This is a genomic window from Bradyrhizobium jicamae (assembly GCF_018130215.1).
Classification (GTDB): Bacteria; Pseudomonadota; Alphaproteobacteria; order Rhizobiales; family Xanthobacteraceae; genus Bradyrhizobium; species Bradyrhizobium jicamae_A.
In genome coordinates this window covers 62501-119342 of sequence record NZ_JAFCKQ010000015.1, presented here as the reverse complement: position 1 = coordinate 119342, position 56842 = coordinate 62501, and the positions used below count along the sequence as shown (strand labels likewise).

The 56842-nt window shown below is 65.3% G+C and carries 51 protein-coding genes, 2 tRNA genes, 1 rRNA gene and 1 riboswitch (1 of these 55 only partly in view); of the genes, 31 read left to right on the top strand and 23 right to left on the bottom strand.

The features are described 5' to 3' along the window. Window positions 1–174, top strand: partial view of a LysR family transcriptional regulator gene (locus JQ586_RS18505; protein ID WP_212396064.1) — the 3' portion only. The gene continues 714 nt to the left of window position 1, outside the view; the window shows 174 of its 888 coding nt (coding positions 715–888); its start codon lies beyond the left edge, outside the window; the stop codon is at window positions 172–174. On the opposite strand, the gene JQ586_RS18500 is transcribed toward JQ586_RS18505, so the two are convergent. Further along, window positions 175–828, bottom strand: coding sequence for a DNA-3-methyladenine glycosylase (locus tag JQ586_RS18500; RefSeq protein ID WP_212396033.1), 654 nt, complete (start codon window positions 826–828; stop codon window positions 175–177). A 117-nt stretch (window positions 829–945) separates the two neighbouring features. Here JQ586_RS18500 and gluQRS point away from each other — a divergent pair, with 117 nt between their 5' ends. Together gluQRS and JQ586_RS18490 are read left to right on the top strand one after the other, a co-directional pair. Next, window positions 946–1815 carry a tRNA glutamyl-Q(34) synthetase GluQRS gene (gene gluQRS, locus JQ586_RS18495; RefSeq protein WP_212396032.1) on the top strand — a complete coding sequence of 290 codons (870 nt, stop codon included), beginning with the start codon at window positions 946–948 and terminating at the stop codon, window positions 1813–1815. An 87-nt stretch (window positions 1816–1902) separates the two neighbouring features. After that, window positions 1903–3198, top strand: coding sequence for an ATP-binding protein (locus JQ586_RS18490; protein WP_212396031.1), 1296 nt, complete (start codon window positions 1903–1905; stop codon window positions 3196–3198). Here JQ586_RS18490 and JQ586_RS18485 read toward each other — a convergent pair. Further along, window positions 3125–4018, bottom strand: a complete 894-nt coding sequence (locus JQ586_RS18485) for a YihY/virulence factor BrkB family protein (RefSeq protein WP_212396030.1) — start codon at window positions 4016–4018, stop codon at window positions 3125–3127. The genes JQ586_RS18490 and JQ586_RS18485 overlap by 74 nt on opposite strands. 133 nt (window positions 4019–4151) lie before the next feature. On the opposite strand from JQ586_RS18485, the gene JQ586_RS18480 reads away from it, so the two are divergent. The 7 genes from JQ586_RS18480 to JQ586_RS18450 all read left to right on the top strand — a co-directional run bounded on the left by JQ586_RS18480 (window position 4152) and on the right by JQ586_RS18450 (window position 9450). Then, entirely contained in the window at window positions 4152–4346 is a 195-nt protein-coding gene (locus JQ586_RS18480) for a twin transmembrane helix small protein (protein ID WP_212396029.1), read from the top strand. A gap of 49 nt (window positions 4347–4395) precedes the next feature. Next, window positions 4396–4968, top strand: a complete 573-nt coding sequence (locus JQ586_RS18475; RefSeq protein ID WP_212396028.1) for a cob(I)yrinic acid a,c-diamide adenosyltransferase — start codon at window positions 4396–4398, stop codon at window positions 4966–4968. A 186-nt stretch (window positions 4969–5154) separates the two neighbouring features. Continuing rightward, window positions 5155–5904 (top strand): electron transfer flavoprotein subunit beta/FixA family protein, encoded by a 750-nt coding sequence (locus JQ586_RS18470; RefSeq protein WP_212396027.1) that lies wholly within the window; start codon window positions 5155–5157, stop codon window positions 5902–5904. After that, on the top strand, window positions 5904–6854 hold the full coding sequence (locus JQ586_RS18465; RefSeq protein ID WP_212396026.1) for an electron transfer flavoprotein subunit alpha/FixB family protein: 951 nt from the start codon (window positions 5904–5906) through the stop codon (window positions 6852–6854). Before JQ586_RS18470 ends, JQ586_RS18465 begins: the two co-directional genes overlap by 1 nt. 152 nt (window positions 6855–7006) lie before the next feature. Next, window positions 7007–7888 (top strand): 3-hydroxybutyryl-CoA dehydrogenase, encoded by an 882-nt coding sequence (locus tag JQ586_RS18460; protein ID WP_212396025.1) that lies wholly within the window; start codon window positions 7007–7009, stop codon window positions 7886–7888. Between the two features lie 175 nt (window positions 7889–8063). Continuing rightward, entirely contained in the window at window positions 8064–9158 is a 1095-nt protein-coding gene (locus tag JQ586_RS18455) for a branched-chain amino acid aminotransferase (protein WP_212396024.1), read from the top strand. Between the two features lie 97 nt (window positions 9159–9255). Continuing rightward, entirely contained in the window at window positions 9256–9450 is a 195-nt protein-coding gene (locus tag JQ586_RS18450) for a putative motility protein (protein WP_212396023.1), read from the top strand. Here the strand turns inward: JQ586_RS18450 and tlpA are convergent, their stop codons facing one another. Beyond that, window positions 9451–10131 (bottom strand): thiol:disulfide interchange protein TlpA, encoded by a 681-nt coding sequence (gene tlpA / locus JQ586_RS18445; RefSeq protein ID WP_212396022.1) that lies wholly within the window; start codon window positions 10129–10131, stop codon window positions 9451–9453. A 115-nt stretch (window positions 10132–10246) separates the two neighbouring features. Here tlpA and argH point away from each other — a divergent pair, with 115 nt between their 5' ends. From argH to lysA, 3 genes are all read left to right on the top strand, one after another. Further along, on the top strand, window positions 10247–11644 hold the full coding sequence (gene argH / locus JQ586_RS18440) for an argininosuccinate lyase (protein ID WP_212396021.1): 1398 nt from the start codon (window positions 10247–10249) through the stop codon (window positions 11642–11644). A 91-nt stretch (window positions 11645–11735) separates the two neighbouring features. Beyond that, complete coding sequence (lptM, locus tag JQ586_RS18435; RefSeq protein ID WP_212396020.1) at window positions 11736–12008, top strand: LPS translocon maturation chaperone LptM; 273 nt, start codon at window positions 11736–11738, stop codon at window positions 12006–12008. A 15-nt stretch (window positions 12009–12023) separates the two neighbouring features. Beyond that, the gene (lysA, locus tag JQ586_RS18430) at window positions 12024–13289 is read left to right on the top strand and encodes a diaminopimelate decarboxylase (RefSeq protein WP_212396019.1); all 1266 of its coding nucleotides are present in this window, start codon (window positions 12024–12026) and stop codon (window positions 13287–13289) included. 99 nt (window positions 13290–13388) lie between these two features. On the opposite strand, the gene JQ586_RS18425 is transcribed toward lysA, so the two are convergent. From JQ586_RS18425 to JQ586_RS18415, 3 genes are all read right to left on the bottom strand, one after another. Continuing rightward, entirely contained in the window at window positions 13389–15122 is a 1734-nt protein-coding gene (locus tag JQ586_RS18425) for a tannase/feruloyl esterase family alpha/beta hydrolase (protein ID WP_212396018.1), read from the bottom strand. Between the two features lie 138 nt (window positions 15123–15260). Next, complete coding sequence (locus JQ586_RS18420; RefSeq protein WP_212396017.1) at window positions 15261–16169, bottom strand: NAD(P)-dependent oxidoreductase; 909 nt, start codon at window positions 16167–16169, stop codon at window positions 15261–15263. Window positions 16170–16286: 117 nt separating this feature from the next. Then, window positions 16287–16670 (bottom strand): carboxymuconolactone decarboxylase family protein, encoded by a 384-nt coding sequence (locus JQ586_RS18415; protein ID WP_212396016.1) that lies wholly within the window; start codon window positions 16668–16670, stop codon window positions 16287–16289. Window positions 16671–16841: 171 nt separating this feature from the next. Here JQ586_RS18415 and JQ586_RS18410 point away from each other — a divergent pair, with 171 nt between their 5' ends. Further along, window positions 16842–19463 (top strand): TIGR02302 family protein, encoded by a 2622-nt coding sequence (locus tag JQ586_RS18410; RefSeq protein WP_212396015.1) that lies wholly within the window; start codon window positions 16842–16844, stop codon window positions 19461–19463. 61 nt (window positions 19464–19524) lie between these two features. On the opposite strand, the gene JQ586_RS18405 is transcribed toward JQ586_RS18410, so the two are convergent. Together JQ586_RS18405 and JQ586_RS18400 are read right to left on the bottom strand one after the other, a co-directional pair. Beyond that, window positions 19525–19899, bottom strand: a complete 375-nt coding sequence (locus JQ586_RS18405; RefSeq protein WP_212396014.1) for a response regulator — start codon at window positions 19897–19899, stop codon at window positions 19525–19527. Window positions 19900–19932: 33 nt separating this feature from the next. Further along, window positions 19933–20805 carry an MJ0042-type zinc finger domain-containing protein gene (locus JQ586_RS18400; RefSeq protein WP_212396013.1) on the bottom strand — a complete coding sequence of 291 codons (873 nt, stop codon included), beginning with the start codon at window positions 20803–20805 and terminating at the stop codon, window positions 19933–19935. A gap of 170 nt (window positions 20806–20975) precedes the next feature. Between JQ586_RS18400 and ftsE the strand changes: the two genes are divergently transcribed. The 4 genes from ftsE to JQ586_RS18380 all read left to right on the top strand — a co-directional run bounded on the left by ftsE (window position 20976) and on the right by JQ586_RS18380 (window position 24405). Continuing rightward, window positions 20976–21635 (top strand): cell division ATP-binding protein FtsE, encoded by a 660-nt coding sequence (ftsE, locus tag JQ586_RS18395; protein ID WP_212396012.1) that lies wholly within the window; start codon window positions 20976–20978, stop codon window positions 21633–21635. Beyond that, complete coding sequence (locus JQ586_RS18390) at window positions 21628–22599, top strand: ABC transporter permease (RefSeq protein ID WP_212396011.1); 972 nt, start codon at window positions 21628–21630, stop codon at window positions 22597–22599. The genes ftsE and JQ586_RS18390 overlap by 8 nt, the downstream gene beginning before the upstream one ends. Before the next feature lie 186 nt (window positions 22600–22785). Beyond that, window positions 22786–23490, top strand: a complete 705-nt coding sequence (locus tag JQ586_RS18385; RefSeq protein WP_212396010.1) for a YdcF family protein — start codon at window positions 22786–22788, stop codon at window positions 23488–23490. 147 nt (window positions 23491–23637) lie between these two features. Continuing rightward, window positions 23638–24405, top strand: coding sequence for a 1-acyl-sn-glycerol-3-phosphate acyltransferase (locus tag JQ586_RS18380; protein ID WP_212396009.1), 768 nt, complete (start codon window positions 23638–23640; stop codon window positions 24403–24405). A gap of 44 nt (window positions 24406–24449) precedes the next feature. Here JQ586_RS18380 and JQ586_RS18375 read toward each other — a convergent pair whose 3' ends face one another. The 3 genes from JQ586_RS18375 to JQ586_RS18365 form a co-directional block, all read right to left on the bottom strand. Further along, a complete protein-coding gene (locus JQ586_RS18375; protein ID WP_249147734.1) occupies window positions 24450–24965 on the bottom strand; it encodes a cupin domain-containing protein in 516 nt (171 codons plus the stop codon). Window positions 24966–24990: 25 nt separating this feature from the next. Next, window positions 24991–25470: an ester cyclase gene (locus JQ586_RS18370; RefSeq protein WP_212396008.1), complete on the bottom strand. Its 480-nt coding sequence runs from the start codon at window positions 25468–25470 to the stop codon at window positions 24991–24993. Window positions 25471–25545: 75 nt separating this feature from the next. After that, the gene (locus JQ586_RS18365) at window positions 25546–26283 is read right to left on the bottom strand and encodes an AraC family transcriptional regulator (RefSeq protein WP_212396007.1); all 738 of its coding nucleotides are present in this window, start codon (window positions 26281–26283) and stop codon (window positions 25546–25548) included. Between the two features lie 535 nt (window positions 26284–26818). On the opposite strand from JQ586_RS18365, the gene JQ586_RS18360 reads away from it, so the two are divergent. Both JQ586_RS18360 and JQ586_RS18355 read left to right on the top strand, forming a co-directional pair. Next, a complete protein-coding gene (locus JQ586_RS18360) occupies window positions 26819–28045 on the top strand; it encodes an MFS transporter (RefSeq protein ID WP_409410997.1) in 1227 nt (408 codons plus the stop codon). Beyond that, entirely contained in the window at window positions 28045–29304 is a 1260-nt protein-coding gene (locus tag JQ586_RS18355; protein WP_212396006.1) for an arsenic transporter, read from the top strand. The genes JQ586_RS18360 and JQ586_RS18355 overlap by 1 nt, the downstream gene beginning before the upstream one ends. Window positions 29305–29325: 21 nt before the next feature. Here JQ586_RS18355 and JQ586_RS18350 read toward each other — a convergent pair whose 3' ends face one another. The 3 genes from JQ586_RS18350 to JQ586_RS18340 all read right to left on the bottom strand — a co-directional run bounded on the left by JQ586_RS18350 (window position 29326) and on the right by JQ586_RS18340 (window position 34986). Next, window positions 29326–30807, bottom strand: coding sequence for an aldehyde dehydrogenase (locus JQ586_RS18350; RefSeq protein WP_212396005.1), 1482 nt, complete (start codon window positions 30805–30807; stop codon window positions 29326–29328). 100 nt (window positions 30808–30907) lie between these two features. Then, window positions 30908–34186: an efflux RND transporter permease subunit gene (locus tag JQ586_RS18345; protein ID WP_212396004.1), complete on the bottom strand. Its 3279-nt coding sequence runs from the start codon at window positions 34184–34186 to the stop codon at window positions 30908–30910. A gap of 209 nt (window positions 34187–34395) precedes the next feature. Then, window positions 34396–34986, bottom strand: coding sequence for a gamma-glutamylcyclotransferase (locus JQ586_RS18340; RefSeq protein ID WP_212396003.1), 591 nt, complete (start codon window positions 34984–34986; stop codon window positions 34396–34398). A gap of 194 nt (window positions 34987–35180) precedes the next feature. Here JQ586_RS18340 and JQ586_RS18335 point away from each other — a divergent pair, with 194 nt between their 5' ends. Together JQ586_RS18335 and JQ586_RS18330 are read left to right on the top strand one after the other, a co-directional pair. Further along, a complete protein-coding gene (locus tag JQ586_RS18335; protein ID WP_212396002.1) occupies window positions 35181–36368 on the top strand; it encodes a DUF2125 domain-containing protein in 1188 nt (395 codons plus the stop codon). Between the two features lie 232 nt (window positions 36369–36600). Next, window positions 36601–37893 (top strand): peptidase M15, encoded by a 1293-nt coding sequence (locus tag JQ586_RS18330; RefSeq protein ID WP_212396001.1) that lies wholly within the window; start codon window positions 36601–36603, stop codon window positions 37891–37893. A gap of 602 nt (window positions 37894–38495) precedes the next feature. On the opposite strand, the gene JQ586_RS18325 is transcribed toward JQ586_RS18330, so the two are convergent. From JQ586_RS18325 to JQ586_RS18315, 3 genes are all read right to left on the bottom strand, one after another. Then, window positions 38496–39437, bottom strand: a complete 942-nt coding sequence (locus tag JQ586_RS18325; protein WP_212396000.1) for a prephenate/arogenate dehydrogenase family protein — start codon at window positions 39435–39437, stop codon at window positions 38496–38498. A gap of 8 nt (window positions 39438–39445) precedes the next feature. After that, on the bottom strand, window positions 39446–40543 hold the full coding sequence (hisC, locus tag JQ586_RS18320) for a histidinol-phosphate transaminase (protein ID WP_212395999.1): 1098 nt from the start codon (window positions 40541–40543) through the stop codon (window positions 39446–39448). Window positions 40544–40630: 87 nt separating this feature from the next. Beyond that, window positions 40631–41479: a chorismate mutase gene (locus tag JQ586_RS18315; protein WP_212395998.1), complete on the bottom strand. Its 849-nt coding sequence runs from the start codon at window positions 41477–41479 to the stop codon at window positions 40631–40633. A gap of 173 nt (window positions 41480–41652) precedes the next feature. Then, a riboswitch (SAM riboswitch) is annotated at window positions 41653–41732 on the top strand. A gap of 86 nt (window positions 41733–41818) precedes the next feature. On the opposite strand from JQ586_RS18315, the gene JQ586_RS18310 reads away from it, so the two are divergent. Both JQ586_RS18310 and metW read left to right on the top strand, forming a co-directional pair. Then, window positions 41819–43027 carry a homoserine O-acetyltransferase gene (locus JQ586_RS18310; RefSeq protein ID WP_212395997.1) on the top strand — a complete coding sequence of 403 codons (1209 nt, stop codon included), beginning with the start codon at window positions 41819–41821 and terminating at the stop codon, window positions 43025–43027. Further along, complete coding sequence (gene metW, locus JQ586_RS18305; protein WP_212395996.1) at window positions 43024–43689, top strand: methionine biosynthesis protein MetW; 666 nt, start codon at window positions 43024–43026, stop codon at window positions 43687–43689. Before JQ586_RS18310 ends, metW begins: the two co-directional genes overlap by 4 nt. Before the next feature lie 81 nt (window positions 43690–43770). On the opposite strand, the gene JQ586_RS18300 is transcribed toward metW, so the two are convergent. Next, window positions 43771–44643 carry an alpha/beta fold hydrolase gene (locus JQ586_RS18300; RefSeq protein WP_212395995.1) on the bottom strand — a complete coding sequence of 291 codons (873 nt, stop codon included), beginning with the start codon at window positions 44641–44643 and terminating at the stop codon, window positions 43771–43773. Between the two features lie 225 nt (window positions 44644–44868). Between JQ586_RS18300 and JQ586_RS18295 the strand changes: the two genes are divergently transcribed. Then, on the top strand, window positions 44869–45516 hold the full coding sequence (locus tag JQ586_RS18295; RefSeq protein WP_212395994.1) for a TIGR02594 family protein: 648 nt from the start codon (window positions 44869–44871) through the stop codon (window positions 45514–45516). Between the two features lie 3 nt (window positions 45517–45519). On the opposite strand, the gene JQ586_RS18290 is transcribed toward JQ586_RS18295, so the two are convergent. Beyond that, window positions 45520–46311, bottom strand: a complete 792-nt coding sequence (locus JQ586_RS18290) for an MOSC domain-containing protein (protein ID WP_212395993.1) — start codon at window positions 46309–46311, stop codon at window positions 45520–45522. A gap of 55 nt (window positions 46312–46366) precedes the next feature. Then, window positions 46367–46882, bottom strand: coding sequence for a GNAT family N-acetyltransferase (locus tag JQ586_RS18285; RefSeq protein ID WP_212395992.1), 516 nt, complete (start codon window positions 46880–46882; stop codon window positions 46367–46369). Between the two features lie 56 nt (window positions 46883–46938). Between JQ586_RS18285 and JQ586_RS18280 the strand changes: the two genes are divergently transcribed. Next, window positions 46939–47505, top strand: a complete 567-nt coding sequence (locus JQ586_RS18280) for a helix-turn-helix transcriptional regulator (protein WP_212395991.1) — start codon at window positions 46939–46941, stop codon at window positions 47503–47505. A gap of 196 nt (window positions 47506–47701) precedes the next feature. Next, window positions 47702–50341: an ATP-dependent chaperone ClpB gene (gene clpB, locus JQ586_RS18275; protein ID WP_212395990.1), complete on the top strand. Its 2640-nt coding sequence runs from the start codon at window positions 47702–47704 to the stop codon at window positions 50339–50341. Window positions 50342–50390: 49 nt separating this feature from the next. Here clpB and JQ586_RS18270 read toward each other — a convergent pair whose 3' ends face one another. Both JQ586_RS18270 and JQ586_RS18265 read right to left on the bottom strand, forming a co-directional pair. Then, complete coding sequence (locus JQ586_RS18270) at window positions 50391–50654, bottom strand: hypothetical protein (protein ID WP_212395989.1); 264 nt, start codon at window positions 50652–50654, stop codon at window positions 50391–50393. A 94-nt stretch (window positions 50655–50748) separates the two neighbouring features. Then, entirely contained in the window at window positions 50749–51108 is a 360-nt protein-coding gene (locus tag JQ586_RS18265; protein WP_212395988.1) for an SPW repeat protein, read from the bottom strand. 230 nt (window positions 51109–51338) lie between these two features. Between JQ586_RS18265 and JQ586_RS18260 the strand changes: the two genes are divergently transcribed. Continuing rightward, on the top strand, window positions 51339–51749 hold the full coding sequence (locus JQ586_RS18260) for a hypothetical protein (protein ID WP_212395987.1): 411 nt from the start codon (window positions 51339–51341) through the stop codon (window positions 51747–51749). Window positions 51750–51797: 48 nt separating this feature from the next. Here the strand turns inward: JQ586_RS18260 and JQ586_RS18255 are convergent, their stop codons facing one another. After that, the gene (locus tag JQ586_RS18255; RefSeq protein ID WP_212395986.1) at window positions 51798–53858 is read right to left on the bottom strand and encodes a M23 family metallopeptidase; all 2061 of its coding nucleotides are present in this window, start codon (window positions 53856–53858) and stop codon (window positions 51798–51800) included. Between the two features lie 851 nt (window positions 53859–54709). On the opposite strand from JQ586_RS18255, the gene JQ586_RS18250 reads away from it, so the two are divergent. The 3 genes from JQ586_RS18250 to JQ586_RS18240 all read left to right on the top strand — a co-directional run bounded on the left by JQ586_RS18250 (window position 54710) and on the right by JQ586_RS18240 (window position 56630). Further along, window positions 54710–56198, top strand: a 16S ribosomal RNA gene (locus JQ586_RS18250). Window positions 56199–56441: 243 nt separating this feature from the next. After that, window positions 56442–56518 (top strand) — tRNA-Ile (locus JQ586_RS18245). Between the two features lie 36 nt (window positions 56519–56554). Further along, window positions 56555–56630 (top strand) — tRNA-Ala (locus tag JQ586_RS18240). The last annotated feature ends 212 nt before the right edge of the window (window positions 56631–56842 follow it).

The following is a 56842-nucleotide window of genomic DNA, read 5'->3' as shown; positions in this document are numbered from 1 at the left end:
CTGGTCGCGGCGCCCTATCCCGATCTGGTCCGGGTCGCGCCGGAAAAGCTCACGAGCCTCTCCGATCTCTGGCTGCTCGCGCATCCCGACCTGGTCGAGCTTCCCGCGGTGCGCGCCGTGATCGGCTTCGTCACCGGCTGCGCGCGGGCGGACCGCGTCCGGCTGCGCGGGTAACTATTTCGCATCCGCGATGACGCCCTCGCGGTTCTTGAGCACGCGATAATAGGCCCACCACAGATGTGCCGCGGCGCCGCGCAGCGGACGCCAGGGCTCGGCGAGCGGCGCCATCTGCTTCGGCGTCGGCCGCTCCTTCAGGCCGAGGCCGATCTTGACCGCTTCCTGCACGGCGAGGTCGCCGGCCGGCCAGGCATCACCATGGCCGAGACAGAACAGCAGATAGACGTCGGCGGTCCACGGGCCGATGCCGGGCAGCGCGGTCAGAGTGTTGTGCGCGGCGTCGGCTTCCTCGTTGGCGAGCACGTCGAGGTTCAGCCGCTCCTCCGAAAGCTCGCGCGCGATGTGCTTCAGCGCCTTGATCTTGGCGGCTGACAGGCCGAGCCGGCCGAGCCGGGCGGCTCGCGCCTTGCGGATTACGTCATGATGAAACGGATCGAATGCGGTGCTGACGCGGCCCCAGATCGCCGCCGCGCTCGCAGTCGAGAGCTGCTGACCGCAGATGATCGCGGCCAGCCCCGCAAAACCCGGTTCGCGCTGCCGGATCGCCGGCATGCCGGTCAGCTCAAGGATCGGCCGGAGCCGCCGGTCCTGATCGACGAGCTTGTGAATGGCGTCGTCGAGGTCGGCCTGGGTTTCGAGGTGGATCAACATTGGCGGGTCTTTGTCAAACTTGTCATGCGCGGGCTTGACCCGCGCATCCATCTTCTATCGTAACAGAGCTTATTCAGATTGAGCGCCGGGTCGAGCCCGGCAACGACGACGATCACCATGCCGCCCGTTTTCCGCTTTGCACCAAGTCCGAACGGCTACCTGCATCTCGGTCATGCCTATTCGGCGCTGCTCAATTTCGACCTGGCGCGACAGGCGGGCGGGCGCTTGCTGCTGCGGATCGAGGATATCGACGCGACACGCTGCCGTCCCGAGTTCGAGGAGGCGATCTACGAGGACCTTGCCTGGCTCGGCGTCGCCTGGGAAACGCCGGTGCGGCGGCAGTCGGAGCATTTTGCCGCGTATCGCGCGGCGATCGACGGATTGTCGGAACAGGGGCTGATCTATCCGAGCTTCGAGAGCCGGGCCGAGATCGCGCGGCTGGTCGCGGGCAAGGAAGCCGCCGGGCCGTGGCCGCGGGATCCGGACGGCGCGCCGCTCTATCCTGGCACGGCCAGGTCCCTGCATACCGACGCGCGCGATCGCCTGATCGGGCAGGGTGCGCCGTTCGCGCTGCGGCTCGACATGGCAGCGGCCATCGCGCGCGCCGGCGAGCTCTGCTGGCACGAGCATGGTGAAGGTCCCGCCGGTGCGACCGGCGAGGTCGCCGCCCGTCCGGAGGACTGGGGCGACGTCATCCTGGCGCGCAAGGAGACCCCGACCAGCTACCATCTCTCGGTCGTGATCGACGACGCCCTGCAGGGCGTCACCGACGTGGTGCGGGGCGTGGACCTGTTCCGCTCGACGAGCGTCCATCGCCTGCTCCAGCAATTGCTCGGTCTGTCGCCACCGGCCTACCGCCACCATCCGCTGATCCGCGACGATGCCGGCCGGAAGCTTTCCAAGTCGACCCGCGCGACGGGACTGCGCGAATTACGCGCGGAGGGTGCGAGCTCGGTCGATATTCGCCGTCTGGTCGGCCTGCCGTAGTTTTGCGGTTGGTATTCGACTGACGCTGCCGTGACTCCGATGGTGCGGCCATGGCATGCTGATCCCCGGGCGGGGACAATGGAGACCATGGCGGCACCATCGCGCGGACGGCGCAACTCGCGGCAACTGAAAAAGACGCCGTCGAAAAAGCGCGCCCCGTCGGCCAAGCCGCGCCGCAAGCCCAGCGCGGCCGGGCCCAAAACCAGGTCCAAAAGCAAGACCAGGACCAGGTCCAGGTCCAGGTCCAGCCCCGGCGCCGGCGTGGTCGAAACCGCGCTCGCCGCCTTTGCCCATGAAGTCCGGACGCCGCTGACCGGGATCCTTGCGATCAGCAATCTGCTCGCGACCTCCGATCTCGGCGAGCGCGAGCGGCGCTGGGTCGACACCATCAAGGCGGGCGCGGAACATCTTGCGAGCCTGGCGACCGTCTTTGTCGACGCCGCCAGGAGCGAGGGGTTCGGGCTCGAGGTCCGGCAGGATTTCTTCGATCTGCGCACGCTGGCGCGGAATGCCGGCGACTCGCTGGCCGGTCGTGCCGCGGCCAAGGGGCTGCAGGCATCCGTCGAGCTGTCCGACAAGCTCCCCGCCTTCGCGGTCGGTGATCCCGTCCGCTTGCGGGCGGCGCTGGAGAACCTGGTCGACAACGCCGTCAAGTTCACCGAGCAGGGCCATGTCGCCCTGCAGGTGACGCCGGCACGGGCTCCCAAGGGCCGTGTCGGGGTCGTGTTCGCGGTCTCCGACAGCGGCATCGGCCTGACGCTCGATGAGGCCAAGCGTCTGTTCCGGCCGTTCTCGCAGGCCAATGTCTCGATCGCATCGCGGTTCGGCGGCGCCGGGCTCGGCCTGTCCTCGGTGAAGCAGCTCGCGCGGGCCATGGGAGGCGACATCGTCGCCAGCGCGCGCAAGGGCGGCGGTACCACGTTCACGTTGAACGTGTTGCTGGCTCTGGCGGCGGGGCCCGTCACCATCATGTCCGACGGCGATGCGGCCGGGAGCGGAGCGCGGCCGCTGCGGCTGCTCAGTGTCGAGGACAATCCGTTCGGCCGCGTGGTGCTCAACACGATCCTGACCGAGCTCGGGCACCACACCGAATTCGTCGGACAGGGCGAGGCGGCGCCCGATCGCCTCGCTCAGGGCGCCTTCGATGCGGTGCTGATGGACATGGTGCTGCCGGGTATCGGCGGCGTCGAGGCGATCACGCGCATCCGCGCGCTGCCGCCGCCACAGGGGCGCGTCGCCATCATCGGGATTTCCGGCCGGGCCGAGGACGAGGCCGCCGCGCGTGCCGCCGGCGCCGACGCCTTCCTGGTCAAGCCTGTTTCTCCGCGGGCTTTAGCGACTGCGCTGCTTGAAGCGACACGCCCCGCGGCAGCCGCGACTTGATGATCGCCGCGTTCAGTTCGCCGCCATAGACGAAGATCGCGGCTATGAAATACAGGAACACCAGCGCGATGATCACCGAGGCGAGCCCTGCATACATCGTGACGTAGTTGTTGGCGAAGCGCGCCAGGTACATGCCGAACCCGATGCCCGAGATCAGCGAGGCCACCATGGTGAAGATGATGCCGGGCAGGATCTGCATGAAGCCGCGGCGGCCGGCCGGCAGCCAGGCATGCAGGATGAAGAGCGCGACGACCAGCGCCAGCACCGTGACGCCATAGCGCGCGGTGTTGAGCAGGCTCTCGTTGGATTCGACGAAGAACGGAATGTGACGCCGCGTGGCTTCGATGATCAGCGGCCCGAGCACGATCAGGAACGCCATCGCCAGCGAGGTGAACGCGGCCACCAGCGTGTAGCCGATCGATTCCAGCCGCAGCCAGTACCAGCGACGCAGCTCGGCGACCGCGTAGGCGCGGTTCAGCGCTACCCGCAGCGCCTCGACACCGTTGGAGGCGAAGTACACCGCAAGGACAGCGCCGATGGTCAGGATATCGCCGCGGGTCGTGGTCAGCACGTCGTGGATCTGGTCGGACAGCGCGTCGGCGACCTGCCGCGGCCAGACCTGCAGCAACAGGCCGACCGCCTGGTCGGCCAGCTCCTTGGACCCGAAGAAGCCGGCGAGCGACGTCAGAACGATCAGGAACGGAAACAGCGCCATCAGCGTCGACAACGCGATATGGCTCGCGATCGCCCACCCGTCATCGGCGAGGAACGTGTAAAAGGCATCGATCACGACGTGGGTGACGTAACGAAGCTGCTTCACATTCCACCCGGCATTGTCGAAAACGGCGCGATCCGATAACGGACCCAGCTTCCGATATTATGCGTTGAAAAGCCAGTTGGTTGCATCGCCGCGGTCGGTGGAAGTCTCCTCTGCGCGGTGTTATGTACCCCCGATGGCATCCTTCCTCAGCTCGTTCGTACTTCCCATCGCAGTCGCCGCCGTCGCGCTGGTGCTGCTGCTCGGCCTCGTCAACATGATGAAGGGAGGCTCGCCGAACACGTCGCAGAAGCTGATGCGGCTGCGCGTGCTGCTGCAATTCATTGCCATCGTCATCACCATGATCGCGGTCTGGGCAATGGGACACTAGCGCCGAGATATGCGGACGGATCGCGCGCAAACTCTGGGAGATCACGACCATGGTCGTTCTCAATCGCATTTACACGCGCACCGGTGATGACGGCACCACGGCGCTCGGCTCCGGCGAGCGCCGCCCGAAATATGATCTGCGCGTCGCTGCCTATGGCACGGTCGACGAGACCAATGCCGCGATCGGCGTGGTGCGGCTGCATCTGGCTGACAGTCCCGCGCTCGATGCGATGCTGGCGCGGATCCAGAACGACCTGTTCGATCTCGGTGCCGACCTTGCGGTACCCGAGCGCGAGGGCAAGGCCGAGCGCTTGCGGGTGCTGGCGAGCCAGGTCGAGCGGCTCGAGCACGACATCGACAGTTTGAACGACCAGCTCGCGCCGCTGACCTCGTTCGTGCTGCCCGGCGGCACGCCCGCGGCCGCCTATCTGCATCTCGCCCGCACCATATGTCGCCGGGCGGAACGCGTGATGGTGGAACTCGCCGCCAGGCCCGACGAGCCGGTCAACGGCGCTGGCATCCAGTATATGAACCGCCTGTCGGATTTCCTGTTCGTTGCCAGCCGCTTCCAGAACGACAAGGGGGCCCGGGACGTGCTGTGGGTGCCCGGCCAGAACCGCTAGAGCTCCGTTCCGATGGAATCGTGTTTTCTTCACCCGAACCGGTATCCACTTCGCTCGAAAACGCTCTAAAGTGCCTCAAAATCGGGAGGCCGGTTTTTTGGCTTTGGCGCGTTGACCGGGGGTAACTGGACCTTTAGGTTCCGCGCCAGCCAACCAAAACCCATAAAATCAAGCGAAAGAGGATCGATGAAGGTTCTTGTGCCGGTAAAGCGGGTCGTCGACTACAACGTCAAGGTCCGCGTCAAGAGTGACGGATCGGGTGTTGAACTCGCCAACGTCAAGATGTCGATGAACCCGTTCGACGAGATCGCCGTCGAGGAAGCTCTGCGGCTCAAGGAAGCCGGCAAGGCGACCGAGGTGGTGGTGGTCTCGATCGGACCGGCGCAGGCTTCCGAGACCATTCGTACCGGGCTTGCGATGGGCGCCGACCGCGGCATCCTGGTCAAGGCCGAAGGCGCCGTCGAGCCGCTTGCGGTTGCCAAGATCCTCAAGTCGGTGGTCGATGCCGAGAAGCCCGGCCTCGTCATCCTCGGCAAGCAGGCGATCGACGACGACTCGAACCAGACCGGCCAGATGCTGGCCGCGCTGCTCGGCTGGTCGCAGGCGACCTTCGCCTCAAAGCTCGAGGTCGACGGCTCCGACTTCAAGGTCACGCGCGAGGTCGACGGCGGCCTGCAGACCATCAAGCTGAAGGGCCCGGCGATCGTCACCACCGACCTTCGCCTCAACGAGCCGCGCTATGCCTCGCTGCCCAACATCATGAAGGCGAAGAAGAAGCCGATCGACGACAAGAGCGCCGCGGATTACGGCGTCGACCTGACGCCGCGTCTGGAAGTGCTGAAGACGGCGGAGCCGGCGGGCCGCAAGGCGGGCGTCAAGGTCAAGGACGTCGCCGAACTCGTGAACAAGCTCAAGACCGAAGCCGGGGTTCTCTGATGACGACGCTGCTGATTGCCGAACACGACCACGAGACCCTGAAGGACGCCACCAACAAGGCGCTGACCGCAGCTTCGCAGCTCGGCGGCGATGTGCATGTGCTGGTCGCCGGCGGCGGCCAGGGCACCAAGGCGGCGGCTGAAGCCGCGGCCAAGCTCGCCGGCGTGACCAAGGTGCTGGTCGCGGAAGGCCCCGCCTACGAGCACGACCTCGCCGAACCGCTGGCCGCGCTGATCGTGGCGCTGGCCCCCGGCTATGACGCCTTCGTCGCGCCCGCGACCTCGCGCTTCAAGAACGTGATGCCGCGCGTCGCAGCGCTGCTCGACGTCATGCAGGTGTCCGAGATCATCAAGGTGGTGGCGCCCGATACATTCGAGCGTCCGATCTATGCCGGCAATGCGATCCAGACCGTGAAGTCGAAGGACGCCAAGAAGGTCATCACCGTGCGCACCTCGACCTTCGCCGCTGCCGGCGAAGGCGGCAGCGCTGATATCGAGAACGCCGCGTCGGCGGCCGATCCCGGCCTGTCGTCGTTCGTGGGCGAGGAGGTCGCCAAGAGCGACCGTCCGGAGCTGACCTCGGCCAAGATCATCGTTTCCGGCGGCCGCGCCATGCAGAGCCGCGAGAACTTCGCCAAGTACATCGAGCCGCTCGCCGACAAGCTCGGCGCCGGCGTCGGCGCCTCGCGCGCCGCGGTCGATGCCGGCTATGCGCCGAACGACTGGCAGGTCGGCCAGACCGGCAAGGTGGTGGCCCCGGAACTTTATGTCGCGGTCGGCATCTCCGGCGCAATCCAGCATCTGGCCGGCATGAAGGACTCCAAGGTGATCGTCGCCATCAACAAGGATGAGGACGCACCGATCTTCCAGGTCGCCGATTACGGCCTGGTCGCCGATCTCTACCAGGCGGTTCCGGAATTGACCGAAGCGCTCGGCAAGCTCGGAAAGTAAGCGACAAGGCACCGGCCGGATGGCAAATCTCCGGCCGGTGTTTATATTTTGGGGAAGCGTTTTCCGGCGGATTGGGCACCCGGAAGGCTTTGCTTTCGGGTATCGTGGGATAGGGCAGGCGCGGATAGCGCGCCGTTCCGGTGGATGACAAGATGACGGTGGCAATCAAGAAAGTCGGCGTGATCGGTTCCGGCCAGATGGGCAACGGCATTGCGCATGTCGCGGCCTTGGCCGGCTTTGACGTGGTGCTCAACGACGTGTCCGGCGACCGGCTGAAATCCGCGCTGGCGACCATCAACGGCAATCTGACCCGCCAGGTCTCGAGGCAGACCATCAGTGATGCCGAGCGCAAGCAGGCGCTCGACCGCATCAGCTCCGCCGAGACGCTGGATGCGCTGGCCGATTGCGATCTCGTGATCGAGACCGCGGTCGAGAAGGAAGAGACCAAGCGCAAGATCTTTCACGACGTCTGCGCGGTGTTGAAGCCCGAGGCGATCGTCGCCTCCAACACCTCGTCGATTTCGATCACGCGCCTGGCGGCGTCGACCGACCGCCCCGAGCGCTTCATCGGCATTCACTTCATGAATCCGGTGCCGGTGATGGAACTGGTCGAGTTGATCCGCGGCATTGCCACCGACGACGTGACCTTCGACACCGCGAAGGCCTTCGTCAGCAAGCTCGGCAAGCAGGTTGCGGTCTCGGAGGATTTCCCGGCCTTCATCGTCAACCGTATCCTGTTGCCGATGATCAACGAGGCGATCTACACGCTGTATGAAGGCGTCGGCAATGTCGAGGCGATCGATGCTGCGATGAAGCTTGGTGCGCATCATCCGATGGGGCCGCTCGAGCTCGCCGATTTCATCGGTCTCGACACCTGCCTGTCGATCATGCAGGTGCTGCACGAGGGGCTCGCCGACTCCAAGTACCGGCCGTGCCCGCTGCTGGTGAAATACGTCGAGGCCGGCTGGCTTGGACGGAAGACCCAGCGCGGCTTCTACGACTATCGCGGCGACAAGCCGGTCCCGACCCGCTGAAGCGCCTGGCGCATCGTCGCGCGGCGCAGGCCCGCATGCTGCGGCAGCGAAGGCAAGACTCTCCTGTCGGCTGGGCCTGACGGCCATTCCGCGGCCGCGCTTGACTTGATCGGCGCAGGGCTTATCGAAACCATTTCCCGCGCGGACTATGCGCGCCTAGCAGGGTTGCTTGCCGATGAACGCTCATACGAAGACCGCCTTCTCCCGCCGCCCCACGGACCGGCCGGTGGCGGCCGACGTCAGGGCGGACCTGCTGAAGGATCCGGGCTTCGGCAAGGTCTTCTCCGACCACATGGTGGTGATCCGCTGGACCAAGGATCGCGGCTGGCACGACGCAGAAGTTTGTGCCCGCGCGCCGGTCACGCTCGATCCGGCCGCCGCCGTCCTGCACTATGGCCAGGAAATTTTCGAGGGTCTGAAAGCGTACAACCTCAGCGACGGTACCATCGCCCTGTTTCGTCCGGACCAGAACGCCCGCCGTTTCCAACAATCGGCGGCCCGCATGGCGATGCCGGAATTGCCCGAGGCTGTGTTCCTGCAGGCGGTCGACGAACTCGTGAAGATCGACACGGCCTGGATTCCGAAAGGCGACGGCAGCCTCTATCTGCGGCCCTTCATGTTCGCGACCGAGGCCTTCCTCGGCGTCCGGCCGTCTCACGAATACCTCTTCATGCTGATCGCAAGCTCGGTCGGCTCCTATTTCAAGGGCGGCGAGAAGCCCGTGACGGTGTGGCTGACCGACCGCTACACCCGCGCGGCCGAAGGTGGCACCGGCGCGGCCAAATGCGGCGGCAATTATGCGTCGAGCCTCTTGGCTCAGGCCGAGGCCATGGAGAATGGCTGCGACCAGGTCGTGTTCCTCGATGCGGCCGAGCATCGCTGGGTCGAGGAACTCGGCGGCATGAACGTATTCTTCGTGATGGACGACGGTTCGCTGGTGACGCCGCCGCTGTCGGGCACCATCCTGCCGGGCATCACGCGCGACGCCATCATCACGCTGGCCCGGAAGGAAGGCCGCACGGTCCGCGAGGAGCGCTACTCGATCGACCAGTGGCGTGCAGATGCGGCGAGCGGCAAGCTCAAGGAAGCCTTCGCCTGCGGCACCGCCGCCGTCGTCGCCTCGATCGGCAAGATCAAGAGCAGCGCCGGCGACATCGTGATATCCGACGGCACAACCGGCCCGGTGACATCAGCGATCAAGGCCAGGCTGGTCGGCATCCAGCGCGGCGAAGTCGCCGACGAGTTCGGCTGGGTGCATCGGATCAAGTAGGGCGCTTTCGAGCAGGGGTGCGTCAGCACGACGCGGCCATCGCTACGCGCCGTTAACTTTCGCGCGTTACGCCGTCGACGATCCGGGAGTATCGCCGATGGACACGATGAGCATGGTCACCAGCATCCTGGGGATGCAGCAGGGCAATTTGCAGGGCCAGATCGCGACCACGCTGACCAGGCAAAATCTGGACGCGGAAAAATTCGCCGTTCAGACCCTGCTCGGCACCGGTTCGCCCTCGACCGCCAATCTCGGTCCGGGCATCGGCGACAATCTCAACGTCACAGCGTGATCAGTAACCCGCCGAGGCCGGCTGCACCGCGGCCTTGAGCAGCGTGATGGCATCGTCGCTGGCCCATTCGGCGGGGCCGGCGATATTGGCGATCTCGCAGCCCTTGGCATCGACCAGCACCGAGGTCGGCATCCCCAGTGCCTTACCTATGTTCTTAAGATCCTGAAATACCTTGGCTTTCTGGTCGCTGAAATAGCTGAGCCCGGTCAGGTTGGCCTCTTTCAGGAAGTTCTTCGGCTTGTCGGGGTCGCGGGTGTCGATGTTGATCGCGACCACTTCGAAATCCTTGCCGCCGAGCCTGGTTTGCAGGCTGTCCAGCGCCGGCATCTCGCGACGGCAGGGCACGCACCAGGTGGCCCAGAGATTGACCAGCAGGGTCTTGCCGCGGAAATCCGACAGCTTCCTGGGCTGGCCGTTCGCGTCCTCGAAGGCCAGATCTGGCAGGCGGAGCGGGGTTGTCGCCATGGTCAGCGCCGCGACCTCGCCATGGGCCAGCGGGGCGATCTTCTTCGCCAGAGCCACCGCGCCGTCGCAGGCCGCGTCGCCGCCGGGGGGGTGCCTCAGGCTCGACACGCCGATATAGCCGAGCACAGCCCCGATCAGCACTGCGCCGATGACGAGCGGAATCCGCCGCGTGGTGGGTGATTTGGGCGGGGTCGTCTCTGGCATATCGTTTGTCATCCCGGGTCAGATATGGCTATGCAGTGCCGTGAATTACGATCGGAACTTGCGGCTCGTTTCGCCGATCCCGGCACGAAACCGCAAGGCCCGAATACAAAGTCGTGAGCGAGAAGTCATGAGCAACAAGATGTGGGGCGGCCGGTTCTCGGAGCGTCCCGATGCGATCATGGAGGAAATCAACGTCTCCATCGACGTCGACCGTCACCTTTATGCCCAGGACATCGCCGCGTCCAAGGCCCACGCGGCGATGCTCGCCGCACAAGGTATCATCACCGCCGCTGATGCGAAAAATATCGGCAAAGGTCTAGACACGATTTTGTCAGAAATCGGCAAGGGCGGTTTCGACTTCAAGCGCGCGCTCGAAGATATCCATATGAACGTCGAGTCGCGTCTGTCGGAGCTGATCGGGCCGCCCGCGGGCCGCCTGCACACTGCACGCTCGCGCAACGACCAGGTCGCGACCGATTTCCGCCTCTATGTCCGCGACACGATCGACGAGACGGACGCGGCACTGGCCGCATTCCAGAAGGCGCTGGTCGCCCGCGCGACGGAACATGCCGCGACCGTGATGCCGGGCTTCACCCACCTGCAGACCGCGCAGCCCGTCACCTTCGGCCACCATCTGCTCGCCTATGTCGAGATGGCCGGCCGCGACCGCGGCCGTTTCGCCGATGCGCGCAAGCGGCTGAACGAATCGCCGCTCGGCGCGGCCGCGCTCGCCGGCACCTCGTTCCCGATCGATCGGGCCGCCACGGCCAGGGCGCTCGGCTTCGACCGTCCGATGGCCAATTCGCTCGACGCGGTGTCGGACCGCGACTTCGTGCTGGAGACGCTGTCGGCGGCGGCGATCTGCGCCGTGCACATGTCGCGCTTTGCCGAGGAGATCGTGATCTGGACCTCGCCGCTGGTCGGTCTCGTCAGGCTCAGCGACAAGTTCACCACCGGCTCGTCGATCATGCCGCAGAAGCGCAACCCGGATGCGGCGGAACTGGTGCGCGCCAAGACCGGCCGCGTGATCGGCGCACTCACCGCGTTGCTGATCGTGATGAAAGGCCTGCCGCTTGCCTATCAAAAGGACATGCAGGAGGACAAGCAGGGCGCCATGGAAGCGTTCGCCGCGCTGTCGCTTGCGATCCGCGCCATGACCGGCATGGTCGAGGATCTCGTGCCGGACGAGGCGCGGATGAAAGCCGCGGCCGGCGAGGGCTATTCCACCGCGACCGACCTTGCAGACTGGCTGGTGCGAACCCTGAAAATGCCGTTCCGCGACGCCCACCACGTCACCGGGCGCATCGTGGGCCTCGCCTCGAAGCAGGGCGTGGCGCTGCACGAGCTGCCTCTGAAGGCGATGCAGGAGGTCGAAGCCAGGATCACGGCGGAAGCGCTGAAGGTGCTCAGCGTGGAATCCTCCGTGAAGAGCCGGACCTCATTCGGCGGCACCGCGCCGAAGAACGTGCTGGCGCAAGCCAAAGCGTGGGCCAAGCGGCTGGAAAAAGAGCGAAAATTGGGCTGAACATCAAGTTTCCCAATCATTTCCGCGGCCGGCGGGTCTCGCCAGAGCGTGGCAATGTTTGTATGGTGCGGCCCGAATTGGGGATTTCGTCGTGACTAGCAAGACAAGCCTGACCCGGTCGGGATGGGCCATCATTGTGCTGAGTGCTGCCGCGCTTGCGCTCGGCGGCTGCGGCCGCAAGGGACCGCTCGAGCTGCCGCCGACGGCGTCGAACACCGCGCCGACCGCGCAGGCCACGGACAGCGAGACCGAGCGCGCCAACCAGCCCAGCGTGTTCAATCCGACCTTTGGATCGGACGCCACGCCGAACGCTCCGAAAGGCGCGAAAAAATCGTTCATCCTCGATCCGCTGCTCGGCAACTAAGAACCAAAGCGTGCCATGAACCATTTCGACTATCGCAACGGCGTTCTGCACGCCGAGGCAGTCAATCTCATTGAGCTCGCGGAAGCCGTCGGCACGCCGTTCTATTGCTATTCGACGGCGACGCTGGAGCGGCATTATCGCGTCTTCACCGAAGCCTTCGCCGGCGAGAAGGCGCTGGTCTGCTACGCGATGAAGGCGAACTCCAACCAGTCGGTGCTGCGTACGCTGGCGAAGCTCGGGGCCGGCGCCGACGTCGTCTCCGGCGGCGAGTTGAAGCGGGCGCTGGCCGCCGGCTTCCCGCGCGACAAGATCCTGTTCTCCGGCGTCGGCAAGACCGCGGCCGAGCTGCGCGCCGCGCTCGCCGCCGACATCCTCTGCATCAACGTCGAATCCGAGCCCGAGCTCGAGCTGCTGTCGCGCCTTGCAGTCGAGATGGGCAAGACCGCGCGCATCTCGTTGCGGGTCAATCCCGACGTCGATGCCGGCACGCATGCCAAGATCTCGACCGGCAAGTCGGAGAACAAGTTCGGCATTCCGCTCGATCGCGCGCGCGAGGTCTATGCCCGCGCGGCCAAGCTGCCGGGCGTCAAGGTGACCGGCGCCGACGTGCATATCGGCAGCCAGATCACCGATCTCGGTCCGCTCGAGGCCGCCTTCCGGCTGCTCGCCGAATTCGTCCAGACGCTACGCGCCGACGGCCACGACATCTCGCATGTCGATTTCGGCGGCGGCCTCGGCATTCCCTATTACATGGATCGCGCCGCGCCGCCGGCACCCGATGCGTATGCCGCGATGGTCAAGCGAGTGACGCACAATCTCGGCTGCACGCTGATGTTCGAGCCGGGCCGCATGATCGTCGGTAACGCCGGCATCCTCGTCACCCGCGTGATCTACGTGAAGCCGGGCGATGCGAAGAACTTCGTCATCATCGACGCTGCGATGAACGATCTGATCCGCCCGACGCTGTATGAGGCCCACCACGACATTCTGCCGGTGCGCGAACCGGCGAAGGACACGCCGACCATGCTCGCCGACGTGGTCGGGCCGGTCTGCGAGACGGGCGATTACCTTGCGCTCGACCGCACGCTGCCGCAGCCGAAGGCCGGCGATCTGCTGGCGATCATGACCGCCGGCGCCTATGGCGCGGTGCAGTCCGGCACCTACAACACGCGGCCTTTGGTGCCGGAAGTGCTCGTCAAGGACGACCGGTATGCCGTGATCCGCCCGCGCATCGACGTCGACGCGCTGATCGCGATGGATAAGCCCGCGCCGTGGTTGTGAGGCCGGGATCGCGTTGATCGCGCAACGGCAGCGCAGCTGATTCGGTGTCGTCCCTGCGACAGCAGGGACGACGGTTGTGATGGGGCGACGCCTCGGGCGTCACGGCCCGTATTTCGGCGCCGGCGTCTGGTTGTAATCGATCTCGTCCGTGACGCAGGTGAAGTTGGCGGCGATGCTGGTGCTGCCGCTGCCATTGTACTTCGCGACCTTGGGGTAGACGCAGAGCGGCCGGGTCATCTGCACCGCGGGCGGCGTATCGGCGACGAACTTGGTCGCGAGGATCGTCTCCGGCGGTGTGCCGGTCTCGACCCAGTTGAGCAGCGGCGTCAGCGCATCGAACGTGTTGGGGCCGGGGCCGCCGGAGCAGTGGTACATCCCCGGCACCATGAACAGCCGGGCGTAGGTCTGGGTCCGCGCCAGCGCCGGATTGCCGCCATTGCCGAAGCCGGCCTGCTGGACGCCGCGGCCCTCATTGCCGACCAGCGCATTGAAGTAGTTGATGCTGCTCTGCGACGGGATCAGGGGATCGGCCCAGCCGTGATACATCAACAGCTTGCCGCCATGTCCGCGGAAGTCGCTGAGATCGGTGCTGGTCGCGTTGAGCACCGCGGCGAGCTGGTCATCGACGGTGTCGACGGCGTGGTGGAAGTCGAAATTGGCGAAATTGACCGAGCTGGACGGGTAGCCGAAGCTCGGCCCGAACACCCAGTAGAACAGGCCGTCGAAGGCCGGCTCGGGAAGTCGCTCCTGGAACGCGAGGCCAAGCGCGAGCAGGTCGTCGGTCTCGTTGCCGCGTTCCGAGCCCGGATTGATGACCTGCCCGTTCACCGGATCGATCGTGCCGGCGTAGTATTTCTGCATGGTCGTGACCTGGTCCGCGGTCAGGCATGCGGGTGGCATCTGACCACCGGTGCACAACAGGACCTTGGGATCGAAGCGACAGTCGCGCGGATCGGTGAGGAACTGGTCGGTGCTGGCACCGCCGTCCTGGCCGACGCACTGCTTGAGCACGGCCTGATTGATCAGCGTCATCTGGCCGGCCTGGATGAACCGGCCGGGGCTCGCATGCGTGTTCTGCCACCCGTAAAGCCCTGCCATGTGCAGATGGGTGCGGTTGAACGCCGCGGCGCCCGCCAGGATGCCGTCATAGTCGTTGGGGAAGCGCTGCGCCTCCATCAGGGCGTTCTGGCCGCCGGTGGAACACCCGGCGAAATAGGCCCGTTGCGCACGCTTGCCGTAGAATGCATTGGCGATCTCCTTGCCCTGCACGGTCATCAGGTGGATCGCCCGGTAGCCGAAATCCTTGATCCGCTCGGGATGTCCGAACAGCCCCGTCGTCGGTGCCGCCGGATCGCCGAAGTCGATGGCGAGGGCATTGCCCATGTTGCCGCTCGAACCGCAATACAGCGGATTGCAGCCCGAGGATCCGGTGCCGAGATCGCTGTTGGTCGCGGCAAAGCCGGCTTTGAGACCGGCGGCGAGCTCGGTGTAGGTGATCTGACCCTGGAAGCCGCCGCCTCCGGTGCCGAGGAACCTGCCGTTCCAGCCGCCTTCGGGCAGCCAGACCTCGATCTGGATGTTTGAATCCGAGCTCGGGACCAGGGTTGCGGTGACGCGGCAGAACGGGGGGAGGCCGGTGATCGGGGTTGGCGGAGAACCGGGAACGAGGAAGGTCCCCGTGGTGTTGTCGGTCGCCGAAGTGATCTTGGTGTACTGCAATTGCAAGGATTGGAGATTGGTGCACGGCGTTGCCGCCGCGGGCGAACTTGCGATCGCAGCTCCGGCAAACAGAGCCACGGTCGCCCCGACGAGATAGCGTGGATCACGCCTCATTCTGTCCTCCCCGATTTTTTTGCAGTTGTGGGACCGGCAGGATAGCCGACCAGGATCACAACTCAAGGGTGAACTGGAACGAAGGCGCGACTGGGGTGGCGCAGCCCGGATGCAGCGCAGCGATCCGGGCTGCGCATTTCACTTGGCGGCGTGGCTGCCCTTTCCCCCGCCGACGATGACGCCCGCCGCTTTCTCGATCGGCTTGATCGCGGCGGTGAAATCCGATTCCGGGCCCTCGTCGCGGATGATGGTCTCCCAGATGCGGCCGACCGCCTCGGCGACCTCCATCGACAGCCCGAGCGAGCGCATCTCCTCCACCGCAAGGCGCACGTCCTTCACCATCAGGCCGGTGGCGAAGCCGAAGTCGAAGCTGCGCGGCAGCACCGAGCGCGGAAACTTGTCGCGGCTCGCGGTGTTCATGCCCGAGCCGGCATTGATGACGTCGATCATGACGGCCGGATCGAGCCCGGACTTCACGCCCATCACCACGGCTTCCGACGTCGCGACCATCGCGGTCGCCGAGAGGAAATTGTTGGCGAGCTTCATGGTCTGGCCGGAGCCGGGCTTGGTGCCGATGAAGAACACCTTGCCGATCACGTCGAGGGCGCCCTTGACCAGCTCGAAATCGGCCTTCGGTCCCGACACCATCACCGCCAGCGTGCCCTTCTCGGCGCCGGCGACGCCGCCGGATACCGGGCTGTCGAGCTGCACGATGTTCTTCTTCGCCAGCAGGTCGTGAATCCTGACTGCCATCTGGGAGCCGACGGTGGAGAGATCGATGAAGCGCCTGGCCCGCTTGCCCTCGATCACGCCGCCGGGGCCGGTCGCGACCTCGAGCGAGGCCTGCAACGACGGCAGGCTCGCCATCACGGTCTCGACCCGGTCGGCGACGTCCTGCGGCGACGTTGCAGCCGCAGCGCCGAGCGCGACCAGCCTGTCGACGGCGTGCCTGCTCGTGTCGAACACGGTGAGCCTGTGCCCGGCCTCGATCAGTCGGCGCGCCATCGGGAAGCCCATCTTCCCGAGCCCGATGAATCCGATATCCATAGATGTCCTCCATTCGTCATTGCGAGGAGCGAAGCGGCGAGCAATCCACGACTCAACTTGCGGCGCCATGGATTGCTTTCCTCCGCCCGCAATGACGGCGTTGAATTGTCGGTTGCCTCACGCCTTGTTGTCGATCTCGGCGAACACTTCGCGCGCGATGCGGAAGCTGTCGACGCCGCAGGGAATGCCGGCGTAGATCGCCGCCTGCATGAAGACCTCGCGGATCTCGTCGCGGCTGACGCCGTTGGTCAGCGCGCCCTTGATATGCGCCCTCAATTCGTGCGGCCGGTTCAGGATCGCGATCATGGCGAGGTTGAGCATGCTGCGGGTCTTGCGCGGCAGTTCCTCGCGGCCCCAGACGGCGCCCCAGCAATATTCGGTGACGAGTTCCTGGAACGGCTTGTTGAAGCTGTCCGAGTTCTTCAGCGCGTTGTTGACATACGCCTCGCCGAGCACCGCCTTGCGGATCTCCAGCCCCTTGTCGTGCGTCTTCTGGTCCATGACGTTTCCTCATAGGTTGGAATGATGGTTCGGCCCGGGACGTTACGGGGACGGACCGCCGCAGTCACGCCTTCGTGTTATGCGTATTTCCCGGTGTGGGTTAAGCCCCGGAACGGGTGCCTCAATGGCGCCGTTGTGCTAGGCTGGCCTGCCGGCAACCCGGAGATTTTATTGAGCGGCGCCAATATCGACCCGTCAGACCCGTCACGGGCAGGCCCGTCTCGTGTCGTGCGCGAGAGCGACGCGATCGCGCGGCTGAAACTGACAGAGGCTCTGCAACGGGCAAAATTTGCGATTGCGTGGGAGCGATCCTGGCCGCATCTGGCGCGCCTGCTCACGGTCGCCGGTCTGTTCCTGGTGGTGTCATGGGCCGGGCTCTGGCTGGTGCTGCCGTTTGCCGCGCGCGTCGCCGGCATCGCCCTGTTTGCCCTTGCCGCGCTCGCGGCGCTGGTGCCGATGGCCCGCTTCCGCTGGCCGACCCGCGAGGAGGGGCTGAACCGGCTCGACCGCGGCGCCGGCATTCGCCACCGCCCCGCGACGACGCTGTCCGACACGCTGACCTCGCAGGATCCGTTTGCGCGGGCGCTGTGGCAGGCGCAGCGCGAGCGCACGCTGGCTTCGATCAAGCGGATTCGGGCCGGGCTGCCGTCACCGCGGGTCTCGCTGCATGATCCCTGGGCACTGCGCGCGCTCGTCATCGTGATGCTGGTCGCGACCTATGTGGCGGCCGGCGATGAGCGCGGCCTGCGCATCGCCTCGGCCTTCGACTGGAACGGCATCATGGCGCCGGCCAATATCAGGGTCGACGCCTGGGTGACGCCGCCGAACTACACCGCCAAGCCGCCGATCATCCTGTCGAACGCCAACAAGGACGCCGCCGCGGCCGACCATGGCCCGCTTGCGGTGCCGGCGGGCAGCACGCTGCTGGTGCGCTCCTCTGGCGGTGCCATCGACGTCGTGGTCGGTGGCGGCGTGAACGAGGTCGCCGCCGACGGGCAGGCGCCCCAGGGCACCAGCGAGCGTCATTTCAAGATCGCGGGTGACGGCACCGCGCATGTCCGCGCCCCGGCCGGTCAGCCGCTGTGGACGTTCTCCGCGACACCGGACCGTCCGCCGACCATCGCGCTCGCCAAGGATCCGGAGCGGCAGGCGCGCGGTGCGCTGCAACTGGCCTACAAGCTCGAGGACGATTACGGCGTCACCGAAGCCCGCGCGCAGTTCGCGCTCCGCCCCGGCGAGGCCTCGAAGGATCCGGCAAAGACCGCCGAGAAGATCGCCGAGCCGCGCCCGCTGTTCGATCCGCCGCAATTCACGCTGGCGCTGCCGAACGCCCGCACGCGAAACGGCGTCGGCCAGACCGTGAAGGATCTCAGCGAGGACCCCTACGCCGGCGCCGACGTGACATTGACGCTGACGGCGAAGGACGAAGCCGGCAACGAGGGCAAGAGCGAGCCGTTCAACATGCGGCTGCCCGAGCGTCTGTTCACCAAGCCCCTGGCGCGCGCGCTGATCGAGCAGCGCCGGATCCTCGCGCTCGACGCCAACCAGAACGGGCAGGTGTTCGCCGCGCTCGATGCGCTGATGATCGCGCCCGAGCTGTTCACGCCGGAGACCGGCCACTATCTCGGCCTCTACAATGTCAGCCGCGAGCTCGAGGCGGCACGCACCGACGACCAGCTCCGCGCGGTGGTCGCCAGCCTGTGGGCGCTTGCCGTCACCATCGAGGACGGCAACATCACCGACGTCGACAAGGCGCTGCGCGCGGCGCAGGACGCGCTGAAGCAGGCGCTGGAGCGCGGCGCGACCGACGAGGAGATCAAGAAGCTCACCGACAATCTGCGCTCCGCGCTCGACAATTTCATGCGCCAGCTCGCCGAGCAGTTCCGCAACAATCCGCAGCAATTGACGCGGCCGCTCGATCCCAACACCAAGATGCTGAGCCAGAACGACCTGAAGAACATGCTCGACCGCCTGGAGCGGCTGTCGCGCTCCGGCGACAAGGACGCCGCCAAGCAGCTGCTCGAACAGCTCCAGGAGATGCTGGAGAATCTGCAGATGGCGCAGCCCCAGCAGGGCGACAACGACATGGAGCAGGCGCTCAACGAGCTCGGCGACATGATCCGCAAGCAGCAGCAGCTGCGCGACAAGACCTTCAAGCAGGGCCAGGATTCCCGGCGTGACCGGATGCGCGGCAAGCAGGGCGACCAGTCGATGTCCGACCTGCAGCAGGACCAGCAGGCGCTGCGTGACCGCCTGAAGAAGCTGCAGGACGAACTCGCCAAGCGCGGCATGGGACCGGAGCAGCGAGGCCAGAAGGGCCAAAAAGGGCAGCAGGGTCAACAGGGACAACAAGGCGAGCAGGGCGAACAAGCCGACCAGGGCGATGACGGCGATGGGCTCGATCAGGCGGATTCGGCGATGGGCGATGCCTCCGGCCGGCTCGGCGAGGGCAATGCCGACGGTGCGGTGGATTCGCAGGGCCGTGCGCTCGACGCGCTGCGCAAGGGCCAGCAGAGCCTTGCCGAGGCCATGCAGCAGGGCGATGGCGACCAGCAGGGCGACGGCCCCGGCAACCGCGTCGGCCGCCAGCAGAGTGGCGGTAACCAGACCGATCCGCTCGGCAGGCCGTTGCACGGCCGCGAGTTTGGTGACGACTACACCGTGAAGATCCCCGGCGAGATCGACGTGCAGCGCGTTCGCCGCATCCTCGAGGAGCTGCGCCGCCGCCTCGCCGACCCGTCACGGCCGCAGATCGAGCTCGACTACATCGAGCGGCTGCTGAAGGATTATTAGCCGCGGGCGGCATTGCGAGCGCCATGACGGAGGAGAGGTCGCGGCGAACGTCCGTTGGCCGCTACATCTTGCTCGCCGCCAGCGCATCCGCCACCGCGGTGCGGATATCCGCCACCGAGAACGGCTTCGTCACCACATCATGCACGATGGCATCGAGGCCGGAGGCGCGCTCGCGCTGGTCGGCGAAGCCGGTCATCAGCAGGATCTTCAGCTCAGGGAAATCGCGCGCCGCGGTCAGCGCCAGAGCGATGCCGTCCATCACCGGCATCATGATGTCGGTCAGCAGCAGGTCGAACGTGCCCTCGCTGCTGGCGAGGATCTCGAGCGCTTCGGCGCCGTCCTGCGCGGTCACGATCTCGTGGCCGTCCATGGCGATGGCCCGCGCCACCAGCGTGCGCATGGAGTCTTCGTCGTCGGCGATCAGGACACGCGGCATGGTGATCGGTCGGTTCCGGGACCAGGACGCGGCTCAGGCATGGCCGCCGGCGATATCGTGCTTGTTGAAGAAGCGTATGTCGATGTTGCGGCCCTCGGGCGGCGGTGAGGCGAGGCGCGACTTGAAGAAGGCGGCTTCGCCGGGATTGAGCACGGCCTGCTCCAGCACCGCGTTCCAGGCGTAGATTTCCGCGCCCTGCGCATCGCGGACGGCGAAGCGCAGCCGCGGCAGCTCGACCCGCTTGCGGGTCTGGCCGACGATCGTGCCTTCGATAACCAGCACCGGCTTGCCGTCGACGGTCTCGCTGGCGATCTTGAGATCCTTGAAGGCGAGGCCGCGCAGGTTCACGTCGATCCCGATCACCTTGTAGAACAACGCGGTCTGCGGCAGCAGGCGCACCACATCGTTGCGCCAGACCAGGAGAGCCACGATCAGCGCGCCCATCGCCGCGCAGGTCGTCGGCAGCGCGCCGATGACAGGCATGAAGCGAATCCGGGGCAGTGACGGCAGGCGGAACAGGCGGGGCATCCCGGGCAGGCGCAGGCGGCGCTTCGGCTCGGCCATGCCGGGGTCGGCATGGGCCTCGGCGTCCTCCTGGGCCACCGCCGGCCAGTCGGCAGCAGCGCCGCTGCTCTCGCCAGGCCAGTCGGTCGAGATCGAGGGACTGTCGACCACAGGGGTCCCGGCGTTCTCATCGCGAGCCATCGCCTCCCATTCGGCGGCGACGTCGGAACCGCCGGAATGGCTGGCGGCCGCCATCGCGGTCATATTGGCCTCGACGGCGTCCTCCGGCCGGGCCAGCCAGACCTCCTTGCAGCGGGAACAGCGTACCGTCCGCCCGGACTCGCCCAGAGTGGCCGGATTGATGGCGTAGGATGTTGTACAATGAGGGCAAACGATGTGCATGGAGCCCAATCTCCACTGTGTCTTTGCCCGGATGCTACAGACCGACCGTTAACGAATCGGAAACCATAACCGAAGCACAACGCTTTCGTGCGGTTCGCGGCCGGTCGGCCGGTCGGCGGGCCGTCTCCGCCGGGTTCCAGGCTGTCCCCCCTCTCGAACGGAGCTAGCTCTTGGTTCGGTTCGAAAATGTCGGTTTGCGCTACGGGCTCGGCCCGGAGATTTTGCGCGACCTGTCCTTCATGATCCCCGCGCACTCGTTCCAGTTCCTTACCGGACCGTCGGGGGCGGGGAAGACCTCGCTGCTGCGGCTGTTGTTCCTGTCGCTGCGGCCGACCCGCGGGCTGGTCAACCTGTTCGGCCACGACATCTCGCTGCTCAACAAGGACCAGATCGCCGACCTGCGCAAGCGCATCGGCATCGTGCTGCAGGATTTCCGCCTGCTCGACCACATGACGACCTATGAGAACGTCGCGCTGCCGTTTCGCGTCATGGGCCGCGACGAATCGAGCTACCGCCGCGAGGTGATCGACCTTCTGAAATGGGTCGGCCTCGGCGAGCGCATGGACGCGCTGCCCCCGATCCTGTCGGGCGGCGAGAAGCAACGCGCCGCGATCGCCCGCGCGGTGATCTCGCGGCCGCAGCTGCTGCTCGCGGACGAGCCGACCGGCAGCGTCGACCCGACGCTCGGACGGCGCTTGCTGCGGCTGTTCATCGAACTCAACAAGTCAGGCACCGCCGTCATCATCGCAACCCACGACATCACCCTGATGGACCAGTACGAGGCGCGGCGGCTGGTGCTGCACCAGGGACGGCTGCACATCTATGAATAGGAGCGGCGACGAGCAGGTCTCATTGGTGGATCTCGGGCGCGAGCGTCCGCAGCTCCCGGCCATGGCGCGCAACATGTCGCCGATCGTGCCGCGCGCCTCGATCTCGGGCCGCGCGCTGGTCGCGGTCGTTGCGATCATGACCTTCCTCGCCTCGATGACGACGGGCACGGTGCTGCTGGTCAGTGCGTCCGCTGCCGAATGGCAATCGGAAGTCTCGAGCGAGATCACCATCCAGGTGCGGCCCTCGCCCGGGCGCGACCTCGACCGCGACTCACAGGCGGCGGCGGATGCGATGCGCGCGCAGCCGGGAATCCTCGAGGTTCGCCCGTTCAGCAAGGAGGAGTCGGGCAAGCTGCTGGAGCCGTGGCTCGGCAGCGGGCTCTCGATCGACGACCTGCCGGTGCCGCGCGTCATCGTGGCGCGGCTGCAGCCCGGCACGACGCTCGATCTTGCCGGCCTGCGCGCGCGGGTGACGCAGGCGGCGCCGACCGCCAGCGTCGACGATCACCGCGCCTGGATCGAGCGCATGCGCTCGATGACCGGCGCCACGGTGTTCGCAGGAGTCGGCATCCTGATCCTCGTCATCATCGCCACCATCATCTCGGTGTCGTTCGCCACCCGCGGCGCGATGGCGGCCAACCGGCCGATCGTCGAGGTGCTGCATTTCGTCGGTGCCGGCGACAGCTACATCGCCAACCGTTTCCTGCGGCATTTCCTCCGGCTAGGGCTCGAGGGCGGCCTGATCGGCGGCGGTGCGGCGATGCTGATGTTCGGCTTCTCCGAATCGATCGCCAACTGGTTCGCCGGCACGCCGGTCGGCGACCAGTTCGCGGCCCTGCTCGGCACCTTCTCGTTGCGGCCATCGGGTTATCTCGCGCTGGCCGCGCAGGCGGTGCTGATCGCGGCGATCACGGCATGGGCGTCGCGGCGCACCCTGTTCGCGACCCTCGATGACATCGAGTGACGCCGCGCCAAGGCCTGCGGCAAAGCCGGACTCCACTTCGCATGAATTCGCGCCAAAGCGCGGTCGGACGAACAGTCATCGCGCTTCAGCTCCTTGTTTGAGCATGATCTTTTCGGAAAAACCGCTTCACACTTTTCCGGATCATGCCTTAAAATCGGCCCCGGGGGAGAGGAACTACCGCATCACATGGGTTTGCAGCTCGACGATACGTCGCCGAACGTCCGTGCCGCGCGCACGCGAGGCTGGTTGCGTGCGGCCATCGTGGCATCGTTTGCGCTCTGCTTCGTGGCGGCGGCGGTCGGCTTCGTCGGTTTCCTGTCGCAGCTCCGCGGGGTGGAGGCCGAACCGCCGCACAATGCCGACGGCATCGTGGTGCTGACCGGCGGCTCGTCGCGGGTGTCGGATGCGATGGAGCTGCTGGCCGCCGGCTACGGCAAGCGGTTGCTGATCTCGGGCGTGCATCCGACCAACGACGCCAACGACATCTCCCGCTCGGTGCCGGACAGCCAGCCGCTGATGCGCTGCTGCGTCGATCTCGACCACTCCGCGGTCAACACCCGCAGCAACGCGGCGGAGACCCGGCGCTGGGTGCGTGAGCGCGGCTTCAAGTCGCTGATCGTGGTAACGTCCAACTACCACATGCCGCGGGCGATCGTGGAACTGTCGCATGCGATGCCCGATGTGACCCTGATCCCCTTCGCCGTGGTGGGCGACAAATGGCGCGACGAACCCTGGTGGACGAGTGGCGCGACCGTCCGTCTCTTGCTATCGGAATACGCCAAATACGTCGCCGCGGAGGTGCGGGTGCGGCTGGCCGATGCCGGCCTCGATCTGGCCCCCGATCTCGGCGAGCCAGGGCAGCGCCGCCCGGCAACGGCGCTGGCGAATTGAAATTGCAGGCACCGTCATTGCGGGATGGTGCGCAGCGCCAGACCTAAGATAGACAAGACCGACGTTACAAAATTGTGTATCGCGGAACCTCGAGAATCCGGGTTCGCTTCGCGCCCCGGGATGACAGTGCAGGGGATAGTGTTGAGAATGACTTCGATCTTCCTGCGCTCGCTCGTCTTCAACGTGCTGTTCTACCTCGTGCTGGTGGTGCTGTGCATCATTGCGATTCCGACGCTGCTGCTGCCGCGGGGGGCGCTGATGGCGCTGGAGGCGGCGTGGGCGAACATCAGCCTGTTTCTGATGCGCGTGATCTGCAACATCCGGATCGAATTCCGCGGCATCGAGAAGATTCCGAAGGGCCCGCTGGTCGTCGCCTCGAAGCACCAGTCGTTCTGGGAGACGTTTGCGCTGGTGCGGTTCTTCGACCATCCGCTGTTCATCCTCAAGCGCGAGCTGATGATGATCCCGGTGTTCGGCTGGTATCTCAAGAAGGTCGGCATGATCTCGGTCGACCGTGGTGGCGGGCCGCGCTCGCTCTTGAAGACGCTGAAGCAGGCGGCAGCCGAAGTGAAGCTCGGCCGCCAGCTCGTGATCTTCCCCGAGGGCACCCGCACGGCGCCAGGCGCGCCGCCGAACTACAAGGCCGGCGTCGCCCAGATCTATGTCGAGAGTGCCGTGCCGTGCCTGCCGATCGCGCTCAATTCCGGGCTGTTCTGGCCGCGCCGCACCTTCATGCGCTATCCGGGGACGCTGGTGGTCGAATTCCTCGATCCGCTGCCGCCGGGATTGCCGCGCGAAGAGTTCCTCAACCGCCTGCGCGAGGCGATCGAAACCGCGACCGGCCGCATCGTCGAGGCCGCCCGCGCCGAGCAGGCGCAATTGTTCGGCGGCGTGCCGAGTGCTGCGAAGGGGTGAGGCGCATTGGCGGACGACCTCATCTCTCCCTCGAGAATGCCAAATCAGCGCGGTGCGGCCGCCGGCGTTCCTGGAAAGCGAACCCCGAAGCGCTGGATGAGACCGGGGACGCTGCTCATGTCCATGTCGAGCTCATAGCGCGCGCAGAGCGCCGCGAGCCGCTGCGGATCGGGGGGACCGTCGATCAACGCTGATCCCAGCTCACGGAAATAGTTCTCGAACCCCGCAGGCGATATGATTTCCAGTATCCGGGCTGGTGTGTCCCCGGCGTTCCAGAACGTGTGCCATTGCTCGCGCGGCTTGAAGAGCAGGTCTCCCGGATTGCCGATCACGACGGAATCGCCGAGCAGCGCCCCGATCTTGCCCTCGAGGACGAAGCTGTACTCGTCTTCGCGATGATGCCGATGCATGGGCGCTGCGAGGGCGCGCGGCTGCATCGGATGTTCGACCAGGGCGATGCGTTGGCCGGCATCGTCTCCCTCGATCATGAGCCGGGCGCTCGTGCCGCCGAGAATTGCGAGGTGACCATCATGCGGGCCAAGAACCCGGGGCGATGCCATGTTGCCCTCCCTCACACCGTGTGCGTCAGGTTCGTTCGGGCGGGCGCGGCAGCGCTCCGACCTGGTGAAGAAGCGCAAACCGGTCGGGCACGCCCCAGTGCTCGACGAGCTTGCCGTCGGCAAAGCGGCAGATGTCGATGACATCGATGGCCACTGGCTTGCCCGAGCGCGGATCGACGCCCGTTGCCTTGCTGCGCGCCCACACCGTATCGCCGGCTTCCACGACCGCCTCTATGCTGAGCTTCAGGTCCTTGATGCTGTGCCTCGCATCCTCGATCTGTGCCTTCAGGATCTGCGGGCCGGGGATATCGGTTTTCGACAGATATTCGTGTTCGATCAGCGTCTCGGCGCAAACCTCGTCCGCGACGGCGAGGTCTCCCCGGGAAAAGCCGCGCTCGACGATGGCTTTGAAGCGTTCCAGGTTCGTCGGCATGTTCATCGCTCCGGCTTCCGGGCCGGCGACGATGATGCCGGCTGTGATGAGGCCGAGTTCGCGTCGCGTCATCCATGTCACCGCGTCGGGCCTCCCGGTTCGGGCGGACCTTGCGGGACACCCGGCAGAAGCGCTTGTAGATTTTGGTCATCCCCCGGGGAAAAAAATGTTCTCCCAGTCGCCGACGAGGCGGCCTGGCGGCAGGCCGGCAAAGACGTGGCATTCGCGGATGAAATGGGCCTGATCGAAGTAGCCGAGTTCGTGAACGATCTCGGTCCAGGGCCGGTCCGGAGCGTCGCGATGGGCGACCAATGCCCTGTCGAACCGGATCGTGCGTGCGAACAATTTCGGTGTCATTCCAACCTGCGCCGCAAAACGACGCTGGAATTGACTGGTGCTGAAACCGGATCTTGCAACGAGCCGCTCGATCCGCGCGCGGCCCTGGACGGCGATCATCCGGCGTGACGCGAGTCCGATCGTGCAGTCCGGACCGCGGCTTTCGAGCTTGGCCTCGATCCAGCGTTCGACAGCCGCGACGCGCAGGTCGAAGTCCGGTGCCATGCGGACGACGTCGCCAAGAACCGTGGCGGATCTGCCAAGAACATCCGAGGCCGCCGGGTCCTGGTTGACAAGGGACGTCATGTTGATTCCGACCAATCGGTTCAAACCGGTCGGTTGAAACAGAATGTTGAAAACATGGATCGAGCCCGACAGGAAAACATGCGCCCGACGATAGGTTTGCGGTCCGATCACGCTCATGTCCGGCGTCGGCTTCGCCTGACCATCGTCGATACGAACGCGATATGGCTCAGCCACGTGGATGTTCAGGATTTGATGCGGTCGTGCCGCAACGGGCCAGGCCAGCACCGCGCGTCCCAGCTCCACGCGTCTCTCCTCGAACGCGCGCACGACGCCTCGAAGTTGGGAACCGGGCAATGTCCGCTTGATGTCCATCGCGAGCCCTCAATGGCACAAGCCTAGATCGCGCCGATACCGGCGACAAGGTTTCTACCGTCGGCCTCCGGCGTCACAGCGGGACGAAGGCAAGGTGGTCTATCCGAGCCAGCGGAAGGAAGGCGTATCGCGGCCCTCAGTCCTCCGAGCGGGGACCGGTCACGGGTGAGGGAACCGGCATGGAGTTCGGCGAGTTCGCGTGTGATCGACACGGAGCCGGACTCATCAGGCGACAGAACGGAGCCGGCGTTGAATTGGAGGGCGAACAGAAACCTTCCGGGTTCAAGGTGACCGCTTCGCGTGACGTCGAAGAAAAACAGCCTGGAGCCGGAACAGAACCGGCTCCATTCGATTGGCACCGGCCGGCAAGCATGTCGGCCGAAAGTGATCGGATGACGGATTGTCGAATTCATCCAACAAATCGGTGACCACACCGAACGCGGATCAAGACAGGGCGCTTCGTCCGCTGCTCGCGCTGAACTTCTTCATGGCGGACATGCAGGCCGGCGTCGGCCCCTTCCTGGGGGTGTTCCTGCTCGCGCATGGCTGGCAGAGCGGCTGGATCGGGACGGTGATGACCGCCGGCGGCATCGCCGGGATGTTGATGACGACGCCAGCCGGAGCGTTGATCGACGCCACGCGCAGCAAGAGGCTGTTCGTCATCGTTCCCGGCATTTTCACCGTCGTCGCGTCGGGACTCGTGCTGCTGTCGCAGGAGTTCTGGCTCGTGGCGGCCTCGCAGGTCGCAACCGCAATCGCCGCCGCCGCGATCGGTCCTGCCGTCGCGGGCATCACGCTCGGCATCGTGCGTCAGGCCGGCTTCAATCGGCAGATCGGCCGCAACCAGGCCTTCAACCACGCCGGCAACATGGCCGGCGCCGGGCTATCCGGTCTGGTCGGCTGGCTGTACGGCTTCAACGCCGTGTTCTGGCTCGCAGCGTTGTTCGGTGTCCTCTCGATCATATCGGTGCTCATGATCCCGGGCGACGCCATCGACAATGACGCGGCCCGCGGACTCGCACGCGCGACCAACGACGACAAGCCCGCGAGCGGATTGCAGGTCCTGGTCGCATCGAAGCCGTTATTGGTCCTTGCCGCGGCACTGCTTTTCTTTCATCTAGGCAACGCCGCAATGCTCCCGCTTTATGGTCTCGCCGTGGTCGCCGACAAGCAGGCCGATCCGGCGAGCTTCGTCGCCCTAACAATCGTGATCGCCCAGGGGACCATGATCCTGACTTCGCTCGTCGCAATGCGCATGGCTGAGAAGGACGGCTACTGGCCGGTGCTGCTGGTGTCGTTCGTCGCCCTGCCGATCCGGGGTATCATCGCGGCGTGGCTGGTGAACCGGTGGGGCGTCTATCCGGTTCAAATTCTCGACGGCGTAGGTGCCGGCCTGCAAAGTGTGGCGGTACCGGGCCTCGTCGCGCGGATTCTCGATGGCACGGGACGGATCAACGCCGGCCAGGGCGCGGTGATGACCACCCAGGGTATCGGGGCCTCGCTCAGTCCGGCGATCGGCGGCTGGATCGCGCAGGAACTCGGCTATGGTCCGATGTTCCTCCTCCTCGGCGGGTTCGCGGCGATCTCGGTCGCGTTGTGGATCGTCTTTGCTCCCTTGCTCAAGCCGGCCTGCGCGGCGAAATCCGAGCGCGCGCATCAGGGGATGGCTGCGACAGTGACGGGCGTCGCCTGATGCTCGGCAACCACGCGGCAACCTGGAGCATCGCGGGCTTCGCGACCCTCGGCGTCATCGCGCGCCCGTGGAATCTGCCGGAATTCATCTGGGCCGTCACCGGCGCCGTGCTGCTGGTCGCGTTCGACCTGCTGCCGTGGCGGGACGCGATGGCGGCCGCGGGAAAGGGCACCGACGTCTACTTCTTCCTGATCGGCATGATGCTGCTGGCCGAGGTTGCGCGCAAGGAAGGCCTGTTCGACTGGCTCGCGGAGCAGGCCGTCAGGCATTCGCGGAAATCGGCATCCCGGCTGTTTGCGATCGTCTACGCGGTCGGCACGCTGGTGACGATTTTCCTGTCGAACGACGCCACTGCGGTCGTGCTGACGCCTGCGGTCTACGCCGCGACCCGCGCCGCGAAGGTCGAGCCGCTGCCGTATCTGTTCGTCTGCGCGTTCATCGCCAATGCCGCGAGCTTCGTGCTTCCGATCTCGAATCCGGCGAACCTCGTGCTGTTCGGCGCGCGGATGCCGACGCTGCCGGAGTGGCTGCACTACTTCCTGCTGCCCTCGGTGGCGGCGATCGCGGCGACCTTCATCCTGCTTCGGATCAGCCAGCGCAACGCGTTGCGCGGCGGCGTGGAAGGCAGCGGCGACGAAGCCGTCGCCCTGACGAAAGCCGCCGCGATCGTCGGCGTCGGCATCGGTGCGACCGCCGTGGTCCTGCTCGCCGCATCGACGGTCGGCGCGGATCTCGGCCTGCCGACGTTCGTCTGCGGCGCCGTGGTGACCGCGATCGTGCTGCTGCTCGGCCGAAAATCGCCGGCGTCGATCGTCCGGGACATTTCGTGGTCGGTCCTGCCTCTCGTCGCCGGGCTGTTCATCCTGGTTGAAGGCCTCAACCGCACGGGCGTGCTCCCCGCGCTCGCCGACGCGTTGAAGCGTGCCACGGCCGCCTCGCCCCACGCGACGGCGTGGGGGGCCGGCATCGTCACGGCGCTCGTCTCGAACCTGATCAACAATTTGCCGATGGGGCTGATCGCGGCGACGACCACGCACACCGCGCAGTCGTCCCCTCACGTCACCGGCGCGGTGCTGATCGGCGTCGATCTCGGCCCCAATCTTTCAGTCACGGGCTCGCTCGCAACGATCCTGTGGCTGATCGCGCTGCGCCGGGAAGGCGAGCACGTCAGTGCCCTCCGCTTCCTGCGGCTGGGCGTCTGCGTGATGGCTCCGGCCCTGGTGCTGTCGCTGCTCGCGCTCTCGCTGGTCGCGCCATGAAGGGTAGGGGCTTGAGCCTCCTCAGCGCATCACGAACGGATTGGCCGGCACATCCTGCGCGGTCGAGATCCAGACGCTCTTGGTTTCCTGATATTCGCGCACCGCGTCGATGCCGCTCTCGCGTCCGACGCCGGAATGCTTCATGCCGCCGAACGGCATCATGTAGCTGATGGCGCGGTAGGTGTTCACCCACACGGTGCCGGCGCGCAGCTGCTTCGGCACGCGGACCGCGCGGGCGAGGTCCTTGGTCCAGATCCCGGCGGCGAGGCCGTAGATCGTGTCGTTGGCGATGCGGACGGCCTCCTCCTCGGTGTCGAAGCCGATGATCGAGAGCACCGGCCCGAACACTTCCTCTCGCGCGATGCGCATCGAGTTGTCGACATCGGTGAAGATGGTCGGCTCGACGAACTGGCCGCCGGTGATGCCAGCACCCGAGGCGGGCTTGCCGCCGAGCAGGCAGCGCGCACCTTCGGTCTTGGCGATGTCGATATAGTCGAGCACCTTCTTGTACTGCGCGGGCGTCGTGATCGGCCCGACATTGGTGTCCGATTTCATCGGGTCGCCGATCCTGGCGGTCCGCGCCAGCTCCAGCACGCGCGCGACGAACTTGTCCTTGATCGAGTTCTGCACCAGCAGGCGCGAGCCGGCGATGCAGGTCTGGCCGGTGGCGGCGAAGATGCCGGAGATGGCGCCGGCGGCCGCCGCCGTCAGGTCGGCATCCTCGAACACGATATTGGGGGACTTGCCGCCGAGCTCGAGCGACACGCGTTTCAGGCTCTTCGCGGCGGTCTCGTAGACCTTCGCTCCAGTGGCGTCCGATCCGGTGAAGGTGATCTTGGCGACGCCGGGATGGGCGATCAGCGCGCTGCCGGCCTCGGGGCCAAATCCCGTCACCACGTTGAAGATGCCGTCCGGAATCCCGGCCTCCTTGGTGAGTGCGGCAAATTCCAGCGTGCTGGCCGAGGTGAATTCCGACGGCTTGACGATGACCGCGCAGCCGGCGGCGAGCGCGGCGGCGCATTTCCAGGCGACGAACAAGAGCGGCGAGTTCCAGGCGGTGAGCGCCGCGACCACGCCGACCGGCTCATGGGTCGTGTAGGCGAAGGTCTCCGGCTTGTCGATCGGCACCAGGCCGCCTTCCAGCTTGTCGACCAGCCCGCCATAGTACCACCACCATTCGGAGTGGTAGCGGAGCTGGCCCAGCATCTCCGCCATCAGCTTGCCGTTGTCGCGCACCTCGATCTCGGCGAGCCGCTCGGCGTTGGCGGCGACGAGGTCACCGAGCTTGCGCATCACCTTGCCGCGGGCCGACGCCGTCATCTTCGCCCACGGGCCCTGCCACATCGCCTCGTTGGCGGCCTTCACGGCCTTGTCGGCATCGGCGGCCGATCCGCGCGGGATCCTGGCCCAGGCCTCGCCGCGATAGGGATCGATCGTGTCGAACCACTCGCCGTTGGCGGGATCGACATACTGACCGTTGATGTAGAGTTGATAGGTTTTCATCATGTTCTCCCGTCGCGCGCCGTCTCTGTTCCGGCGCGACGATATCATGTCTCGCGCGACGCAGTGATAACGTTGGCCGCGTGAAAGCGTTGCAGCCGGCTCATGCGGCCCGGCGCGCGGCGCGCCGCCGCTGGCGCCAGAGCCGGGCGCGATCGAGATAGAGATAGACCACCGGGGTGGTATAGAGCGTCAGGATCTGGCTCAGGATCAGGCCGCCGAAGATCGCGATGCCGAGCGGCTGGCGCAGCTCGCTGCCTTCGCCCATGCCGATCATCAGCGGCACCGCGCCGAACAGCGCGGCCAGCGTCGTCATCATGATCGGGCGGAAGCGCATCAGGCAGGCCTCGTAGATCGCATCGCGCGACGACAGCGAGCGCTGCCGTTCGGCGTCGAGCGCGAAGTCGATCATCATGATCGCGTTCTTCTTGACGATGCCGATCAGGAGGATCACGCCGATCATCGCGATGATGTCGAACTCGCTGTGGGCCAGCATCAGGGCCGCGACCGCGCCGACGCCGGCCGAGGGCAGGGTGGACAGGATCGTCAGCGGATGGACGTAGCTCTCGTAGAGCATGCCGAGCGAAATGTAGATCGTCGCCAGCGCCGCGACGATCAGATAGGGCTCGCTGGAGAGTGATTGCATGAAGATCTTGGCCTGTCCGGCAAACTCGCCGTGGATTCCGGGCGGCATGCCGATCTGCCGCATGGTGTTCTCGATCGTGGTGGTCGCGGTGCTCAGCGAGACGCCCGGCGGCAGGTTGAACGAGACGGTGCTGGCGACCAGCAGATCATGGTGGTTGACCGCGAGCGGCGTCGTGCCCTGCTCGAAATGGGCGACGCTGGACAGCGGGATCATCGCCTCCTGGCTGGTGCTCACCGCCGTCCCCGTCGACGCCGCGCCCTTGCCGGTGGCGCCGATCGAGTTGGTCGCCTGATTGCGCACGGCGCTCGCCGCAACCGAACTGATCGAGGTCTTCTGCGCCGATGAAGAGACCGTTCCGGCCACCGCGTTGGTGGTCTGCGAACCGCTCGCCGATCCGCCAGTCGTGGAGATATAGACCTCCTTCAGCGTCTGCGGGTTCTGCGAGAAGGCCGGCGCCACCTCCATGATCACGTGATACTGGTTGCGCTCGACGAAGATGGTCGAGACCTGGCGCTGCCCGAACGCGTCATAGAGCGTGTTGTCGAGCTGGCTCACCGTGAGGCCGAGGCGCGCGGCGGAATCGCGATCGATCACCAGATTGGTTTGCAGCGCCTTGGTCTGCTGGTCGGTGTTGACGTCGGCGAGCGTCTTCTCCTTCTGCAGCGCGGCGACCAGCCTGGGCGTCCACTCGTTCAGTTCCTCCGAGGTCGAGCCCTGCAGCGTGTATTGATAGGCTGCGTTGCCTGAACGTCCGCCGGCGCCGAGATCGCCGATCGATTGCAGGAACAGGGTGGCGCCCGCGACGGTCGCCAGCGGCTCGCGCAGCCGCTCGATCACCTGGTCGGCCCGCAATCCGCGCGCGGCGACCGGCTTGAGCGATGCGAACACGGTGCCGGTGTTGGTCGAGCCGCCCGGGCCCGGACCGCCGCCACCGCCGGTGAAGCCGACGGCGGTTTCGACCGCGGGATCCTTTTTGACGATGTCGACGAACTGCGTGAGCTTCTGCTTCATCAGCTGGAACGAGGTGCTCTGGTCGGCCTGGATCGATCCGATCAGAAGTCCGGTGTCCTGCTGCGGCACGAAGCCTTTCGGCACCACCGCGTAGAAGTGGAAGTTCAGGTAGAGCGTCGCGCCCAGGATCAGCATCACCATCAGCGGGTGGCGCAGCGCGATCGCCAGCGTCCATCTGTAGCCGTCCAGCATCAGCTCGAAGACGCGCTCGCTGATCCGGTAGATCCGCCCGTGCGCCCGGTCGCGCTCGCTGCGCAGCAGGATGGCGCACATCATCGGCGTCGTCGTCAGCGAGACCACCAGCGAGATCGCGATCGCGATCGTGATCGTCATGGTGAATTCGCGGAACAGGCGGCCGACCAGCCCGCCCATCAGCAGGATCGGGATGAACACCGCGATCAGCGACACGCTCATCGACAGCACGGTGAAGCCGACCTCGCGTGCGCCGAGCAGCGTGGCCTCCATCCGCGACATCCCCGCATCCATGTGGCGGGTGATGTTCTCCAGCACGACGATGGCGTCGTCGACCACGAACCCGGTCGCGACGGTCAGGGCCATCAGGGAAAAGATGTCGAGGCTGTAGCCGCAGAGATACATCACCGCGAAGGTCGAGATCAGCGATACGCCGACCGCGACCACCGGCACCAGCGTCGCCCGCGCGCTGCGCAGGAATGCGAACACGACCAGGATCACCAGCGCGACGGCGATCAGGAGCGTGATCTCGACGTCGTGCAGCGAGGCGCGGATCGTCTTCGAGCGGTCGACCGCCAGCGTCAGGTCGATGGCGGGTGACACCGAGGCCCTGAGCTGCGGCATCAAGGCCTTCACGCGGTCCACCATCTGGATGATGTTGGCGCCGGGCTGCCGGTACACGATCATCACGACCGCGGGCCTGCCATTGGACAGGCCGAGCGTACGCACGTTCTCGACGGAATCGAGGACGTCGCCGACATCGGTGAGCCGTATCGCCGCGCCGTTGCGGTAGGCGACGACCAGTGGCTTGTAATCCTCGGCGCGCCTGGCCTGGTCGTTGGCGTAGACCTGGTAGCGCTGTTCGCCGACGTCGATGCCGCCTTTCGGGCTGTGCGCGTTGGCGCTGGCGAGCGCGGCGCGCACGTCCTCGAGCCCGATGCCGTATTTGTAGAGCGCGGGCGGGATCAGCTCGACGCGCACGGCGGGCAGCGATCCGCCGCTGACCGAGACCTCGCCGACGCCTTCGACCTGCGACAGCTTCTGCGCCAGCACGGTGGAGGCGGCGTCGTAGAGCTCGGCGGGCGTCAGCGTGTTCGAGGTCAGGGTATAGATCAGGATCGGCGCCGAGGCCGGGTTGAATTTGCGGTAGGTCGGATTGGTGCGCAGGCTGGTCGGCAGGTCGGCCCGCGCCGCATTGATCGCCGCCTGCACGTCGCGCGCAGCGCCGTTGATGTCGCGATCGATGTCAAACTGCAGGGTGATGCGCGCCGAGCCCAGCGTGCTCGCCGAGGTCATCTCGGTCACGCTGGCGATCTGGCCGAGATGACGCTCCAGCGGGCTTGCGACAGTCGCCGCGACATCGGCGGGGCTGGCGCCGGGCAGTGTCGCCTGCACCATGATGGTTGGAATATCGACATCGGGCAGCGGCGAGACCGGCAGCTTGAAGAAAGCGGTGATCCCGGCGACCACGAGCCCGAGCGACAGCAGGGTGGTGGCGACCGGGCGCCGGATGAAGGGGGCAGACAGACTCATGGCATTCGCGATCGACGTCCTTGCGGAACAGCTTCTATCCGCACCCGCCGCGATGCAAAAGACAGAATGTCACAGGAGGTCGCCATACGCTCGCCGCGATTCGATTGACACGAACATTGCCGTTCGGACGGGTGCCGAACGGTCATGTCGTCATGTAGGGTGCGTTGGCAGAAGGCGTAACCCGGCCTGTTGAGAAGGCTTGACCTGCCCTACGCCTTCAACGGCAGCGCGACGGGGTGTGCATCATGCAGCATGACCGCCAGCTGATGCAGCTGCGGATCGCGAAAACCCTGCTTCTCGATCGAGGCCACCGTCGAGAGCACGTAATCGCGGTTGTTGCCGGAGCGGCCGTGGCCCTGCTGCACGAAGCGCAGTTGCTCGGCCAGCGAGAGTCGACCGGCATATTGCACATGGCCGCGGTCGACCACATAGGCGAGCGCGGAGACGCGCTGCCGCGCCTCGTTCTCCAGCCACACCGAGCGCATCACCTCGCGATACACATTGGTGGTCTGCTCGCGGGAGCGCAGATAGTCGATCGTGTCGTCGCGCAAATGGGCCGCGACGCGGAAGGCGATGCCGCGACAGGCGCCGCCGCGATCGAGCCCGAGCACCAGGCCGGGCTTTTCCGGCGTGCCGCGGTGATCGAAGGAATAGACGCACAGCGCGCGGTGTTCACCGATCAGCCGCGCCGGCACCTGTTGCAGGAACTCGAAGCCCGGCTTCCACATCAGCGAGCCGTAGCCGAAAACCCACAGGTCCGTGTCGGACAAGTCTGTTGATGAGGGGCTGTTTGCTGTCATGGCGTCGATGGGTTAGCTAGCAGAACGAATCGCCCGGGCGAAGCAAATTTCGTGATGTTTCCAAGGCTTGGTTAGAAGGCTTGGTTAGAAGGCTCGGTGAGGGATCTTGGTTGGACGGCTTGACCGGAAGGCTGCGCGTTGCCCAGGCTTGCTGCCGCTTAGATTTTGACAAATTCGCGCGTCAAAGGACCCGCATGTCCGATATGACCATCGCACCACGCCGGCGCTCGCGTTTCGGCCTCTATTTCATGCCCGTCCTGGTGCTGATCGCCGCCGTGGCGTGGACCGGATTCTGGTTCTTTGCCGCCTCCCAGGTCGGCGTGCAGGCCGACGCCTGGCGCGCGCAGGAAGCGAGGGCCGGCCGGGTCTATGATTGCGCCAACCGCTCGGTGGCGGGTTACCCGTTCCGGCTCGAGATCCGCTGTGCCGATCCGAGTGTGATGCTGGTCGAGCAGACCGCCTCGCCGCAAACCTCGTTCGTGGCAAAGCTCGCCGAGATCCTGGTGGTGGCGCAGATCTACGATCCCAAACTCGTGATCGCGGAATTCAAGGGCCCGGCGACCCTCGCCGAGCACGGCGCGCCGCCGTCGTTCGCGGTCAACTGGAGCAAGGGCCGCAGCAGCGTGGTCGGCCTGCCCGCGGTGCCGCAACGCGCCTCGCTGGTGTTCGACGATCTCACCATCGACCGCACGGCTGCCGGCGCCGAGACGCCGCTGGCGCGCGCCGGCCATGTCGAGCTGCACGGCCGCCAGATCGATGGACCGACGCCGGGCAGCCAGGCGATCGAAACCGTGCTTCAGATCGCCGGCGGCACGCTTCAGGACGTGCATCCGCTGCTCACCCAGCCGTTCAACGCCGATATCCACGCCCGGCTGAACGGCCTGAAGGACTATTCGCCGAAGCCGTGGCCGCAACGCTTCCGCGAGATCCAGGCCGCCAACGGAAGTGTCGAGATCATTCAGTCGCGGATCGAGCAGGGCGATGTCGTCTCGGTCGCCGCCGGCACCTTGCGCCTCAACGCGCAGGGCCGCATCGAGGGCGAGCTGCAGATGACGGTCGCGGGCCTTGAGCGCGTGATCCCCGCGCTCGGCATCGACAAGTTGCTGGAGGACGGCGTGCCGCAGGCGACGCTGGATCGCGTCGCGCCTGGTGTGAAGAGCCAGGACATCAGCAATCTGTTCGGCGCGCTCAACCGAGCGATCCCCGGCCTCGGCAAGGTGATCCAGCAGAACGCCAATGCCGGCCTGACTGCGACCATCAATTCGCTCGGCACCGAAGCCGTGCTCGAAGGCAAGAAGGCGCGCAGCTTCCCGCTCCGCTTCGCCGACGGCGCGGTGTTCCTGGGACCGTTGAAGGTCGCACAGATTCCACCGCTGTTCTGATCGGAGTTTGGCAGCGAGGGAACCCTTCCGCCGGTGCCTCCGTGACGTGCCAATCACTGATCATTTGACGGCTCGCGCTGAGAAGTGCCTGCGCGCGGCCAGTTGCATTCGCGCAACATCCTCCGGAAAGATCGGGCGTTAACCTTCTTTGGCCATTGCGCGATCGCTTCCTGAGCCGACAATCTGCCTCGTCACATGCAACCTGGCTCCAGAGGAGCCCGTGGAGGCTGGGATGGTGAACTCGCGGCGGGTGCGGGCAGCGGCGTTGGGCGGGACGGTCGTTCTGTCGGGCTGCATGGTCACGTGGTTTGCGGCGTTCGGTTCGGCCGGCATCGAGAAGATCGGTGCGCCAGTCACCGGTGCGTCAGTCACCGATGCGTCAGTCACCGGTGCGTCAGTCACCGGTGCGTCAGTCACCGGTGCGTCGGTCACCGGTGCGTCGGTCACCAGCGTGTCGGTCACCTTTGCGTCAGTCACCGCAGCGTCAGTTGATGATTCCGGCGCAGCAGCTGTCGTCGCCGACGCGGTGTCCGCGACATCATCGGCAACTGCCACGTCGAACGCTGGCGTCGATACCCCCAACGCAGTGACCACGAGCGAACCGGACGCGATCGTGACCACCAATCCGGCGCCGACCGCGCAGCAGACGGAACCTGTCGTCGCGGCCGCGTTGAGCGACCCGGCGCTGCCGGCGGAGACCCGACCGGTGCAGATGCCGGCAGCGAACACGCCGGATACGGCGCCGCGCGTGGCCAAAGGGACGGCAGGGGCGGCGGTCGACTCCGTCGAGATCCTCGACGAGTGCTGGGACGTCAACGCCTGCGTCGACCGTTATCTGTGGGCGCTCTATCAAAGGACGCCCAAGGAAGACAGCATCAAGGTGCCGGAGCAGAGGCAGGTGAGGGTCAAGAGAAAGAAGAAGATGGTGACCGTCACCAGAACCTTCACCAGGCTGGTCGATGAGGATTTCGCCTGGAAGGACACCAAGGCGGCCGAAAGAATCGGCATGCCGATGGCCGACTATGTCATCGGAGGCGTGGACCGGAGCTTCAGGCTGAAACTCTTTCATGCGCTGCTCGCGGCGGAGCAGGCCGGCCTGTCGCCCGGCATCACCAGCGCCTTCCGCGACGACTACCGCCAGTCGATTGCAAGCGGGCTGAAGGCTGCCAGCAGCCGGTCGTATCACGGCGGCAGCTTCCGTGGCGGCTACGGCCACGGGCTCGCGGCCGACATCGTCAGCACCGACGGCGCGACGCGCGACGAGCGATGGGCGTCGTCGGAAAAACTCTGGAAATGGATGGACGCGCACGGCAAGGAGTTTGGCGTCGGGCGCCCCTATCTCGCTTATGACCCGCCGCATTTGGCGCCGATCGATGGCCAGGAATATGCCCATCACCGCGGTGGCGCCAAAACGCAGCAGGCAGCGCTGGACACGAAGGCGCGGGGCCGGCACGCAGCACGCGACAAACACGCCGCGGCGAAACGCGCAAAGACCGCAAAGTCATCGAAGGTGAGAACGATCTGAAGCGGGATCGAGGGTACGCGGCACCGTTGAACGGATCGTCGCACCCCGGCTCGCAGCCCCTCCGGTGCTCCCGGCGTCGGGCAAATCAGTACCAAAATCCGTCAAGCCCCCGGCGAAAAAATATTTCGGTTTATCGGAACGAAGAATCGGTGTATGAATTCGCCGTCTCGCCCGATTGAGGGACGCTCGCGATCGTCACGAACGTTGTGGTGGGATGCGGTGGACGCTGATGTCACGGCTGACGAGCGTGGCAGATGGCGGACGGCGAAATCGTGCAGGCCTGACGCCCTAGTGGCAGGTGTCTCATCGGAGGGAGCCAACGCTCCTTCCGTATGACGGTGACAAAACAGCCCAGTCTCGCCGGGGAGAGCACGTATAAGCCGTAACCCATCGCGCAGGGAAGGCCGGGATGTTTCCGGTTTCACCTGTGGTCCTACCTCCCGCGTTTTTTACTACGCGGGACCCATGGGTGCGATCGGCACCCGGTCTTCCCTGCGCCCTCTTCGCAACGAGAGGGCGGAACGAGAAGCAAAGCTCGGGCGAAGCGCGCCGCGAGAATGCGGATGTGTGACTCACGACCGACGCGTGGAGAGCGCACCGCGCTACTCCCCCTTCTTCGCCAGATTGGCATGCGGGCGGCCGAAGTCGGGTGCGGCGGAGTCCTGGCCGGTCTCGACGATGCCGCGACGGATGGCGCGGGTGCGGGTGAAGTGGTCGAACAGCGCTTCGCCGTCGCCGCGCCGGATCGCGCGGGTGAGCTTCGACAAATCCTCGGTGAAGGTGCCGAGCATCTCCAGCACCGCGTCCTTGTTGGCGAGGAACACGTCGCGCCACATCGTCGGATCCGAGGCCGCAATGCGCGTGAAGTCGCGAAAACCACCGGCGGAGAACTTGATCACTTCGGATTCCGTCACCTGCGCCAGCTCGTCGGCGGTGCCGACGATGGTGTAGGCGATCAGGTGCGGCAGATGGCTGGTGATCGCGAGCACGAGATCATGATGATCCGGCGTCATGATCTCGACCTTGGCGCCGAGCGCGGCCCAGAAGGCGCGCAGCTGCGCGGTCGCTTCGGGATCGGTGCCGTCGGGCGGCGTGAGGATGCACCAGCGGTTGATGAAGAGCTCGGCGAAGCCGGAGTCCGGGCCGGAATTCTCGGTGCCGGCGACCGGATGCGCCGGGATGAAGTGAACGCCGTCAGGCAGATGCGGTGCCATGTCCCTGACCACGGCGCCCTTGACCGAGCCGACATCGGAGATGATGGCGCCGGGCTTCAGATGGGCGGCGATCTCGGCCGCGACCGGACCGCAGGCGCCGACCGGGATGCAGAGGATGACGAGGTCGGCATCCTCTACGGCCTCCACATTGGTAGCGACGACGCGATCGACGAGGCCGAGCTCGGCGACCCGCGCACGGGTCTTCTCCGAGCGCGCGGTGGTGACGATCTCGCCGACCAGGCCTTGCACGCGGGCGCCGCGTGCGATGGAGCCGCCGATCAGGCCGAAGCCGATCAGCGCGACGCGTTTGAAAAGGGGTGCAGTGGTCACGGCGGCGGTCACTTTCCGGTCAGGAAGTCGCGCAGCCCCTCGACCACGAGGCGGTTGGCTTCCTCGGTGCCAATGGTCATGCGCAGCGCATGCGGCAGCTTGTAGTTCTTCAGTGCGCGCAGCACGAGGCCGCGCCGTGTGAGCCAGGCATCGGCTTCATCAGCAGTCTTGCCCTTCTCGGTCGGAAAGTGGATCAGCACGAAGTTCGCGACGCTCGGCGTCACCTCGAGCCCGAGCTTGCCGATCTCCTCGGTCAGCCAGCTGCGCCACTGTGCGGTGTGGGCCTTCGACATCTGCACATGCGCGCTATCCTCGATCGCCGCCGCCGCCGCCAGCATCGCCGGCGTCGAGACGTTGAACGGGCCGCGGATGCGGTTGCAGGCATCGACGATGTGCGCCGGCCCGAACATCCAGCCGACGCGCAGCGCGGCAAGGCCGTGGATCTTCGAGAAAGTGTGCGTCACCACCGTGTTCTCGGTGGTCGCCACCAGCTCGATGCCCATCTCGTAGTCGTTGCGCGAGACGTAATCGGCATAGGCGGCGTCGAGCACCAGCAGCACCTGCGAGGGGAGAGCGGCGCGCAGCCGCTTGACCTCGTCGAACGGCAGAAAGGTGCCGGTCGGGTTGTTCGGATTGGCGAGCCAGACCAGTTTCGTGCGCGGCGTCACCGCCTTCAGGATGGCGTCGACATCGGCGGTGAAATCGGTCTCGGCCACGACGATATTCCTGGCGCCATTCGCCATGGTCGCGATCGGGTAGACCAGGAAGCCGTGGGCGGTCGAGATCGCCTCGTCGCCCTGACCGAGATAGGCGTGCGCAAGCAGATTGAGGATCTCGTCGGAGCCGGCGCCGCAGATGATGCGGTCGGGATCGAGGCCGTAGGTGCGGCCGATCGCCTCGCGCAGCACGCGCGATGTACCCTCCGGATAGTCCTCGAGATGGTCGACTGCGTGCCGGTAGGCGTCCATCGCCTTGGGCGAGGGACCAAACGGCGTCTCGTTGGCGGACAGCTTGAACACCTTGCGCCCCGGTTCCGGCACCGGGGTCTTGCCGGGCGAGTAGGGCGCAATATCGAGGATGCCGGGATTCGGCACGGGGCGGGACATCTTCAACTCCGGACGGAGCGTCTTCCAGCGAAGCGGATACCGGTTCGCGCAAGGAAAACGCGTCTAAACAAGAATCTGGCGGGCAGCCTAGCTCTTGGCCGACCCGTTAGGGGGCACCGTATAGCGCGTTGCGTGGCTGCCGACGAGGGCCGAGGAGCGGACCGAGGCGCCGGCCTTGATCAAGGCCAGCTTGATGGTCTCGAATCCGGTGCCCGTAACCGAGACCAGAAGGGCCGCCCCATCGAAAGCGGTGTCGGGCACGGCGAGGATCTCGGCGAGCGGTGCCAGCGCGCGGGCGACGTCGGCGTTCCAGCCGGAGACGCGAACGCTCCACATCTGCACCTCGGTCACCATGGCGTCGTCGGCGACGCGGGAGACCACGAACACCGGCAGCGCGGCGGGATGGTCAGCGCGTTCGAGGAACGGCAGCCGCGCGATGATCTTCGGCGCGCCTTCGGCTTCGAGCGCGTTCCACCACGGTGTGCGGCTCGAGATCGCCGAGACAAGCGCGAGATCGCCCTTGGATTTCGCCACGGCCTCGACCGCGGCCTGCGCGCTGAAATGCGCCACATAGGGCACCACGAAGCCGAAGTGAAATCGCGCCGAGTCGCGCATCGCGGATTCGCCGACCGAGACGTCGGCATGTACCGAGAACGGCGCCTGGACATAGGTGAACGTCGAGATGATGACGCGCCAGATGCTCTCGATGGTGTCGAGTGGCAGGATGCCGCGGTGACGCTCGACCAGGCTGCGCATCATGCTGGCTTCGCGCGCCGGGCGGAACGCCGAGCCGACCTCCTGGGTCTGCTTGACCTGGATCAGGCGGTCGATGATGTCGCCGCGCGCCATCAACAGGCGATGGACCTGCTCGTCGATCGCGTCGATCTCCTTGCGCAGCTCCTGCAAGGTGGGCGGTGACGGGGGTGGCTTGGACATCTCGAAGACCTTGTCGTCCTGATGGCCCGATAGGGTGCCGGACAGGGTTCCTGCTTAGGAAAGACGGCCGCCGAAAGCAAAGAGAAACGTTGCCGCCCGGCCGTGCGGGACGCGGGTTAACCATGCGTTGCGGCGAGGCCGCCTTGACGACCGGGAGTACGAGGACTAGTTTCCCGACACTCCGTGGTCATTTGAGCCGGCCGGCTTGCAGCCACGTTAAACAACTCGCTAAACAGGCCGGGGACAGTTGAGCTCCCGGCCGAACCTTTGTTCAGGCCGGGTTTTTTATGGCCTGATTTCGCTGTTCGAGCCCTCCCGCGCGGAGGCAGGGTCGCCTACATGAGCAACGTGCGTCCGATACCGAGCCCTTCGACTCCTTACGATGATCGCGCCCAGGAGGTGGACCATCCGTCGTCGTTGGTGGCGAAGTTCGGCATGGATCAGCCGCTCAGGCTCGATTGCGGTGTCGATCTGGCGCCGTTCCAGATCGCCTATCAGACCTATGGCGAGCTCAATGCCGACAGGTCCAACGCGATCCTGATCTGCCATGCGCTGACGGGCGACCAGCATGTCAACAACGTCCATCCCCTCACCGCCAAACCCGGCTGGTGGGACACCATGGTCGGCGCCGGCAAGCCGCTCGATCCCGAGAAATACTTCATCATCTGCTCCAACGTGATGGGCGGCTGCATGGGCTCGACCGGGCCCGCCTCGATCAATCCCGTAACCGGGAAGGCTTGGGGGCTCGAATTTCCCGTGATCACCATCCCCGACATGGTGCGTGCGCAGGCGATGCTGATCGATCGCCTCGGCATCGCGACCCTGTTCTGCGTGGTCGGCGGCTCGATGGGGGGCATGCAGGTTCTGCAATGGACCGCGGCGTATCCGGAGCGGGTGTTCTCCGCACTGCCGATCGCCTGCGCGACGCGCCATTCGGCGCAGAACATCGCGTTCCACGAGCTCGGACGACAGGCGGTGATGGCCGATCCCGACTGGCGCGGCGGCCGCTATGTCGACGAGGACACCCATCCGCATCGCGGGCTCGCCGTGGCGCGGATGGCCGCGCACATCACCTATCTCTCGGACGCCGCGCTGCATCGCAAGTTCGGACGGCGGATGCAGGACCGCGACCTGCCGACCTTCTCGTTCGACGCGGATTTCCAGGTCGAGAGCTATCTGCGCTACCAGGGCTCATCGTTCGTCGAGCGCTTCGACGCCAACAGCTACCTCTATCTGACGCGCGCGATGGATTATTTCGACATCGCCGCCGACCACAATGGCGTGCTGGCGAAGGCCTTCGCCGGGATCAAGACGAGGTTCTGCGTGGTGTCCTTCACCAGCGACTGGCTGTTCCCGACCTCGGAATCGCGGGCACTGGTGCATGCGCTGAATGCGTCGAGCGCGCGAGTGTCGTTCGCCGAGATCGAAACCGATCGCGGGCATGACGCCTTCCTGCTCGACGTGCCCGAATTCTTCGATATTTCCCGCGCCTTCCTGCAGGCCGCAGGCAAGGCGCGCGGCCTCGCGAACGGCGGCAGCCAGTCATGAGCATCCAGCAAGCCCTGCCGCTCTCGGGCGTCGCACCCGAGCGGACCGGAAGCTATCGCACCGACCATCTCCTGGTCGCCGACATGGTGCAGCCCGACTCACGCGTGCTCGACGTCGGCTGCGGCGACGGCGAATTGCTCGAGCTGCTGGAGAGCCGCGGCATCGACGGCCGCGGCATCGAGCTGTCGCGCGAGGGCGTCAATCACTGCGTCGCCAGGGGGCTTGCGGTGGTGCAGGGCGATGCCGACACCGACCTCGTCAACTATCCCGACGATGCCTTCGACTATGTGATCCTGTCGCAGACGCTGCAGGCGACGCGGCAGCCGCGCGTGGTGCTGGAAAACTTGCTGCGCATCGGTCATCGCGCCATCGTCTCGTTCCCGAATTTCGGTTTCTGGAAGATGCGGCTGCAGCTCCTGATCGGCGGCCAGATGCCGCGCACGGAAAACCTGCCGGCGACCTGGTACGACACATCGAACATCCATTTCTGTACCATCAAGGATTTCGTGCAGCTCTGCGACGAGATCAACGTCAAGATGGAGCGCGCGGTGGCGCTCGATCTCTATGGCCGTCCGGTGCCGCTCAATCTGCCGTGGTGGGTCTGGAACATGTTCGGTGAGCAGGGCGTGTTCCTGCTGAGCCGGGGCGGGCAGGGGAAGTAACCATCGCCGCCATTGCGAGGAGCGAAGCTACGAGGCAATCCACCTCTCCTGCACGGATGGATGGAATGCTTCCGCCTCGGTTCAAACCGGCGCTGCCACCAGCGATCGCGGATCGCGCACCGGCCAGCGGCCGGCCTCCACCAGCGCGATGAAGCGCTCCACCATCTCGTTGAACAGCGCGGGCTCTTCCAGATTGAGCACGTGGCCCGACTTCGGGAAGAAGGCGAGGCCGGCAGCCGGCAAATGCTTCTTCAGGAACATGCTCGGCGCGATGCAATTGTCGTCCTCGTCGCCGCACAGGATCAGCGCCGGTGTCGGCACGCGCCTGACAGCCTCGGTCATCGTGTAGATCGAGGGGCGGCCACCCTGGAAGCTGCGCATCGTGTTCGCGGAGCCCTTCGCGTCATGGCGGGCGAGCGCAGCGTAGAAATCCGCGTGGCCACGCGGATCCTTCAGCAGGAACGGAATCCGGCTCGGCGCCTCGCGCGTCACCTTCGCGACCTCGGCCGAGCCGATCGCCTCCAGCTGCTCGGCATTGGCGCGGCACTGCGCGCGGAACGCGTCGAGATTCTCCAGCGGCGAGCCGGAGCCGACGGCAGCAAGCGTCATCGAGCGCGCGCGCTCCGGCGCGTTGAGCCCGACCTGCAGCGAGGAGTAGGAGCCCATCGACAGGCCGACGAAATGCGCCCTGTCGATCCCGAGGTGATCGAGCACCGCGAGCGCGTCGGTGTAGAAGTGCTTGTAGGTGTAGACATCGGCGGTCGGCGGAACATCCGAGGGCGCGTAACCGCGCGCGGAGTAGGCGATGCAGCGATGGGAGCGTGCGAAGTAGCGCATCTGCGGTTCCCAGTTGGTATGATCAGCTGCGAACTCGTGCAGGAAAATGATCGGGGTTCCGGTGCCGGCCTCTTCGAAATAGAGCCGGACATTATCTTTCGTGACGGCGTGGGGCATTTTAATTTCCTTCTCGTTGCCGGCTCCAGATTTGCAATTAATTTCCCGGTCCGCAATGCGGCATTGCCGTTTCTTTTCGTCCTTGAATCATCGCGAAATGACCCAGAAATCGTTGCCGCGCCGTCACACCCGATCTTCCTCTCGCCACATCCCGACTTTCAAACGCCCGCCGCGCTCCACAGGAGCGCGATGGGGAATGGGGGCCTGTAGAGGATCTGGTCGCGTATGGTTCCGTTGCTCGCGTATCGCCGGTCGCTTCGTGTTGTGGCGCTGGCTCTGTGTTCGCTCACTCTCGCCGTCGTCTGCGCCGCTCCGGCGTCCGCCCGCCCCGCTCATTCCCGTCACGCGCGTCCGGCCGATGCCGGCACTCGCGCGCGCCATCATGCCTCTCGTCGTCACCGGCACGTCGGGCTGCTCTTGCGCGGCGATCGCGGTGACGGGCAGATGCAAACGCCAGGTTTCGCCGACCCCGATGCCCGCGTCCCGAACACCGGCGGCGTCACCGAGACGAGCGGTTTCGGCTCGTCCGGCATCGGCATCGTTGCCGAGGCGCGTCGCTATCTCGGCGGCAACCCGACCAGCCGCCGCAGCCTGTGGTGCGCGCGCTTCATGAACATGGTGCTGAAGGAGTCGGGCTATCGCGGCACCGGCTCCGACATGGCGAGTTCGTTCGCCCATTACGGCCAGCGCGTCTCGGGTCCCCAGGTCGGCGCCATTGCCGTGATGGGCCGCCGCGGCGGCGGCCATGTCGGCATCATCACCGGCATCGATGCCAGGGGCAATCCGATCATGATCTCCGGCAACAACGGCAACCGCGTCCGCGAGGCACCGGTGTCGCGCGGCCGGATCTATGCCTACGTGATGCCGAACTGAGGCCTACACCAATGTCGGCTGCTCGGCGGCGATGGTGTCGCCGACGGCCGCACTGCCGTCGGTGATGATCTCGGCATAGATGCCGCATTCATTGTTGCCGAAGCGCTGCATCAGCAATTGCGGGACCATCAGGTCGCGCACGCCGGTGTCGGGATCGACATTGACCGCGGCGCAGCGCGTGATGCGCTTCACCACCTTCGCCCGTGCGCTGCCGATCGCAATGGTCTGGTCGAGCAGGCTGGCCTCGTGCCAGGCGGGCCAGCCCTCGACATAGAGATTGGCGCGGAACCGGAGCGGGTGCACGGGCGCCTGCACCATGGTTTCGATCGCGCGCAGGCTCGCCAGGTTGATGATCGAGACCACCTTGCGCGCGACGTCGGAGAAGCTATGGCCGGGGCTCGCCAGCACCTTGGGCGGCCCCTTGATCTGGCTGGCATGCGTATCGGCGAAATAGCGCTCGATCGCCGCGCGCCCCTCCGACGTCTCGAGGTCGCCCTGGGCGACCATCGCGCCATCACGGCGCAGCGTGAGCACATGGCTGTCATCGTCGAAATGGGCGCGCAGCGGCGCCAGCCATTCGTCCCGTTGCAGCATCAGGAAATGCGGCTTGGCCAGCCATGTCGGGGCCGACGGGTCGAAACCGCTTGGTCCGTTCTCGATCGCGTAGCGGCGGTCGGAGCGGAGCGTCTGGCCGGCATGCAGTTCGGCGTGCGGCAGCGGCTCCGGAGTAAGGCCCTTGACGGGATAGCGGAAGATGCCGGTGATCCTGGCAGTGGATGTGTGCGTCTGTTCCATCCGCTCGATCTAGCGTGTTTGACGCGCGAGGAAAACCGCCGGCAGCTGAAGGCAGCTAGTCGGTCCGCGCCGCGCCGGGCGCATCGAGGACTCGCTGCATGAAGACGAGATCGAGCCAGCGGCCGAACTTGCGTCCGATCTCCGGCATGCGCGCGACCTCGACAAAGCCAAGGCTCGCATGCAGGCGCAGCGATGCCTGGTTGCCGCCGTCGATTCCGGCGATCAGGACATGTTTGCCGAGGACGGTCGCGGCGGCGATCAGTTCCTCGACGATGATCCGCCCCAACCTGCGACCGCGATGGTCGGTGTGGATATAGACGCTGTGCTCGACGCTGTAGCGGTAGCCCGGCCAGGCCCGGAAGTCGCCGAACGTGCCGTAGCCGAGGACGATCGATCCCTCGGCAGCAACCAGCACCGGATAACCCAGCGCCTGCCGCGCGGTCAGCCAGACCAGCCGGTCGGCCTCGGTATCCTGCTTCTCGGTCCAGACCGCGTTCGAGTTGGCGACGGCCTCGTTGTAGATCGCGGTGATGGCGGGAATGTCCTGCGCGGTGGCCGGGCGGATTTCCATGGCAGGCTCCTCAATTACCTCTTGAACGGGCCGTATCGTCTACTATATAAGACGTAATGTCAATTATAGAGGACAATGCCGACGAGGGCCTGGGGCGGCGGATCCGGGCCGAACGGGAGGGCCGCAGCTGGTCGCTGGCGGAACTCGCCGGGCGGGCCGGTGTCTCCAAGGCCATGCTGAGCAAGGTCGAGCGGGCCGAAGCTAGTCCGACGGCCGCGACGCTGTCGCGGATCGCGACGGCCTACGGCCTGACCATGGCGGCGCTGTTCGAGCCGGCGGTGTCGGCAGGTTCCCGCCTCCAGCGCGCCAATGACCAACCGGTGTGGCGCGATCCGAAGGCGGACTATCTGCGGCGACAGGTGTTCCTGCACCCAGCCAACCCGCTGGAGCTGGTGGAGATCGAGCTTCCTGCCAGACAGGAGGTCGGCTTCCCCGCCAGCGCATATCACCTGATACGCCAGGTGGTCTGGGTCATCAGCGGCTGTCTCATCCTGATGGAAGGTGCAGTCCGCCACGAACTCGCGGCGGGCGACCGCATCGAGCTCGGTCCACCATCGGACATCGTCTTCCGTAATGAGAGCGCTCAGCCTTGCCGCTACCTCGTCGCCGTCGTGCGGCGCTGAGACGCAAATCACCGGGCGAAATCGCAAGACGTGGCTCTTCCGTTTTGGAACCAAGTGCCCACATCTGCGGCAAGCCTAAGAAATGATGGCGACGACCAGAGGCTGGTTGAGGAACGTCAACGCGGCCCGCGGAAACCCAATGAAGATGCCGGAACCATGCCTGACAGGGTGGTGACGGCAGGCCGAGGGAAACAAAATGAACGTAGAAAAGTACACCGAGCGCTCGCGCGGATTCATCCAGTCTGCCCAGTCGCTCGCAATGCGCGATGGTCACCAGCAGTTCTCGCCGTTGCATCTGCTCAAGGTGCTGCTGGACGACAGCGAGGGCCTAGCCGGCGGTCTGATCGACCGTGCAGGCGGCAATTCCCGAGCAATCCTGAAGGCGACCGAAGAGGCGCTGAACAAGCTGCCGAAAGTGTCGGGAAGCGGTGCCGGGCAGGTCTACCTGTCTCCGGAGCTGGCGCGCGCCTTCGATGCGGCCGAGAAGGCCGCCGACAAGGCCGGCGACAGCTTCGTCACGGTCGAGCGGCTGCTGCTCGGGCTCACGCTCGAGAAGGGCAGCGAGGCTGCCGGCATCCTGGGCAAGGGCGGCGTCACGGCACAAAACCTCAATGCCGCGATCGAAGCGTTGCGCAAGGGCCGCACCGCCGACAGCGCAACGGCGGAGAACGCCTACGACGCGCTGAAGAAATATGCCCGTGACCTGACCCAGGCGGCGCGTGACGGCAAGCTCGATCCGGTGATCGGTCGCGACGAGGAGATCCGCCGCACCATCCAGGTGCTGTCGCGGCGGACCAAGAACAATCCCGTGCTGATCGGCGAGCCCGGCGTCGGCAAGACCGCGATCGTCGAGGGCCTGGCGCTGCGCATCCTCAACGGCGACGTGCCGGAGAGCCTGAAGGACAAGAAGCTCCTGTCGCTCGACATGGGCGCGCTGATTGCCGGCGCAAAATACCGCGGCGAGTTCGAGGAGAGGCTGAAATCCGTGCTGCAGGAGGTCTCGTCCGCCGAAGGCGGCATCATCCTGTTCATCGACGAGATGCACACGCTGATCGGCGCCGGCAAGGCCGACGGCGCGATGGACGCGTCCAACCTGCTGAAACCGGCACTCGCCCGCGGCGAGCTGCACTGCATCGGCGCGACCACGCTCGACGAATACCGCAAGCATGTCGAGAAGGATGCCGCGCTGGCGCGCCGGTTCCAGCCGATCTATGTCAGCGAGCCGACGGTCGAGGATACGATCTCGATCCTGCGCGGCCTGAAGGACAAGTACGAGCAGCATCACGGCGTGCGCATCACCGACTCCGCGCTGGTGGCCGCGACCACGCTGTCGAACCGCTACATCACCGACCGTTTCCTGCCCGACAAGGCCATCGACCTGATGGACGAGGCCGCGGCGCGGCTGAAGATGCAGGTCGATTCCAAGCCGGAAGAGCTCGATTCGCTGGATCGTGACATCATCCGGCTGAAGATCGAGCAGGAGGCCCTGAAGAAGGAGAACGATGCCGGCTCGCGGAGCCGCCTGCAGACGCTGGAGAAGGAGCTCGCTGATCTCGAGGAGAGGTCGGCGGCGCTGACGGCGCGCTGGAGCGCAGAGAAGAACAAGCTCTCCAATGCACAGAAGCTGAAGAGCGAACTCGACGCACTCCGGGTCGAGCTTGCCAACGCGCAGCGCCGCGGCGAATTCCAGAAGGCGGGCGAACTGGCCTATGGCCGGATTCCCGAGCTGGAGCGGAAGCTCGCCGACGTCGAGGCGCGCGAGAATGGCGGCGAGATGATGGAGGAGGCGGTCACCGCCAACCACATCGCGCAAGTCGTGTCGCGCTGGACCGGCGTGCCGGTCGACAAGATGCTCGAAGGCGAAAAGGACAAGCTCCTGAAAATGGAGGAGAGCCTCGCCAAGCGCGTCGTCGGCCAGGCCGAAGCGGTGCATGCGGTGGCAACCGCGGTACGCCGTGCGCGCGCGGGCCTGCAGGACCCGAACCGGCCGACCGGCTCGTTCATGTTCCTCGGCCCCACCGGCGTCGGCAAGACCGAGCTGACCAAGGCGCTCGCCGCCGACCTGTTCAACGACGAGACCGCAATGGTCCGCCTCGACATGTCCGAGTTCATGGAGAAGCACTCGGTCTCGCGGCTGATCGGCGCGCCTCCCGGCTATGTCGGCTATGACGAGGGCGGGGCGCTCACCGAAGCGGTGCGGCGCCGGCCTTACCAGGTCGTGCTGTTCGATGAGATCGAGAAGGCGCATCCCGACGTCTTCAACGTGCTGTTGCAGGTGCTCGACGATGGCCGCCTGACCGACGGTCAGGGCCGCACCGTCGATTTCCGCAACACGCTGATCATCATGACCTCGAACCTCGGTTCGGACTTCCTGGTGAATCAACCGGAGGGCGAGGACACGTCAGCGGTGCGTGACCAGGTGATGGGCGTCGTGCGGGCGCATTTCAGGCCGGAGTTCCTGAACCGCATCGACGAGATCATCCTGTTCCATCGCCTGCAGCGCAGCGAGATGGGCCGCATCGTCGAAATCCAGTTCGCGCGGCTGACGAAGCTGCTCGAGGATCGCAAGATCGTGCTGGAGCTCGATGCAAAGGCGCGCGACTGGCTGGCGGAGAAAGGCTGGGATCCGGCCTATGGCGCTCGCCCGCTGAAGCGCGTGATTCAGCGCAGCGTGCAGGATCCGCTCGCCGAGATGATCCTGGCCGGCGAGGTCAAGGACGGCGATCGGGTCGTGATCTCGGCCAAGGGCAACGTGCTGACCTTCAATGGTCAGGTGCCCAAGACCGCGGAGATCGTTCAGTTCGAGGCGCCGGTCTCCAAGCGCAAGCTGAACTGACGCGCAGTGGCAAAGCGGCCCCTTCTCGGCGACGGGGAGGGGCTTGCTCTCATTCCTCCGGAACGATCGGCGGACTTGGTTGTCCGGGCTCGTCGTCATCGCCGGCTTCGAGCTCCGACAGAATATCGACCAGGTCGCGCGCGCGACCGGTGGCCAACGGCTTGCCGGCATTCATCAGGGGCTCGTCATTGGCGAGCCAGGCCTGCGCTTCCGCAAGCTCGGTTATCGTCGCGCCGGATGCGATGATCCGGGCGATGGTGACGTCGTCGGCGTGGCCGACGGCCTTCAGCACGTCGTCGCGGGTGAGGGTCATGGCGTCATTCCCGGTGAAGATGTTTGCGAAGCGCAGCGATACCCCCACCCGCAGCCGATTCCCGGCGACGGGTGGGGATACTCGACTCGAAGCCTCAGCCGTGCGTCGTGAGCCGAGGCGGGTGCTGGGACATCTCCCAGAGTTCGATCGCCGCAAGGATCGCGACCGCGATACCGATCACGACGTGGACGGTCATCGCCCTGGTGCCCTGGAAGCCCAGGACCCATGGCGAGACCATCGTCCAAAGTCCGACGATCAGGTTCAGCCACTCCTCCCAGACCGCGAATGCCGCGAGCGCGGCGATCGCAATGATCGCGATCACGATGCCGGCGATATGGGCGTTGGTGGCAACCGCTCCGGCGTCGTACCTGAACAGCCAGGGCGACAGGAACAGAACTGCGCCGAGGATCAGGTTTGCGACGTCACACAGTTTTGAGTTCGTCCAGTTCTCCATGACACCCTCCATTGGAGGTTTCACTGACGAATCAACTGGATGGTTGCTATCCCGGTTCCCTTCTCATGCATGAAATTTAATGGAACCGCGGGAGGTCTTGGCCGGTTGCCCCCAGGCGGACGGCCAGCTCAACTGCGAAAAAGAGCAGAGCAGACTGCAAGGTCCTCCTGTCCTCGCCTCGCAATATCGACATCGCTGGCCGGGCCGATCCCAAGCAGGAGGCAATTCGCATGGCCAGGCACCTCGTCGCCCACAACAGACCCGTGTTCGAGCAACTTCACCCGAAAATCTATGGAACAGCGGTCGGTCTTGTCGTCTGGTTCGCGCTCTCGGCGTGGATCCTGTTTGACCGCCAGAGCGCGGTTGGGCTGCCGCTCGCGATGGTCAGTCTGCTGCTGTTCGTTGCGGTCATGCTGCCGTGGTTGCTGTCCCGGATCTGGAAACGGCATCGGCTGCCGCTTGATCAGCACGAGGACAGTGTTTCGTTCCAAGACTGGAAGGCGGGCGATCTTGCGGTCTGGGGAAGCCGGCTTCACAGCATGCACGCGGCAATCGACATGCTGTTGCCGCTGGCGGCAGTCGCATTCGGCCTGACCGCGATCGGCATCGTGTTCCTGATCTGCGCCCACACCGGTCCGTAGGAGGCTGCGCGGCCGGATGATCGGATCGCTCGATGCTGGTGTGCCGAATCAGCGGTTGGTGATGGATCGCGTCTGCGGCGGGGGGCTGGCGTCGGAGACGATGCGCGAATTGCCACGGCTCGCCATCTGGGCGTCAATCTCGTCGCGTTTCTTCTCGAAGGCTGCCAGCATCGGGCCTTCGAGAGAGCGGCCGCGCGGCAGCTTGACGCGCATCGGGTCGACGAAGCGGCCGTTGACCAGGATTTCGTAGTGCACATGGGGTCCGGTCGATTGGCCGGTCGAGCCGACGAAACCGATCACCTGGCCCTGTCGCACCTTCTTGCCGATCTCCATGCCCTTGGCGAAGGCGGACATGTGGCCGTAGGCCGTCTCATAGCCGTTGGCGTGCTTGATCCGGATATATTTGCCGTAGCCACCCTCGGGACCGACCTTCTCGAGCACGCCGTTGCCGGAAGCGAAGATCGGCGTGCCGTAGGCGGTCGCCCAGTCGACGCCGGTGTGCATCTTCACATAGCCGAGAATCGGGTGGCGGCGGCCGCCGAAGCCGGAGCGCATGATCGCGTTGGCGACCGGCTTGCGCACCAGGAATTTCTTCGCGCTCTTGCCGGTCTCGTCATAGTAGTCGACCAGTCCGTCGTCGGAGCTCTGGAAGCGGTAATATTTCTTGGTCTCGCCGCCCACCGTCAGCGCGGCGTAGAGCACTTCGGTCTTTTCCGTGCTCGTCACGCCCTCGTCTTCGCCGGCATAGAACACGTCGAAGGAATCGCCGGGCTGCACCTTGCGCTGGAAGTCGACGTCGTAGGAGTAGATCTTGACCATGTCCTCGATCACGGTCGGCGGTACCTTGTTGCGCAGCGCGGTCTCGTAAATGCTCTGATAGAGCCGCACGCCGCTGCCATCATCCTCGTCGTCGTCGTCCTCCTTGGAATTGTCGGCGGTTTCGGTGACGGTGTTCATGCTGGCGACGTCGACAGCGACATATTTGCCCATGTCGGACAGCGCGGCGACGGCTTCGATGACCGAGTCGTTGGCGACGATGACGCGATAGGGCTGCAGCCGCATGCCTGGCGCAGCCGGGGCCATCAGGATCCGCACCTTCTGGCCTTCCTTGAGGCCGCCGTCGCGGCCGCGCGAACCAAGGTTTGCGGCGATCGCCTTGGCCTCGTCGGGCGTCGCGCCCTGGTCGCGCAGGATCGAGGTGATGGTGTCACCCTTCTTGACGAGGTGAACCCGTTCGCCGGTCGGATTGCCGCCGGTCACCTGCTCCTTGGTCTTGGGCAGCAGGGTGACGTTCTCCGGCACCACGCGGGTCTCGAAGCCCGCATAGGGATCGGAGGCGTTGCCTTCGGCGGCGTAGGCCATCTTCATGTCGGCGCCGCCGGTCGTGTCGGGCGCGGCGCTGGCGAGCGTGTAGCGCACCGAGCTGCCGGAGCCGCGCCAGTTGGCGGCATCGCGGACCCGCATCAGCACGTCGTCGAGCGCAACGACGGCGGCGAGCTTGGCCTTCGGCAGCACGGTCCCGAGATCCTTGGTGACGAACGAGACCTCGGCGTCGGGCTCGGCAGCATCAGCCGCATTCGGGTCCTCGGCCGCGGCCGGCGTGTCGGACCCGACATCGCTCAGCAGGCGCTGGGCGTTGAAGGGTGGAATCTTGGCCGACAGGTCGCTCGTGGTCATCGAGAGATTGCCGGCAATCCGGATGAAGGGCCGCACCCGCATCACGTCGCGATTGCCGACACGGGTCACGGTCGAGACGCGGACCACGCTGCGCGAGGCCGAAGAATCGCTCGGCGGCGGCAGGCGGTCACCCTTGTGCAGGCTGACGACGCGATCATTGGCGCCGAGCGCGCCGCGCAGCGCGCCTTCGACGCGCTCCGGCACCTTGGCGAAAGTCATCTCGCCGTCCAGCGACGCAAAAACGGCGCCGCCGATGAGAGCCGCGCCGCACAGGCCTGTAAGGATAGTGCCGCTGAACCATTGTACGGAGACACGGCGGCGGTCGATCACCGCGGCCTCGGTGCCATCGACGGAAAGCGGCGGCTCGTGACCGAGATCGATCATCCCGGTCTCGCGCCCATAGCCGCCTCCGCGTGACGCCCGTTGGCTCAACCCTGCATCCCCCCAAATTCCATCAACATGCGACCAACCTCTGCTCGTCCTCTTGCTCCGTCTCTCCTCCACACGCGGAGGAATTCGGTAGCGTGGCGAGCCACACGCAAGGAAGTCCGGGAGACGAAGGCCATTAGCTAGCCGCTATCTCGAACGTCAATGGTGTGCAGATCTCTCGATGTTGCTCGGCCGTGAAGGGAAGAGGCGACGGCTTCGGAGAAAATCGCCTGGTCCCCGAGAAAACCACCCGAGCCCCCACAGGTTTCGAGCGGTTCAGTGCATACGATATAGCCAGAACGGCGCAGGATTGTGGCTCAAGTGCGGCGCAAGGTCCCTAAAAGTCTGGACTTTTTCGTTCCTGAAAAAAGTTCGTCGTGATGCGACGATTTCTTGACGATCAGTGTTGACAGGTCCGAAGGGCTGGGCCTATAAGGCACCCACTGAGCGCGGCGCTGCATTGGCCCACGAGGCCAAGGCAAGCATTCGCGCCCTTGATGCTCCTCACTTCGATGAGTGACACAACAGCCGACATAAATCGGTTGGGGTTTACCGTCGATTGCTGAAGGGTAGAACCACCCTATAGGGTGTGGGGTTCTCGAACCCCGGGCTGTTTGACAAGTGAAGATGAAGAAAGAGAAACGTGGACGGCGGAGTCCTTGCGTCTCTCGGAATGCTTGAAGGCTTCGGCTTTCATCGTTCGAGAGTGGACGAAAGACTTCGGCGGTACACGTTTCAAAGGTTACACCATCGCTGCCAGCGATGTGAATCGTGGGCAGCTTGCCGGCTTCGGCCGGTGAAGAATGGTGGGACCTCGTCAAACGTTGTGATCAGCCGGTTCAAGGTTTCAAGTCCAACTTGAGAGTTTGATCCTGGCTCAGAGCGAACGCTGGCGGCAGGCTTAACACATGCAAGTCGAGCGGGCGTAGCAATACGTCAGCGGCAGACGGGTGAGTAACGCGTGGGAACGTACCTTTTGGTTCGGAACAACACAGGGAAACTTGTGCTAATACCGGATAAGCCCTTACGGGGAAAGATTTATCGCCGAAAGATCGGCCCGCGTCTGATTAGCTAGTTGGTGAGGTAACGGCTCACCAAGGCGACGATCAGTAGCTGGTCTGAGAGGATGATCAGCCACATTGGGACTGAGACACGGCCCAAACTCCTACGGGAGGCAGCAGTGGGGAATATTGGACAATGGGCGCAAGCCTGATCCAGCCATGCCGCGTGAGTGATGAAGGCCCTAGGGTTGTAAAGCTCTTTTGTGCGGGAAGATAATGACGGTACCGCAAGAATAAGCCCCGGCTAACTTCGTGCCAGCAGCCGCGGTAATACGAAGGGGGCTAGCGTTGCTCGGAATCACTGGGCGTAAAGGGTGCGTAGGCGGGTCTTTAAGTCAGGGGTGAAATCCTGGAGCTCAACTCCAGAACTGCCTTTGATACTGAGGATCTTGAGTTCGGGAGAGGTGAGTGGAACTGCGAGTGTAGAGGTGAAATTCGTAGATATTCGCAAGAACACCAGTGGCGAAGGCGGCTCACTGGCCCGATACTGACGCTGAGGCACGAAAGCGTGGGGAGCAAACAGGATTAGATACCCTGGTAGTCCACGCCGTAAACGATGAATGCCAGCCGTTAGTGGGTTTACTCACTAGTGGCGCAGCTAACGCTTTAAGCATTCCGCCTGGGGAGTACGGTCGCAAGATTAAAACTCAAAGGAATTGACGGGGGCCCGCACAAGCGGTGGAGCATGTGGTTTAATTCGACGCAACGCGCAGAACCTTACCAGCCCTTGACATCCCGGTCGCGGACTCCAGAGACGGAGTTCTTCAGTTCGGCTGGACCGGAGACAGGTGCTGCATGGCTGTCGTCAGCTCGTGTCGTGAGATGTTGGGTTAAGTCCCGCAACGAGCGCAACCCCCGTCCTTAGTTGCTACCATTTAGTTGAGCACTCTAAGGAGACTGCCGGTGATAAGCCGCGAGGAAGGTGGGGATGACGTCAAGTCCTCATGGCCCTTACGGGCTGGGCTACACACGTGCTACAATGGCGGTGACAATGGGATGCTAAGGGGCGACCCTTCGCAAATCTCAAAAAGCCGTCTCAGTTCGGATTGGGCTCTGCAACTCGAGCCCATGAAGTTGGAATCGCTAGTAATCGTGGATCAGCACGCCACGGTGAATACGTTCCCGGGCCTTGTACACACCGCCCGTCACACCATGGGAGTTGGTTTTACCTGAAGACGGTGCGCTAACCGAAAGGGGGCAGCCGGCCACGGTAGGGTCAGCGACTGGGGTGAAGTCGTAACAAGGTAGCCGTAGGGGAACCTGCGGCTGGATCACCTCCTTTCTAAGGATGATCCTTCAGATCGCTCACGCAATCCTATTGCTGCGGCATCTATCGGATCGTTTTAGAAACATTCAGGGGCCAATCGATCGCAAGATCATTGAGCTCCATTGGCGGGATTTCGCCGTCTTCGTTTCTCTTTCTTCGCGGACGAACACGCGCCAGGGGCTTAGCGCTGTGCGATGCATCGGCGCGAGTCGATTGCGCGCGAGCGGGCTCCGACGTCTCTCAAGAGACGAGCGTTAGGGGCTTGTAGCTCAGTTGGTTAGAGCGCGCGCTTGATAAGCGTGAGGTCGGAAGTTCAAGTCTTCCCAGGCCCACCACTTTGATCGAGTGCGGAGCATTCGTCTTCTGGTTACGGGGCCATAGCTCAGCTGGGAGAGCGCGTGCTTTGCAAGCATGAGGTCGTCGGTTCGATCCCGTCTGGCTCCACCAGATGGAATCGAAGATCGAGAATGCCTCGACCAAATCGTCCGCGAAACATCACTTCGCGTGCATGTGCCTGGATAGGCAGTGTCACGCGTGTTTTCTGACATCGTAAAGAGGAGATCGATCCGAGTTTGGATCAAGCGAAGCAATTCGCCTGAACCATTCATTATCTCCGGGATCATTTCGGCGCTCGTACTCAGTCGCGAGATTGGGTGCGG

Coding starts and splice junctions, on each gene's coding strand:
- JQ586_RS18500 (WP_212396033.1), bottom strand. CDS start 828: ATGTTGATCCACCTCGAAACCCAGGCCGACCTCGACGACGCCATTCAC.
- gluQRS (WP_212396032.1), top strand. CDS start 946: ATGCCGCCCGTTTTCCGCTTTGCACCAAGTCCGAACGGCTACCTGCAT.
- JQ586_RS18490 (WP_212396031.1), top strand. CDS start 1,903: ATGGCGGCACCATCGCGCGGACGGCGCAACTCGCGGCAACTGAAAAAG.
- JQ586_RS18480 (WP_212396029.1), top strand. CDS start 4,152: ATGGCATCCTTCCTCAGCTCGTTCGTACTTCCCATCGCAGTCGCCGCC.
- JQ586_RS18475 (WP_212396028.1), top strand. CDS start 4,396: ATGGTCGTTCTCAATCGCATTTACACGCGCACCGGTGATGACGGCACC.
- JQ586_RS18470 (WP_212396027.1), top strand. CDS start 5,155: ATGAAGGTTCTTGTGCCGGTAAAGCGGGTCGTCGACTACAACGTCAAG.
- JQ586_RS18465 (WP_212396026.1), top strand. CDS start 5,904: ATGACGACGCTGCTGATTGCCGAACACGACCACGAGACCCTGAAGGAC.
- JQ586_RS18460 (WP_212396025.1), top strand. CDS start 7,007: ATGACGGTGGCAATCAAGAAAGTCGGCGTGATCGGTTCCGGCCAGATG.
- JQ586_RS18455 (WP_212396024.1), top strand. CDS start 8,064: ATGAACGCTCATACGAAGACCGCCTTCTCCCGCCGCCCCACGGACCGG.
- JQ586_RS18450 (WP_212396023.1), top strand. CDS start 9,256: ATGGACACGATGAGCATGGTCACCAGCATCCTGGGGATGCAGCAGGGC.
- tlpA (WP_212396022.1), bottom strand. CDS start 10,131: ATGACAAACGATATGCCAGAGACGACCCCGCCCAAATCACCCACCACG.
- argH (WP_212396021.1), top strand. CDS start 10,247: ATGAGCAACAAGATGTGGGGCGGCCGGTTCTCGGAGCGTCCCGATGCG.
- lysA (WP_212396019.1), top strand. CDS start 12,024: ATGAACCATTTCGACTATCGCAACGGCGTTCTGCACGCCGAGGCAGTC.
- JQ586_RS18425 (WP_212396018.1), bottom strand. CDS start 15,122: ATGAGGCGTGATCCACGCTATCTCGTCGGGGCGACCGTGGCTCTGTTT.
- JQ586_RS18420 (WP_212396017.1), bottom strand. CDS start 16,169: ATGGATATCGGATTCATCGGGCTCGGGAAGATGGGCTTCCCGATGGCG.
- JQ586_RS18415 (WP_212396016.1), bottom strand. CDS start 16,670: ATGGACCAGAAGACGCACGACAAGGGGCTGGAGATCCGCAAGGCGGTG.
- JQ586_RS18405 (WP_212396014.1), bottom strand. CDS start 19,899: ATGCCGCGTGTCCTGATCGCCGACGACGAAGACTCCATGCGCACGCTG.
- JQ586_RS18400 (WP_212396013.1), bottom strand. CDS start 20,805: ATGCACATCGTTTGCCCTCATTGTACAACATCCTACGCCATCAATCCG.
- JQ586_RS18390 (WP_212396011.1), top strand. CDS start 21,628: ATGAATAGGAGCGGCGACGAGCAGGTCTCATTGGTGGATCTCGGGCGC.
- JQ586_RS18385 (WP_212396010.1), top strand. CDS start 22,786: ATGGGTTTGCAGCTCGACGATACGTCGCCGAACGTCCGTGCCGCGCGC.
- JQ586_RS18380 (WP_212396009.1), top strand. CDS start 23,638: ATGACTTCGATCTTCCTGCGCTCGCTCGTCTTCAACGTGCTGTTCTAC.
- JQ586_RS18375 (WP_249147734.1), bottom strand. CDS start 24,965: ATGGCATCGCCCCGGGTTCTTGGCCCGCATGATGGTCACCTCGCAATT.
- JQ586_RS18370 (WP_212396008.1), bottom strand. CDS start 25,470: ATGACGCGACGCGAACTCGGCCTCATCACAGCCGGCATCATCGTCGCC.
- JQ586_RS18355 (WP_212396006.1), top strand. CDS start 28,045: ATGCTCGGCAACCACGCGGCAACCTGGAGCATCGCGGGCTTCGCGACC.
- JQ586_RS18350 (WP_212396005.1), bottom strand. CDS start 30,807: ATGAAAACCTATCAACTCTACATCAACGGTCAGTATGTCGATCCCGCC.
- JQ586_RS18345 (WP_212396004.1), bottom strand. CDS start 34,186: ATGAGTCTGTCTGCCCCCTTCATCCGGCGCCCGGTCGCCACCACCCTG.
- JQ586_RS18340 (WP_212396003.1), bottom strand. CDS start 34,986: ATGACAGCAAACAGCCCCTCATCAACAGACTTGTCCGACACGGACCTG.
- JQ586_RS18335 (WP_212396002.1), top strand. CDS start 35,181: ATGTCCGATATGACCATCGCACCACGCCGGCGCTCGCGTTTCGGCCTC.
- JQ586_RS18330 (WP_212396001.1), top strand. CDS start 36,601: ATGGTGAACTCGCGGCGGGTGCGGGCAGCGGCGTTGGGCGGGACGGTC.
- hisC (WP_212395999.1), bottom strand. CDS start 40,543: ATGTCCCGCCCCGTGCCGAATCCCGGCATCCTCGATATTGCGCCCTAC.
- JQ586_RS18315 (WP_212395998.1), bottom strand. CDS start 41,479: ATGTCCAAGCCACCCCCGTCACCGCCCACCTTGCAGGAGCTGCGCAAG.
- JQ586_RS18310 (WP_212395997.1), top strand. CDS start 41,819: ATGAGCAACGTGCGTCCGATACCGAGCCCTTCGACTCCTTACGATGAT.
- metW (WP_212395996.1), top strand. CDS start 43,024: ATGAGCATCCAGCAAGCCCTGCCGCTCTCGGGCGTCGCACCCGAGCGG.
- JQ586_RS18300 (WP_212395995.1), bottom strand. CDS start 44,643: ATGCCCCACGCCGTCACGAAAGATAATGTCCGGCTCTATTTCGAAGAG.
- JQ586_RS18295 (WP_212395994.1), top strand. CDS start 44,869: ATGGTTCCGTTGCTCGCGTATCGCCGGTCGCTTCGTGTTGTGGCGCTG.
- JQ586_RS18290 (WP_212395993.1), bottom strand. CDS start 46,311: ATGGAACAGACGCACACATCCACTGCCAGGATCACCGGCATCTTCCGC.
- JQ586_RS18285 (WP_212395992.1), bottom strand. CDS start 46,882: ATGGAAATCCGCCCGGCCACCGCGCAGGACATTCCCGCCATCACCGCG.
- JQ586_RS18280 (WP_212395991.1), top strand. CDS start 46,939: ATGTCAATTATAGAGGACAATGCCGACGAGGGCCTGGGGCGGCGGATC.
- clpB (WP_212395990.1), top strand. CDS start 47,702: ATGAACGTAGAAAAGTACACCGAGCGCTCGCGCGGATTCATCCAGTCT.
- JQ586_RS18270 (WP_212395989.1), bottom strand. CDS start 50,654: ATGACCCTCACCCGCGACGACGTGCTGAAGGCCGTCGGCCACGCCGAC.
- JQ586_RS18265 (WP_212395988.1), bottom strand. CDS start 51,108: ATGGAGAACTGGACGAACTCAAAACTGTGTGACGTCGCAAACCTGATC.
- JQ586_RS18260 (WP_212395987.1), top strand. CDS start 51,339: ATGGCCAGGCACCTCGTCGCCCACAACAGACCCGTGTTCGAGCAACTT.